Here is a 54,560-nt window from a genome sequence, read left to right on the forward strand (position 1 = left end):
AAAGACGAAACCGCTGAGTCTGCAACACCAATTCCAGCCAGGGTCACGCCGGCTATACAACACACTGACGATCCTGCTGCATTGCATGGACATCGTAGCCCCGCGCCACAGTTGGAGGCGTCGGCTAAAGGCCTTGTTTGAGCAGCACAGCCCGCCCACTCGGGCCATGGGCTTTCCGCCGCAATGGGATCAACTCCAGATTTGGCAGTAACCAAAACGGTCACCAACGCCCACCCGCCGTATGGGCTGACCCCACCGAGGAGCCATCATGAACGAACCCCTCTCCGAGGTTATCCGCATCCGGGTGACCCCATCCCATGCTGCGCGCCTGGGTGAGGCCGCCGCCCTGTCGGGGCTGTCACTGTCCAACTATGTCCGTCGCCGCCTGGCGGCTGACGACACACTGCAGGAAGAGTTGACGTTACTGCGAAAGATCGTGGCCGACCTGGGCCAGCTACGCGACACCCGCATGGCTGCTGTGGAAACCGTTCATCTAGTGCGTGTCATGGCCAAGCCCGAACAAATCGACCTGGCACAACAGAACTTGCAGCGCTTGCGCTGACCCATCCCCGGCCCAATTGCGGCCACCTGCTTTTCTCTCTTTCCCTTCCCCGGAGACTCTCCATGCAAATCCTTCCCGCTTTGCGGGCTGAGGCGTTGGCGCTCGCCTGCGCTCTGACCCCTGCCGCCCATGCTGCTGACACCACGGGTCTACTGACGGGCACGCCGCGCCTGGCCTGCGAAGCCACACTGTGCCTGTCCTCCAGTCTACGGCCTGGAGAATGCAGCCCGTCGCTGGAGCACTATTTCGGCATCAAGCGATTCAACCACCACGGCCTGGACTGGGATGCGACCGTTGCCGCCCGCCGCTCATTCCTGGGTCAGTGCCCATCTGCAACTGATCCCGGCATGACCGAGCGGGTGGAGGCTATCTCGCATGGTGCAGGCAAGTGCGATGCCGATTACCTGAATCGCAGCTATGCCGATACCGCCTACAAATGGCGCAAGCGTGGCTATCGCTACGACGCTGCCACAGGTACTCAGGAGCCGCTCTACGAGGTTCAAGCGCTACCCACAGTGACGCTCACCCAATTACCGACCTGGTGCGTGGCCTACAACGATCACGACTGGACCTATGAACTGTCTGTCCGCTATGTGGGCAGGCCCGTGATGGGCGGGCGCTGGGTCAAGGCCGAAGACTACGAGGCCGCCCAGGCTCGCTGGGACGCCGATCATAGTGGCCAATGGGCCCTGGGCTGGAACTTCTCGATGTCCGACCCCAGGCAACGAAGTGCGGCCTTTGGAGGTGACGGCCCATGATCGCTGAATTGGCTGCGCTAGCCTTGACCTGCGCCCCGAACATTCACCCAATCACGCTCGATGCCCTGATCCGCCATGAATCCGGCGCACGTCGGTATTCCATCGGGGTCAATCGCAAAGGCCACTCGTTGTCTCATCAACCGGTCAACCTGAAGCAAGCCCAACAGGCAGCACAAAGCCTGATCGCCCGAGGGGTTGATTTCGATGCGGGGCTGGGTCAGATCAATGTCCGTAATTGGGCATGGCTGGGGCTAGACAGCACAACTGTCTTTGATCCCTGCAAGAATCTGGCTGCGTCCCAGACCGTGCTGTCTGTCTGCTATGCCCATGCTCTGGCCGCCCGCAAGGATCCGCAGCGAGCCCTGCGAGCCGCGCTGTCTTGCTACAACACGGGCAATTTCAGTCGAGGCTTTGTCAACGGGTATGTTCGCAAGGTCTTGGCCCAGGCGGGCATTCAGGTGCCTGCGCTGAAGCAACTGCCGGAGCAAGCGAAGCCCATCATTGATCAGGCAGACCACACGGCGGCTGATGCCCAACATGAAGGCACCCCGGATGGCTTCACATCCCACCCGACTGTCGATGGTTTCTCTCCAACAGCCGACACTAACAAGGGCACCGACGGAGAGACCAATCCCGACCTCGGCGCTGACTCCAGCACCTGACGGCTCTTCCGGGGCTCACTGGCCCGCATCACACCCATCTCGCTCCATTCCACCCACACCCCAAAGCGCTCACAGCTCCTGGGGCAGGAGTCCTTCCATGTCGCTACTGCAACGCTTCAAACCCAAGACACATTCACGACGTTTCATTGACAGACTGATGACATTTTGCCTACTGGCTGGCATCAATCAGGCTACCTTTGCGCAGTCCCTGGGTGGCCTGGTTCGTGCCCGGACAACGCTGCAGACCCTCAAGGACAATCTGGATGTGATCTTGCCGATTGCGGCGGTCATCATCGGCGTCATCATCTTCGTGCTGTACTCGGCAGAAGTCATGAGAAAGGACGACGCCATCCGCTGGGGCATCGGCGTACTGCTCGCGGGCTCCGCCGCTGAACTGGTCGTGCTGCTCTGGAAATAAGCCATGACTGCACACGCCACAGGTACACACGCCGCACACATGGATTCCACCACCCGGCCATCGGCAAGCCACCAGAACCCCAACACCTATCCTGTATTCAAGGGCCTGGGCCGCAAGGCAACGTTCATGGGTATTCCCACCACACTTATGCTTGGAGCGTTTGCCTGCGTGGCCATCATCGCCATGGCGGCGGGCCTGGCCTGGTGGGGGCTGCTCTTTGTGGTCATGCCGGCGCTGGCGATCCTCACCCGCGACGACGACAAGGCGCTGGACGTGCTCTGGCTGGAGATCAAAACCCGGCGCCTGAACCGCAACCAGCGCTTCTGGCATGGGTCGAGCTATGCCCTGCAAGACTATCACCGCGACCGGCCCTGGCGCCGCCACATCCACCAAAGGACTCTTTCATGACTGCAGCCACTGCCCTGGCCGTCGATGAACGGCTGGTTTCTCGCTACCTGCCTTATTCTCATCACGTCACCGACCGGATCATTGCGTGCGACAACCACGAGTACCTGGCTGTTATCAAGGTGTCAGGACGGGCGCCGGATGCCTACGCCCAGGCGGAACTGAAAGAATGGATCGAAGCCCTGCACAACGTACTGCGCGGCCTGCCCATGGGGTCGCTGGGGTTGTACTCGCACATCATTCGCCGCCGCGTAACGGAATACCCGGACAGCACCTTCGCCCAGATCTTTGCCGCGCGGTTCGATGCGGCCTATCGGGCGACGTTCGATGCCTCGGGCCTGATGGTCAACGATCTGTATCTGACAGTGCTCATCCATCCAGTCGAGGATCCGGTGCTTGGCACTTTTGCCAGCCTGGAGAAAGCCAACGCCCATCGCCTCGCGCATTGGCAGGCCGAATCCATCGAACGGCTCACCAGCACCCTGCGGGCACTGACTGCGGGCCTGTACCGCTACGATCCACAGGTGCTTGGCATCGTGGATCGCAAGGGCCTGGCCTTCAGTGAAACGGCTGAATTCCTGGGATTCCTGATCTCCGGCATCCACAGGCCCGTAGCGATCAGCCGGGAGCGCCTGCGCGAGACCGTACCTCACGCGCGACCCATCTTCGGGCGGCACGGCGAATTGGGTGAACTGCGCACCGTCGCGGGATCCCGGATCTTCGGCATGATGGAGCTGCGCGACTACCCAGAAGCCACCAAACCAGGCCACCTAGACCGGTTACTCGGTCTGCCACATGAATTCGTACTCACCCAGTCCTGGGGCAGCCACGCCGGGGCGGCGGCCAAGAAGCTAGTGAAGAAGCACCACAAGCTGTTGGTCGATTCCGGCGACGATTCGGCCAGCCAGGTAGCGCAGCTCTCGGATGTGATGGATGATCTGACCTCTGCGCGCCTGGGGCTGGGCGACCACCACGCCACGATTCTGGTCTATGGCGACTCCGCCGAAGGCGTGCGCCAGGCGCTGGCCCGGGCCGCCACGGCCCTGGCGGAAGATGCCGTGGGCTTTCGGACGCTAGATCGGGCTCTGGAAGCGGGCTTCTGGGCGCAGCTACCGGGCAACTGGCACTGGCGGCCCCGACCAGTACCGATCACCTCGTTCAATTTTCTATGCGTTTCCAGTCTACACAATCAGTTGACCGGCAAGCCCGCGGGCAACCCGTGGGGGCCAGCAGTGACAATGCTGAAGACCCAAACAGGATCGCCGTTCTTCTTCAACTTTCATGCATCCACCGAGGACCTGGACGAAACCGGCAAGCGCCGCCCCGGCAACACCATGATCATCGGCATGACCGGCACCGGCAAGACCGTACTGCAGGGCATGCTGCTCACGCAAGCACAGAAATTTGGCGCCACCTGCGTGGTCTGGGACAAGGATCAGGGCATGCAGGTGCTCATCATGGCGCTCGGTGGCCGGTACTTCAACATTCGCCTAGGCGAAGCCACCGGCTGGAATCCATTTCAGATGGAGCCCACCAAAGGCAATGTCGCATTCATGGTGCGCCTGGTCGTATACCTGGCCGAACGCCGGAGCGAGGCGGTCAGCACACGCCAGCGTACCGACATCACCCAGGCCGTGCAACAACTGACCACCTTGATTGACCGGCCTGCCAGGACACTTTCGACCCTGAATACGCTGCTCCCCAACCCCTACAGCGAAGACGACACGCAGAGCACCATTCACACACGGCTGGCCCCCTGGTGCCAGGGCGGCGAGTATGGCTGGGTGTTTGACAATCCACATGACGATCTCGATCTGGGGGCCATTCCCGGCAAGCCCGCAATCTTCGGATTCGATCTGACGGAACTCCTGGATGACGACGAGGTGCGCGGTGCCGCAACCCTATATCTCAAACACCGCATCGATGCCCTGCACGACGGGCGGCGCATCATCAACCTGTATGACGAATGCCAGCATCCATTGAAGGACGCGCATTTCCAGGAATCCATGCAGGACGCCAGCCGCACTATCCGCAAGAAAAACGGCGTGCTGGCCTTCGCCACCCAGGAACCGGGGGCTATCACGGACAACCCGGTGGGGCCGTCCCTGGTACAGCAGACCGCCACGCTGATCCTCTTGCCCAACCCCAAGGCCCGCGCCCGCGACTACATTGAGGGCTTTGGGCTTACACCGGCGGAGTTTGAACTGCTCAAGGGTCTTGGCGAAGCCAGCCGCAAATTCCTGGTGAAGCAAGGATCCAGCGTCACCGTCGCTCAGTTGGACCTCTCCGGCTGCGAGGATGAGTTGCTGGTGTTTTCGGGTAGCCCCGACATGGCGGAGATCGCGGAACAGGCAGCCACCCGGGCTGGTCATGATCCCGCCGCTTGGCTGCCGGTATATCTGGCCGCCGTGAAGCATGCGCGACAGTGAACGACCATCCGTCAATAGCCCTCTAAAAGGAAACGCGCCCATGAATCACGATTCCCGAGATCGTAATGGTCGACAAACCGAGCAGCAGCGGCATGATCAGGATTTCTACAGCCGCCTAGGCCTCGAAAACCCGGAGCCGGCCGCCGAAACCCCGGAAGACACCATCCTGATCTCCATCTACTGCGAACACTGGACACAGGAGGACTTGGAGGCTGGGCAATGTAGCCTGAACGAAGTCGAGGTTAAGCGTGTAGCGATCAGTACGGATGAGCTGCAGCGCCTGGCACAAGATCACGGCCTGGACTCACCATCGGCCTCGGGTCCCAGTCACGCGCCATATCTCTGGTTTGCTTCGACTACACCACGAGAAGATCGTGCCTATTTTGAACAAGGTGTGCACAAGTACTACAGCCTGCATGTCCATGAAGTGAACGGTCACCGGCCGGAACCCGCCGACTATCAGCGAGTATCTGACCTCATAGGAATACGCTTCGATCACCCCCTGAAACTGCAGGAGTCAACACACGAAATGGAGGGGCCGGATCTATGTTCATGACCTCCTTCGATTTGAAGCGGCCGCCCAGTGCTGACGAAGCCCTGGGCATGGCCTGGTGGAACATCCTGAAACCTTCCGAGCGTGTGTACTGGCTTACAAAGGCCGGGCACGCCTGCAACGTGGCAAATGCCTGGGCAGCCTTCAAGCGACACCAGGCCTATCCCACCAACTCATCATCACAGGACACCTCATGAATCGACGACATTTCATTGCCGCTACCGGCGCCACCCTGATGACCATCCTGGCTGGATGCAAGACGGATGCGGATGGAGAAAAGTTCGTGGGGTATTGGAAGTCGGACAGCAAGTACGACCCCGACGCCATCCAGATCTCCCGCAATGGCGATAGCTTCCTCTTCACCCTTGTTGCAAAGGGGCCCTTCACTGGCGGATACCAAGCGCACAAACTGCCCGCCAAACTCGATGATTCAGAGAACATCCTGATTGTGGGTGACAAACGCATTGCCTACGACGAAAAGGCTGATCTGATCGTATCAGGACAAATGAAGGCACGCAGAGCGACTGAAGCCGAATACCAGGCCATCGCCCAGCAAGCCAGCGCCACGCCCTAATTCCTGCGCCTGTGGGCGCATTCTCGGAGCATTTTCCATGACACGCTGCAAGTCATTTGCGGCGGGCATAGCCCTGTCCGCTGCGTTCCTAATCCCGGCCCATGCCGCCGGCATTCCCACTGTCGATTCTGCAACAATTGCCCAGTTGCAGGAACAGTTGCTCACTGCCCGAGACCAGCTAAAAAATCTGACGAACCAGTTGGCTACGGCCAAAAGCCAACTCGCGGCCTTCACTCAGTCTAGCGGCTACGGGAACGTCGTCGGTAACGCCGATATTCGGAATCAACTGCGTTCAGCGCTACCATCCAGCGCTCAGGGCCTCCTGGATCGTTCAGCGGGATCGAACTTAGACGGTGATGTAGGCCGCATTACGGGCCAAATCACAGCTCCTGTGAATTTCCAAGAGGACCGCCAGGCGCTGTCCAAGCAAGCCTTGAACATCGAGGCTACGTCCAAAGCCATGAGCGAACGGGCCTACGACTCCATGACTCGACGCCTGGCTAACGTGGATGCCCTACAGGACAAGATCAATCAGACGACCAACCCCAAGGAAATTGCTGAACTGCAGGCCCGCATTCAGATAGAGCAAGCAAACATTCAGGCTGAACAAACCCGGATTCAACTGGCATCTCAACAGTTGGAAGCCGAACGTCACCTGTTGCAAGCGCGAGCCGAACGGGTGTATGGCGGCTGGTTCGGGGATAACAATGACCCCGGTGGAAACACCGGGACAAACGAATAAGGCCACATTATGTCCGGCCTGACTCCTCCCGTCGCCCCACCCACAGCCCCAAGCGACATTGCTCAATGGGTCATGACCCAAACAGAAAGTGTCCTGAACGATGCCGTGAATGGCCCCATGCAGTCCCTATTCGAGGCCCTGATGCCCGTCATCGTCGTTGGTCTCACGCTTCAGTTCGTGGTCTATGCCTTTGCGCTCATGCACGGCCAGGGTGGCATGACGGTTACCGAGTTCTTCCGCAAGGCCATTCTGGTGGCTATTGTGTCCATGATCTTCGGTGCCGGGGGCCTGTATCAGAACGACATCGCAAAGACCATGATCGCCTTGCCTGACGATGTCGCGCAGATTGCTCTGGGTACCGGCAGCGTGGCACAAGAAGTGGACAAATTGCAGAACGAGACCGGCAAGGCCTCCAACGCCATGATGGGTAAAGGAGGTGATGGCGCCTGGTATAACGTGCTGCCCTCCACCAAGGAGGTGCTGGTCAGCATTCTGGCTACGTTGGTCCGCATCAATGCCGCCGTGGTGGGCAGCATCATTATGGTGATTGTTGTGGTCGGCAAGGTGGGCATGGCGCTTGTGGTGGCGGCTGGCCCCATCTTCATTGCAGCCACGCTATTTGAGCCCACCAGGCCATTGTTCAACAACTGGGTCTCTCAGGCCCTCAACTTCGTGTTCCTGGCACTACTGGCCGGACTCATCTTTGGCCTGTTGCTGCAGATGAACATCCAGCTTATCCGGATGATCGCAGATCAGATCAACGGCGGAGCCAAAGATATTCTCGGACTATTCGGCGCTCAACTGCTGGTCGGCGTCGCCAGCCTCGTCGTCATGCTGATGCTTCCCGGCCTGGCCGCCGGCCTTTCCAATGGCTTTGGCGCCCGCCTTGGCATTGGGTCCGCTGCGCACGGTGCCTTCTCGATTCTGCGTATTCGCAGCATGCTGCGCCCTCGGGCCAGGTAATCCACGCCACGGGCCGATTTCTCGGCCATTCCGGCCTGGATTCGGCCTTTTTCCTCATTCTCTGATCGGCCCGCCCATCCGGCAGGCCTGGAGCCCTTTACTCATGAAATCCCTCATCGCCACGCTGGCGCTAGCCGCTCTGCTGGCTGGCTGCGCCTTTCATGCGCCGCAGCCGCCACAGCCCGCCGACACGCCACGCATTCCGGTCAATGCCACACCACCCCTGCCTGAAGGAGCCTGAGTCATGGCAGAACCCGTCAAATCCGAAGACATTGCAGCCTACCTGGAACAATCCCGAGGCCTGGAACGCGATCATTTGGGTGAACTCATCACCAGCCGCAAACGCGCCTGGCAGGTCGCGCTCGGGGCTGGCATTGTCGCCCTGGCCGCCGTCGGCGCCGTGGTAGGCCTCACGCCCTTGAAACAGCCGCCCGAAATGTACGTGGTGCGTGTGAACGATGCCACCGGCGCTATCGAGCACGTCAGCAGCCTGGGCCGTCCGCTGGAGGACTACGGCCAGCGCATCGCCAAGTATTTCCTGAACACCTACGTGCTCAACTGCGAGGGCTACAGTTGGCAGACCATCCAGGAACAGTTCGATACCTGCGCGCTACTATCCTCGGCGCCGACCCAGACGGCCTACGGCAAGCGCTTCGAAGGGCCGGATGCCGTTACCACACGACTGGGCACCCAGGGCACGGTGGACGTGCGGGTCCACTCCATCACGCTCGGTGCCAATCAGGCGGCCATCGTCCGGTTCACCAAAACCGAACGGGATGCAACCACGGGCGACACCACCAAGGTGCGCCATTTGATCGCCACCATGGCCTACCAATACGTGGATGTCCCGCTCACCGAAGCCGTAGCCAGGCTCAACCCTCTTGGCTTTCAGGTCACGCGCTACGACCTGGCTGCCGACCTGTCGCGCTGAAGCACACACGCATCAGAAGGAATCCCCATGTTTGAACGCATCCACAGCCGGCAGGCACTGGCGGTCGGCCTTGCGCTGTACCTGGCACTACCAGCCAGCGCATTGGCGCTGGAAACCCCCAGATCTTCACGGCTCGACCATCGTGTCCGCTATGTGACCTACAACGCAGCCGATGTGATTCAGCTCGATGCCGTCATCGGCGTGGCCACGCACATCGTGCTCGCACCTGGCGAACACTATGTCTATCACGTCTTTGGCGACAGCCAAGCCTATGCCTTTACCTACAAGGGCAACCATCTGTTCTTCAAGCCTACGGCCAAAGACGCCAACACCAATCTGATTGTCGTGACCGACCGACACGATTACAGTTTTCGGCTCTCGTACAGCGACCAGCGCGGTGCTCCGGCCCTCTACAAGCTTGTCATCCGTTACCCCGAAGAGGAAACCCGCCAGCGGGACGAAGCTGCGCAGAAAGCCGCCATCGAGAGATCCTTAAAGGCCGTTGGCCATCCCCTGAACTGGCAGGCCTACACCCGAAGCGGTGACGCGGCCCTCGCGCCGATTCATGCCTGGGATGACGGCCGCCAGACTTGGCTGCAGTTTTCCTCGGAGGCGGACATCCCTGCGGTCTACCGCGTCACGCCCGACGGCCAGGAAGTACTGACGAATTTCCATATGGCCGACGAACGAACCATGGTGCTGCACCGCACTTCTGCACTGTGGCATTTGCGTCTGGGCAACCAGGTGCTGGCCATCCATAACGAGGCCTATGGCGCGGCACCGATACCGACACGTACCGGGACAGTATCGCCAGCCGTCAAACGCCGCATCACGGGCACAACGGCTCCGCAACAGTCGGCCGCCCCGCGGCAGTCCAGCATGCCGGTGCCCGCCATCCGAGTGCATGAAGCTATCCCAGCAAGGAATACCCATGACCGATGAACAGTACGGAAAACCTCTGCACGACACAGCCGCCGCCACCGGTGGGATAAGCCATGCGGAGGGTCTCGGAGCCGGCTGGCACCCCGACCTACGCTGCCCGAAGCTGGATCGTGAACCTCTCGACCTGCAGACTGCTGGGCGCAGCGCCCCACGCGGTGCTCGGGCCTTTTTGTGGCTCACCATGCTGGTGGCACTGGCTGTGGCGGTGGGAGTGCTGGTCAAGGCTTGGAACAGAGATCAAGAGAAAGCCAATGAATCCGACCTGGAGGCCGAGCATAGCGGTATCGCCAACCGCCTGAAGGCACCCAAAGTCGAACGGCCCGCGCCACACCTCAAGCGGGAAGCCATGCCGCCCACACAGGCGCCTGCTCGCTCCTACTATGTGCCGCCACCCGTGCCCGCCGCGCCATCTCCTGTGGATGACGTCACTCAGCGGCGCCTGACCAGCCCCCTGCAGGCTGGCGCAGGCGCGGGCGGCGATCCCGCATCCGGCCAGGCCAAGGCCGGCGGCCCTCTGGCGGATGCCGGGCCGTTGGCCGACAAACTACGCCCGCTTGAACTGGCCCCATCGGTCGCCGGCCAACTGGGTAATCGCAATTTTCTGCTTACCCAGGGCACGATGATCGACTGCACGCTACAGACCAAACTCGTCAGCGCCCAGGCCGGCCTGCTGACCTGCCTGGCCACCCACGACGTGATGAGCGCCAACGGTAAGGTGAAGTTGATCGACGCCGGGACGAAATTCACCGGTTATCAGTCAGGCGGCATCCAGCAAGGCCAGGCCCGGGCGTTTATCACCTGGAACCGGCTAGAAACCCCCACGGGCGTGATCGTGAATCTGGGTTCGCCCGGCACAGGCCCTTTGGGCGAAGCGGGGGTCGATGGCCATATCGACAACCATTTCTGGGATCGATTCGGCAACGCCATCCTGCTCTCGTTGATTGGAGATTTCGGCGACTGGGCCGCCAATCAGGGTCAGTCCGGCAACAACAACATCCGATTCGACAATACCCGCGAGGGTGGCCAGGACGTCGCCGCCAAGATCCTGGAGAAGTCGCTGGATATCCCACCAACCCTCTACAAGAACCAGGGCGAGCGCATCGGCATTATGGTGGCCCGCGACCTGGATTTCAGCCAAGTCTATGACCTTGAACCCATCCCCTGACCCGCTGCCCTTTGATCGGGCGATTGCGGTCAAGACCTTCCTACGGCCAATCGCCACACATCTGGAGGATCCCGATGTGACAGAAATCGCCATCGTGCGACCGGGTGAACTCTACACCCGCGAGCATGGCGCCTGGCAGTTGCACGAGTGCCAGGTGCTTACCTACCCCCATCTGGAGGCGCTGGCAACCGCTTTGGCCGCCTACAACCACATGGCCAAGGCGCCGATTCTTTCAGTTTTGCTGCCCCGTGGCGAGCGCGGTCAGATCGTGCAGCCCCCGGCCTGCCTCGACGGCACGATGGCCATCAATATCCGCAAGCACACCCAGGCGGCCTTCACGCTCGACGAACTGAAGGCCCAGGGCGCCTTCGATGCCATGGCCGACACGGCCGCCGAGTGCACCACAGGCAACGTATCCGCCATTGACCAGCAACTGTTGTCCCTGAAATCAGCGGGCGATATCCCGACCTTTCTACACGTCGCCATCCAAGCCCGCAAGAACCTGGTCGTGGCCGGTGCCACGGGTTCGGGTAAGACCACCTTCGCTCGGTCCCTGATCGACCGGGTGCCGATCGACGAACGCCTCATCACCATCGAAGACGTGCATGAACTGATCCTACCCAGACACCGCAACCGCATCCACCTGATGTACGGCGCCACGCGGGGCCGGGTGTCGCCGACCGACAGCCTGGCCGCCTGCATGCGCCTGTCACCAGACCGGATCTTTCTGGCGGAGCTACGCGGCCCCGAGACCTGGGATTACCTGGCGGCCTTGAATACCGGCCATCCCGGGTCGGTCACTACCACCCACGCCAATAGCGCGGCCGATACTTTCAACCGCCTGGCCGTGCTCATAAAGCAGTCCCCCACAGGCGGCAATCTGGATCTGGAAACCATCCAAGCATTCCTGCGCCAGACCGTAGACATCGTGCTGTATTTCGAGCGCTTTCGGCTAAAGGAACTGTGGTTCGAGCCGCGACGGCTGAGGCCTAGATGAGTAGCTGCATAGGCACTCCCATCGCAGTCCTGATCCCATCATCAATGGCCACGCAGCCTGTCAGCCGGCCAACCTATCCCCTGAACCCGTGTGAGGCGCTGCACACGATCCAGGCAGGCCTCGTACGGGCTCGTCTGGAGCATTCCCCCATGACCGCATCCATCCGTTTGCCTTTCCACAAGGACAGCAGCCTGTTGCACCTGTCCGCCGCCATGCAGCGTGCACAGCAAAAGGCCCAGCAGGCCATCGCCGCCGCCGCGGAAAAAGAGGCCCACACACCGGCCCCCTTCATTGTGCCCGGCATCAACGAAACCGCGCGTGCCATTCCCAACTACATTGCCCGAAGCTCGATGTTTGCGCCGGTGCGCCGAGGCTGGCGCCCCATGCACGACGACACCGTCTTTCTGGAGGGTACGAACATCCTGCTCAAAGGCTCCGGTAAGCAGCTCACCGAAGACCATGCCGACATCTGGATGCACGCCATGTATCTGCAGACCACAGCCTTGCTGGGCGAGGCACCGACGATCAACCGAGCGGATTTTCTGCGCGGCATGGGCCGCCCAACCGGGGGCAGCGCTTATGAGTGGCTGCACGATGGCATGAAGGATTTGGCCCGCTTCACCCTGTGCATCGAGGCCCGGCGCAAGGACGGCACCGTCAAATACAGCTATGGCAACCACCCGTCAACCCGCGTATTGGCCATGATCGGCGGGTTCGACTATGACGAACCCACCGGCAGCTACACCATCTATGCCGACCCACGTTGGGCACAGATCTTCAGCAACAGGGAATATGCCCTGGTGGACTGGGCCAAGCGCCTGCGGATGCGCCACGACTTGTCCAAGAGCCTGCAGCGCCTGATTGGCACCTCGGCCGATATCCAGCAAAAATACAGCCTGGAAATCCTCAAGGAACGAGCTCAATACACCGGGCGCATGCGGGATTTCCGGGCCACGCTGGAGCGCAGCCTCGTTGAATTGGAAACTCTGGAAGTGATTACCGAACCCAGGATTGAGGCGGCCACCCGGGGGCACAAACAGGCCGTCTGGACCCGTCTGGACCGATGATCAACCCATCGTCATAACATCGCGCATGGTGCCCGAAACGGCATAAAAACTGATCAATGATTGAACAATTTCAGCCTGTGGATAAGTGATCCAGACCGTCGTCATAACATCGCGCCTGCATCGTCATAACATCGCGGGTTTTCGTCATAGCATCGCGCTTTATCGTCATAACATCGCGCTGAATTTTTGAAAACCCGCATGGGTAGTGGCTTTCCAGCCATCGAAACGCCCTCTACCTTATTTCTACCTTATTACTACCAGGACGGCCTGTGGGTAAGTCCGTCTGCCACTAGGCCTGATTTCCTCAGCCCCAGGCCAGCTCGGATCGCCACACGGCACAACCGCCCGGCGGCTGCATCGGTCGGCAACTGAGCGACGTCCGCCCGTTCGGGCAACACCCTCGCCCAATCCCTCATCACCGCCCTTCAAGCCAAAGGGCAAAGGAGTTCTCATGCACTCGAATCTTGACACCCGCATGCTTGCCATCGCCCAACGTGCCGCTCGCGAAGGCATCGGCGCCTTGAGCCTGGGTGAAGCGCTGACCGCTGCTCTAGTGTTGGATCGAAATGACTGGCTGCAGGAACGCGGCTACCGCATCGGCGACGCCCTGGACCGGATCGGGCCGGACTGGGCTGCCCGCATCCCGGCGGTCTCGCGACAGTTCGAGATGGAGCTTGCCCGGGCCCGACTGCGCTTCTCGTTTGAAATCGTCCCGCGCGAAGCAGAGGGCGAGGGCTACCTGTTGCGCCTGTTGGACCACAACCAGGAGGTTGGCTGCGGCCATTTTCCAGCACGGGGTGAGTCCGTGCGCTTCGCTGACAACCAATGCGCCTATGACGAAGCCCACGCTGCGGGTATGGCCTGGCTGGACGGCAAACAGGCAGCGGCATTACCCGCCTTGCAGCCGTGAACTCTCACTACCCAAGGCGTCCGCCCATGACTCAAAACCAAGCCACATCCGACTCCATCGCGCGATACCGCGCGGTGCTGGAAACTCTGGACCCACGCCTGCGTCTGGCCTCCAAGCTGCGAGCGCTATTTCCCATCATCGAAACCCAGGTGGCGGCAGGGGTGCCCCACGCCGCCGTGCTTGATGACCTGGCAGCGGTCGGCTTGCCGGTACAGCGCAGCACTTATGTCACCACGCTGTATCGCTGGCGCAAGGCGCAGCGGTCAGCGCTCATGCAAACGACGCTCGAGCCTTCACCGGGGGCCGATCCGGCCCAGCCCGAGCCCGAGCCCGCCCCAGCCACACAACCCTTACCCCCCATGGACGCGATCCAGGGCCGGCCCCGCAACATCCAAACCCCCGGCGACCTACGCAAGATCCGCGACATGCGCGTGGATCTGGAGGCCTTGCGCCGAGAAGGCTTGGCGCAACGCACGAAGCACGCTGAAAACACCTCCACTCATCAAGACAAGGAATGACCCCATGAAAGTCACAGTCCTCAACTACACCGGATCCGTCGGCAAGACCGTTACCGCCTCGCATCTGCTTGCTCCGCGCATGAACAGCGCCCAGATTTTCGCCGTGGAATCCACCAACGAAACCAGTGCCGATCTGGGCCTGTCCGTGGATCAATTGCGCGGCGAGCACTTCGGCAGGCTGTTCCGCGAGCTGCTTACCCGCGACGATGCCATCGTCGATGTGGGGGCCAGCAACATCGAGGATTTTTTGACGCACATGATGCGCTACGAAGGCGCCCACGAAGAAATGAGCTACTTTGTTCTGCCCGTCATCAACACTGGCAAGGCCCAGCGCGAAACCATCAAGACAGTGGCCGCCCTGGCGGAACTTGGCGTGGATCCGGAGCGTGTGCGCATCCTGTTCAACCGGGTGGGCGCCAGCGTCGAGGATGAGTTTCCTTCTATCCTGGCCTATGCCGCCAAGACTGGCGAAGTGCGGGCCAACCCCGAGGCCGCCATCTTCGAGAATGAAGTCTTTGAGCTGCTGGCTGATCTGCGCACCACCATCGCGGACGTGCTGGCCGACCAGACGGATTACCGGGCACTGCTCAAGGCCGCCGACCGCAGCGACCATGTCCGCATCTCCCAGTTGAGTAACCGGCATGCCTTACGCGCCCTGGCTCAGCCCGTGGATCGGCAGATGAACGCCGCCTTCACGGCACTCTTTGCCTGAACGCCATGGAGTCGAATTCAAGCCCAAGCCAGGCTGCGGGCAACGCCCGCACCAAGCTGGATCTGCTGTATCACGAGGTGCTGGGCGACGTCGTCGGCCTTGTGGACCGGCTGGAAGTCACCACTCAAAGCCTGGATGCTGCGCAAACGCACATGCAGGCCTTATCCGACGCTCAGCAGATCCTGCCGCAGCAACTGGCTCGCCACCTGACCGACGTGATGCAGGCTGCGGCCAAGCCCATTAACCAGCAATCCCAGCAAGCCCTCCAGGCCATGCTAAGTGCCACTAATACTCGGCTGGATCTCCTGGCTCAGGACGCCGCCCGCTACGCCCGCATCGCCCATCAGTCGGCCCGACGCATGGCGCTCATTGCGGTGGTCGTGGGCAGTGCGGCCGGGGTGCTGGGTGGCCTGCTTGCCGGCCTGGCCCTGGGCCAGTGGCTCATCTCTTGAACGCAGGATCCCATGTCTACCTTGATCTCGCCCATCACCCGACGGCGCATCGCCGCCATTTCCCTAGTAATTTTTCCGGTCGGCACGTGGATGGCCGCCGCCACTTATGGCAGCAACATGGCCTGGCGGGACTGGAACCGCCGCACAGCCTGGTACTTCGTCAAACTCACCCCCAGCTATCCGCTGCTTTATGGTGCGCTTGGCATCGGCTTGGCGCTTTCCCTGGCGCTGATCCTCTTTATCGGCCGCACCGCCAAGACGGAAGGCTTCGAGGGTGCCGCCTACAAGCGCTTCATCCGCGGCACCCGCATGACCACGGCCAAGCACCTGGCCCGCCTGTGCGAAGAACGCGGCAAGCAGCAAGTCGACGTGGCAGGCATTCCCATGCCCGTTGCAAACGAAAACCTGCACCTGCTGGTGAGCGGTGCCACGGGATCTGGTAAATCCGTCCTGTTACGCAACATGGCCGCCTCTGTCCTTGCCCGATCGCGCGGTGGCACGCAGATCCACCTACCAGGCCGAACGCCTGTGCGCAATGACCGCATGATCGTCATCGACCCCAACGGCGACCTGCTGAGCAAATTCTGGCAGCCGGGCGATGTGATTCTAAATCCCTACGACGCCCGGAGCGAGGGCTGGTCCTTTTTCAACGAAGTGCGAGCCGACTATGACTGGAAGCGCCTGGCACACTCAATGGTGCCTATGAGCCAGGACAAGAACGCCGAAGAATGGAATGACTTCGGCCGTCTGCTGCTACGCGAAACCGCCAAGAAACTCCACCAGTTGCAAGGCAACGAGGCCAATATCATGGATCTATTTCGCCTGTGCACCATTGAGGACCCCAAGGTCTTGAAGCAGTTTCTGGAAGGCACTTTGGCAGAATCCCTGTTTGTGGGATCTAGCGAGGCCAGCAAGGCACTGTCGTCTGCACGGTTTGTGCTCTCGAACAAGCTGTCAGAACACACCGGCATGAAGCCTGGGGCCTTTTCCATCCGAGATTGGCTGGATCAACGAGACGGCGGCAACCTGTACATCAACTGGCGCGAAGACATGATGAGTTCCATGCGGCCACTGGTGTCCTCCTGGGCGGATGTCTTCATCACCTCGATCCTGTCCATGCCCGAAGGCACCGGCAGGCGGTGGTGGCTGTTCATTGATGAATTGGCTAGCCTGGAAGCCCTGCCCTCACTGGAATCTGGCCTGACTAAAGGCCGCAAGAATGGGTTGCGCATCGTCGCGGGCCTACAGAGCACATCTCAGCTTGAACACCTGTACGGCAGGACGATGGCAACCACCATCCGGGCGAGTTTTCGCAACCTGGTGGTGTTGGGCGGGTCTCGCACCGATCCGCAGACCGCGAGGGACATGAGCGAAAGCCTTGGCAAGCATGAGGTAGAACGGCCAAAATACAGCGTTAGCCGGAGCGCGGACCATAGGAACACGTCGGACAATATGGACCGGACGGTGGAGGATATTGTGACGGGAGCGCAAATTCAGGCGTTACCGATGTTGGAGGGGTATGTCGCGCTGGCAGGGGATTTACCAGTGACGAGGGTCAGAATCCCATTTCAGATATATGGCAATAAGGCGGCCGCATTTCAGCATGCAATTTGACCTCAACCGGCCAGAGACAGACATTTCCTCACACCCCTAATCCAGAGAACTTTCGAGGTTCCATGAGACTCCTGGTGCACCGACGCCTCGTTGCTCCTGCCTCTTCTTCACTATGGCTTTCCTGTGTCCAGCGCCAACGAGAAGCACTCCACGAGAGAGTGCGCAGCGGATGCAATAGCCATTGATGTTCTCCAGTATCCCCGTCTCGCGATGGTCATTTGTCTCGCACCATAGAGCGTAAATCTGCCGCAATCCGGCGTCGCCGATCCATTCAACGGTTGCACGCACCTCGTCGTAGATGGCTGCCCATGCTTGGGCGCAGCGATCGCTATTAAGGTACGGAAAACCGTGATCTCGCGTGTCGAGGCTATTCTGGTCCACCAGGCGGCGGTATACAGAGCTCGTCCTTTCGACCTTTTTGAACATCTCCTCAGATTTTCTGAAGAACTCGTCGCTTGGTTTTTCCAAGTCCACAGGTACAACGTCAACTGGACAGCGCTTGCGATAGAGGGCAACGGCAGCAGACTCGAGATTGCCGTGAGAGCCATCGAGATAGTCAGCAAGATTGGCAGTGGGAATTTCAGCAAAGATGACGTCAGGCCGAAGACGTTCAAGAATCGTCCGCAATTCCGCCAAGTTGGCGCGTCCACTTTCGGCGTGGACAGTTCCGATCAGCGATATATGCATCAGATTTAGGCCCGGGAGGCAGACTTAGTGGCGCTTGAAAGCATTATGGCCGGAACGGTCCGCTTCGGGTCGATTCTGTTGAAAAACTCGGTCCAGCGCTCACGCTTGCCTCTACTCGAAATTTGACCTTTCAGATTAGCTCAGGATCAACGATCGCGACCTCGGCAATGGTTGAAGTACCCCTGCAAACAGCCCCGCGGTGCTGATCATCGAGTTTTTCAACAAAACCGGTCATTAGAAGCCATCCACAGATCCTGTGAATTAATCTGTACAGTCCCCTTATCAGCGACCCCTATAGCCAGTATTGGCATGCTGCCTACTGGCCTTTTTTACCACCCCCACATCCCGGAGCACCCATGATCTCGCACAGCCAGATCTATAGGGCCCGTGCGGCCCTCGCCACCCACTATTACGCCGACCAAGCCGACGACTATTACAGCCGAGATGGTGGCGCCGCGACCTGGCAAGGAGACGGTGCTAGACGCCTGGGCGCGGTCGGCGAAATCGATCCGGCCCGATTCAAAGCCATGCTACAGGGTGATTTTGGCCATGACATCACGGCCAGCCAATCGGTGCGCAAGGATGCCAAAGCCCGCGCGGCACTGGATCTGACCTTTGGTGCGCCCAAAAGCATTACCCTACAGGCCCTGATCGGTGGCGACTCACGCCTGGTCCAGGCCAACGACGATGCCGTGGCCATCGCGCTTACCTATGTTGAACAGCACCTGGCCATGGGCCGGCGCAAGGAAGGCGGCAAATCGCGGGTGGAACATACGGGCAATCTCATCATCGCCAAGTTTCGCCATGAAACCGCCCGACCCACGGAAGACGCTGCACCGGATCCGCATCTGCATGTACACGCATTACTGATGAATCTGACCCAGCGGACAGACGGCAGTTGGGTAGCTCTGTCCAACGAGCAGATTTTTCAGTTGTTGCGGGTGACCGATTCCATCTACCAGGCGGCGCTGGAGCGCAATGTCCAGGCGTTGGGCTACATCGTGCGCCATGAGAAGAACCATATCGAACTCGCTCACATCAGCCGAGAACAGATCGAATTCTTCAGCAAGCGCAGCGCTCGCATCACGGCGGAGCTGACCGCACGCGGCACCACCCGCAAGAAAGCCTCGCACGGCCTACGCCAAGGCATTACCCTCGCTCACAGGCAGAACAAGTCCCAGGACTTTAGCCGGGCAGAATTGCAGCAAGAATGGCGTGCAGCGGCTGCTGCCATCGGCATGCGGTTCGACCAAAGTTGCCTACAAGCAGTGGTTCAACCACAGCGTGACGCAGGGAAGCCGTCCGGCTTGGTAGCCCAGGCTTCTCTAGACTGGGCCATCCAGCACCTCGCCGAACGCGAATCCGTAATGCCACTGGCCGCTCTCCTACAAAGCGCCGTGCGCCATGCCGGCGGGCATGCGGATGTCTCAGCCATCCAGTCGGCCATTCGGGCTTGCGTACAAGCTGGGATGCTCATTCAGGAAGCGCCGCACTATCGCAGCACCCAGGACATGAAGGCCGCGCCCATGACCCGCGACGGATGGGCGGCCGAAGTTGTGCGCCTGCGTGGGTTGTCGCACGAATCCGCACGACAACTGGTGGATCAGGCGATAGCCGAAGGGCGTTTGCTCATGGAAAGCCCCCGCTATGCCACGCGCAAGGCCTATGAGGTGGAATCGCGCATCCTGGCCGCTGAACAACAGGGTCGTGGGGCCTGGCAGGTTTCCATCACCAGCTCCGTGACGGAAGCCGGATTGGATTCCCGTCTGACCCCAGGCCAGCGCGAGGCCGTGATACTCATTGCCAGCGACAGGGATCAAATCAGCGGCATCCAGGGTCTGGCCGGTACCGGCAAATCTTTTGCGCTACAAAATGCCCAGACTATCCTGAAGCAGCAGGGCCAGAAGCTGGTGGCACTAGCCCCCTATGGCGGCATGGTGAGGAATCTGCGCAAGGACGGCGTGCCCGCCAATACCGTGGCCTCGGTGCTTGCCGCGCGCAACAAGCGACCTTTCACCGGCCAACTAGGCCCACAGACCGTGGTGGTGATCGACGAGGCCGGGGTCGTACCCGTGCGCCAGATGAACAAGCTCCTGGCGCTCATCCAGCCCACCGGAGCGAAGGTGGTGCTACTGGGCGATACAGCCCAGACCAAAGCCATCGAGGCGGGCCGCTCCTTTGCCATGCTGCAGGAACACGGCATGAAGACCGTACTCATGGGAGACATCCAGCGGCAGCGGTATGAACGCCTGCGCCAAGCCGTGCAGTTGGCAGCCGGCGGCCAGGCCAGCCGATCCCTGCCGCTGCTGGACCAGGTTCTGACCGTCCCGGATCAGTTCAATGTCGATGAGCATGGCCATAAGGCCCGCGACAGCTCGGCGCGGTACCACGCTATCGCTCAGGCCTATGCGAAGCTGCCCGCCGACCAGCAGGCCAGTACCATCGTAGTCACTGGCACCAACGCCTCACGCCAGGCCATCAATGCTCGCATCCACACCCTGTGCGGCCTGGAAGGCAAGGGCCGCCGCTGCCAACTACTGGCTCGTCACGACACCACGCGGGCCGAACGCAGCGTGGCCCGCTATTACACCGTGGGCGACATCGTCGTGCCCGAACGCGATTATCAGTGTGGCCTGAAACGCGGCGAACTATACCGTGTGGCCGGCATCCCTCGGCATGATCGGATCACCGTGGAGCCCATTCAATCAGGCCCTGCAGGCTCGTCAAGGCAGACACCCATCGAGATCATTCCCAGGGCCATGGGTAAGCTTTCGGTGTATCACTTGAATGAATCTGAGCTATCCGTGGGCGACCAGGTTCGTATGACCCGTAACGACGCCCAGCATGATCTGGTGAACGGCCAACTGGCCAAGGTGGTTGCCATCGAAGCCGCCACCGTCACCATAGAGAGCGGTGGTCGGCAGATTACCCTGCCCACCGATCGGCCGCTGCACCTGGACTATGCCTACACCACCACAGCACACAGTGCCCAAGGCCTGACCTGCGACCGGGTGCTGTACAACGCTGAAAGCTTCAGCCGCACCACAGCCCAAGATACCTACTACGTCAGCATCTCGCGCGAGCGGCATGAAGTTGTGGTGTTCACGGATGATGCCAGCAAGCTGCCCGAGCGGGTGGATCGGCTCCGAGTCAAGGGGCTGGCGCATGACCTTGCCCAGGCTCAGGTCGAAAGCCCCGCCCTGCCCCCGCACGGGGTAGATGCAACTCTGGAACAAAAGACGGAAACTTCAATGGAAATCAGTTGACGCTCTTCTGCATTCAAACCGTCTGCCGGATGCCCACTGGATGCCATCAAAATGCAGCCAACATGCCATTAGTCTGTCTCGAATCTGCTGCCACACCGTCTTGTCTGTGCATCCTGCATGTATCCGTGACGTATCCGGAGTGTCTATGAAATGGAATTTCTTGCCCCACCCAGAATGTCTACGCGCCATTCGGCTACAGGTGTGGCCGCTATTCTTCCCACCGGATCAAGGGCCTGCGTAATTCTGTTGCTCTATTCGTCCTACATCGGAAGAATCAGCAATATCCCGTCAAACGCTTGATCCACAATGTCTTTCTTCACCCCGTCAGGGGTGCGTCATGTGTGTAGCTTTTAAGGCCACAAATGAGCAGACAGCGAATTTGGGGAATTGAAGGCTGCAGCATGGCCCGGTTAAGGGCCATGCAACGTCCCATTGTAGGGACCCAGGCAACGCCTGGGATCAATGCCACACTGTCGATTCATCGGCCTATTGGGCATGGCTTTGTCATGAAGAGATCGGTAGAAAACCCCACTCAGATACCGAGTGGGGTTAAGAGCTGGCGATAGCCAGCTATCAATCTTGGGGGCTTGCGTGATGCCATTTATTCAGTTCGGATGTGCAGAATTTCTGGGAGCCAGCCACGCCCAACTAGTGCTTGCTGTGCGGCCAACACGGCTTCAGCCTTTTTCATCTTGGCAAGCGGCACGGCGGCTTCCTTGCTCACACCCTCAGCCACTACATCAATAATGCGACCCTTCGATACGTGTGACAGGTAGCTCTCGGCGCTAGGTTCCCACCAGCGGGCAGGATCGACATCGGCAATTGCGGCAAGCTCATCAAGCGCCGTTGATGCCGAATTTTCCTGATGCCGTATGCCCTGGACGCTGGAAGCAACCAGATAGGCCAACAGATCGAGCAGGGTTGCAGCGTCCTGGGCAAGCGCCCATTGCATCACATCGCCGGTGTCGCCATGTTCGCCCTTTGGCAACAGGTCTATCCAGTGTTGTTGAATTCGGGCTAGCTCCATGCCCGCCCTGCTTTGGGCAAAGTCGGGCGCGTTCTGTTCCAACGCCTCTTGCTGGATCGAAATCCCTATGCCAAAGCTCTCGCCACCGTAGTAGCCCCCAATCATCATCTTGCGCACAAGTGATGCAACCAGTGCGGCCAAAGCAATCCCGGGTTTCGCAGCCAGCTCGGCAGCGACGATACCGACCTTATTTGCTGTCAACTGGCGCACTAGGCGTTCAGAGTGCATGGGCCGGGTTTTAGCTTGCGGAAGTGATACATGCGCACCTGCCCCGCCCGCTTCACCTTTGGACGCCTGGACCGCGCCCTGACGATGCTCGGGGCGAATCAAGCCACGGTGTATTTTCTCGATCCCATCAAAGCCAATAGTCACAATGGCCCCGGCCACTCCCATCATGTCAGAGGGCCATTGTTTGGCGGCGTCATGGATATTTTCGATGTGCGCGCCCAATTCGTCCGATTGCTGGTCTAAATCGAGCCACTCGGTGTCGTCGTCATCGTCGGCCACGGCATCCATTTTTTCGTGGATGGCGGCGCGCTGCACGGTCAGGTCATCCAGGCGGGATTGCTCCGCCTCGGTCAGGTGCCGAGCCTCGGGCCAGACGCGCCCGAAACGGCTCAACAGCCCGTTATCCACATCAATGCACACATCAACCCAGGCCCAGCCCTCGGTCCGCACGGTTTGGGCGGCTGCGCCCAGCTTGTCCAGCGCCAGCGTTTCAATCAGGGTGCGATCCTGCACGTAGGTGCCGCGCCCATCGTCGGCCTGGGCGAATAAATCCTGATAGCAGCGCCCACCGGCTGCACGGTAGGCGTCCAGCCCGACAAAATGCACCACACCATCGGCGGCGGTCAACTCGTCGGCGGCCAGACGGTTGCGCACGATGTGTGCGTTGCGCCGTTCCCACTCGGACAGGCCCACCCATGCGTCGCGCTGGCGCTGCTGGTCATCGGTTATGGTAAAGGCCATCAAGACTTCAAGCGACATTTCACCGACGCGGTAGGCGTCGATCAGTTCCGAGGCCACACCGGCCAGCCGCATACGCCGCTTCACAACCAGGGGGCTGACGGCGAAACGCGCGGCCACGTCCTCAATGGACCTGCCCTGTTCAATCAGCGCAGCAAACGCCTCAAATTCATCGGCTGGGTGCATAGCCTCACGCTGGACGTTTTCGGTAATGGACGCTTCAAAGGCGCTGTTGCCCTCGACTAGCAGGGCATGAACCCGCTGCCCCTCGGGCCATCGCCCATCGGCCCTGAGCAATTCGATGGCCTGCAAGCGCCGGCCCCCGGCGACGACTTCATACATGCCGCGCTTCTTCGCTTTGGCAACCACAAGATTTTGTAACAATCCCTGGGCGGCGATGGAGTCGGCCAACTCGGGCAAGGGTTGCTGGCCGGGTGTTTTACGCGCCTGGTAGCGTACCGACACAATCAGTTTGGCGGGATCCAGTTCGATGATGGTATTGGTCATGATGGGTACTCCTATTTGCTCAGTATCAGTGGATCAGAGTCGAGGCGGCGGGGCCATGCAGCAAGCGGGCAAGAATGCCTAATTCACGCACTGTCATGGCAGGCAAACGGCACGGCTTGCCCTGTTCGTCGCATTGGCGCATTTGCTGCGCAAGTTTGGTAAGATCGAGGGACATTTCTATTACTCCGTTCATGTGGTGAGTAGGGATGTACCCCCCCGCCTAGGTTGCACTAGGCTGGGGGTTTTTATGCCTGTTCGACGGCGTCCAGTACGCAGATGACTCGCCGCGCTGCCCATTGGGCGTTTCCGGTTAATTGGCGCACCCATGCGCCGCGTCTCGGGCTCCAGCGAAAGCCGTTTTTCTTGAGCGTGTCGCGCGTGTCCTTGGCAGGTTTGCCGTCAAATAGGAACATGGCGCGGTTTTCCTCGGGGTCTTCGCGGTAGGTGTAGCCATCGCCTGCTTTTTCAGTCGTGGTGCGCTCTGCGATGCGTTCCAATTCTTTGATTCGGGCGACAATTCGGCGGATGTTGGCGTTGTTGTTGCTCAGTTGGTAAGAAGCAAAGCCTATGCGGCCTGCAAAGTCAGGCTTCACGAGTTCGCGGGCCGTGTCCTCGGTCACGCCATCGAGCTCGGCCAGCGCGGCGATCTGGGCAGCCTCATCGTCCTTGTGGCGGCGGATACTGGCATTGGCCTTTTTCATAAGGTCCTGGCGAGCCCGCAAGGCGACAAGCTGGGTGCGAAGTTTCGCGATGGCTTGCGGGTCGTCGCTTGAAATTCCACCCGTGCCCACCGTCGCGGCCTTCTGCGCGTAGTAATCGGCCTTGTTCCCCAGTTCGTATGCCTTGCCATAGGTGTGATGAATCCGCTTCCGATAATTGCGGTCTCGGTTTTCGCTGTGGTGTCCGATCAAGATTGGTTGGCCGAAGGGGATAGCCGCAGCCATCTGCTCGGCACGCGCATGCGTCGATTGCGCGGCGCTACGGGCCTGTTCGGCACTAGCTTCATAACGGGCCTTGCGTGCGGCTTGCTTCCGTTCGTAGTGGTTCATGGTATGTACTCCGCTCATGGGGTTGATTAATACCGGGCGTCTTACGCCGCCCGGCGCATGGGGTCTTATATCTGGCCGCGTTCGGCAAGCGATACGCTGGCCTGTCCGGTAACAACGATGTGATCGAGCAAGCGCACATCAACCAAGGCAAGGGCTTGCTTGAGGTGACGCGTCAGCGAAATATCGGCCCCGCTGGGCTCGGCCAAGCCTGACGGATGGTTATGCGACAGAATCAGTGCGCCGGCATTCAACCGAAGGGCCGTTTTCACGATTTCGCGCGGATATACGCTTGCTTGCGACAGCGTGCCGTGTGCGTGTTCGATGTAGCCGACCACCTTCAATTGAGTGTTCAGATACACGACTGCCGCGCATTCATGGCCCAGGCCGCAAAGTTTGGCCTGAAAAAATGCTTTCACTCGTCCCGGTATATCGAGTAGCCCTCCATCAGGAATCAGGCTTTCGGCGGCAACGCGTGCGGCGGCGAGTACCTGCGAATCATTCGCCACGCAGTAGCGCCCTTTCGGGCTGCGCACATACAGGGTTTGCGCGTCGCTCATGTCGTCGTACCCGAGGGCCTGAACGCTGTTTTCTGGTTGCATCGCTGTCGCTCCTGAAAAAGGTTTCCACTGCCACCGAGCCTGAAGATTTCTAGCCCGGCCGTGATGACTGGAATTGCTGGATCTTGTCTTCGCGGTTGTTTGCCGCCGATCCTGTGAGTTCCTGAGCCCGTGCCGATCTGGACCATGCAGCGACAAGTGCAGCGGGACCGTGGAATAAATAGGGAGCGCAGCGACCGGTTTATGCCGCGAAAGCCCGCGCAGCGCAGGAGCGAAGTGGTACACGTCGGCGGTTTAGGGCGCAGGGACTTACGGGATTGGTGGCATGCGTTGACCTGGCCAGCGAGTCGGCTGTCATGCTGCGCGGCGAGCGCCAACAGACGCGCCCGCAGCGCGTCTCTAACGTTGAATGGGTTTGAATGACGGTGCCAGTCGGCACCGTCCGAAAGGGATTGAAGCCCGCAAGGGGCAAGACTCGAAACGAGGCTTGATGCTCCGCACGAAAGCCTGTCCCCGGCCTAGCCGGGGTGAGCCAGAATGATGAGAAAGGCGCTAAATCAAACAGTGCCCTTCAAGCAGGCAACGTCAGCGCCTAAGGCTTCGATAGCTCCTGCGCGATCTTGACCATAAGCGGCTAGGTACAAATCCATCAATTCTTTCATCTGGCGCGGTAACCTGCGCTGAAGTTCGCCTCGTGCCTGTTGACTGCCGTCGCGCGCCAGATCGGCCAGTTCGGGCAGTGCTGTCACTTGGACGCCATACTCAGTATCTTGTGCAGCTTCGCTCATTGGGGCGGATACCGGGCATTGCATGATGCCCCCCGCCGTCTTTCAGGCGAAGCGGCTTGGCCTCACGGTTGCTCCGCTGGCCAGCGCGGGGTTCCGACTTCCCTGGCCATAGATATACTCTCTCAGTCACTTTCGCAGTAGCCGCAACCCATTGCCAACCACCAGCAAGCTGGCGCCCATATCGGCGAAGACCGCCATCCACATAGTGGCCTGACCTGTGAAGGTCAACACCAGGAACACTACCTTGATGCCAAGCGCCAGCGCGATGTTCTGCTTCAATACGCTGGCCGTGGCGCGGGACAGTCGCACAAATGTGGGCAATTTGCGCAGGTCGTCGTCCATCAGTGCCACGTCGGCGGTCTCGATGGCGGTGTCGGTGCCCGCCGCGCCCATTGCGAAACCGATATCGGCTCGCGCCAGCGCCGGCGCATCGTTGATGCCGTCGCCGACCATGCCTATCTTGCCGCCCATCGTGGCCATCGTTTCCATCTGCAGCGCTTCCACCGCACGCAGCTTGTCCTCCGGCAGCAGGCTGCCGCGGGCGCGATCGATGCCCACCTGGCGGGCAATCGCCTCGGCAGTGTGGGGATTGTCGCCGGTCAACATCACCGTTTTTACGTTCAATCTGTGCAACTCGGCAATGGCGCTTCGGCTGCTTTCCTTCACCGTGTCAGCAACTGCGAACAAGGCTTCCACACGGTTTTCGCCGACTAACATCACCACCGTCTTGCCCTGGACTTCAAGCGTCGAGAGGCGCGCCTCCAAGTCTGGGGAGCAGACTCCCAGGTCCTCCACCAGACGATGGTTGCCCAAGTGATAGAGCGCGCCATCAATGCGCCCGCGTACCCCACGGCCGGGCAATGCGGCAAAGTCGCTCACTTCGTGCAGCGCCAACCCGTCGGCCTGAGCGGCCAGCGCTACGGCCTGAGAGACCGGATGGTCCGAACGTGCGGCCAGGCTCGCGGCGAGCATCCGGGAAGCAGTCGGGTCGGCGGCGCCCCACGCCGCGACGTCGGTCTGGGCCGGCTTGCCGTGCGTGATCGTGCCGGTCTTGTCGAGCGCCAGCCATTTAAGCTTGTGGCCCTGTTCGAGATATACCCCGCCCTTGACGAGGATGCCGCGCCGGGCGGCGGCGGCCAGGCCACTGACAATGCTGACCGGGGTAGAGATGACCAGGGCGCAGGGACACGCGATCACCAGCAGGACCAGTGCCTTATAAACCCAAGCCAGCCACGGCGCCTCAAACAGCAGTGGCGGCACAAGCGCCACCGCCAGCGCCACCGCAAACACGATGGGTGTGTACAGGCGGGCGAACTGGTCGACGAAACGCTGCGTCGGTGCACGGTTGCTCTGGGCGGCCTCTACCGCATGAATGACGCGCGCCAGGGTGGAATTATTTGCGAGCGCCGTGACGCGATACTCGAAGGAGCCGGCCTCGTTGATGGTACCGGCGAACACCGCGTCACCCTCGGCCTTCTCGACTGGCAGGCTCTCACCCGTGATGGGCGCCTGATTGACCGAGGAGCGGCCCAGCACCACCTCGCCATCGAGAGCGATGCGCTCGCCGGGTTTGACGCGTACCCGGCTACCTATGGCCACCATTTTGGCATCAATATCGGCCCAACTACCGTCACCCGCCTGGACGGTGGCCCGTTCCGGGGCGAGGTCCAAAAGCCCTCGGATCGCCTTGCGAGCGCGGTCAAGTGATTTGGCCTCGATGACTTCGGCCAGTGCAAACAGGACCATCACCATAGCCGCTTCCGGCCAATGGCCAATTAGCATCGCGCCGGTGACCGCAATCGACATCAGGGCGTTCATGTTCAGATTGCGGTTCCTTAGCGCGATCCAGCCCTTCTTATAGGTGGGCAAACCACCCGTGAAGATGGCAACCAGCGCCAGTGCGACCACCACCCACTGGTTGCCGTGGAACCAGGACACAGTTTCCGCCAGAATGGCCGACACGCCCGACACCCCCAGCGGCCACCAGTTCGTACTGGCGGGCTGAGGCGCGGGCGGGCTGGCCGATGAGGCAGCTTCCTGCACCTCGGCCTCGAAACCGAGCGATTGCAAGGCCGCGAGCACAGGCGGCAGCGCATCGGCAGCGTGGCTGAGCGTCAACGTGCGTCGCACCAGGTTGAAGTCGAGCGACGCCACCCCAGCCATGCTGGCGAGCTTGCCCCGTATCAGCGCTTCTTCGGTCGGGCAATCCATCTTGGCAATCGCCAATACTGTAGTTTGGAAAGTTGGCTCGATATCCGCCTGACTAGCTCGCATGCCAATGGCCGCCAACGCTTTCTCAACCGGCTCGAGTGACGGCAACTCATGGCGTACCGTTAGCAGGCGCTGCATCAAGTTGAATTCCAGCTCCGCCACCCCAGGTAGCCCGGCCAGTTTGTCGCGGATCAGCGCTTCTTCGGTCGGGCAATCCATGTTCTCGATCCGATACCGAGTCTGAATCATTCCGTTACCGGAAGTTTTCGCTTGGGACGGCTGCGTCGCTATAGCCGAGCAACCGCACCCCTCGGAACTGCATGCGCCCATGGCGGCTTCTCCTTTAAATCGACAGCGTAGTTGTCGATTAGAAACCCTATAGTTACTATAGAGTCAAGATATCTTTCTTTGAGAGGCAATTCCATGAGCATCAGGATTGGCGAACTAGCCAAGCGCACGAGGTGCCCGATCGTTACCATTCGCTATTACGAAACTGAGGACCTGTTACCGCCGCCGACGCGCAGCAGGGGTAATTACCGGCTGTATGACGACGCCCACGTCGAACGACTGCAATTTATCCGCCACTGCCGTTCTCTCGACATGACGCTTACCGAAGTACGGAAACTACTGAGTTACCGGGACACCCCGATGCAAGATTGCGGAGAGGTCAATACGCTGCTGGATAAGCATATCGGGCAGGTGGAGGTTCGCGTCGAAGCGTTGTTGCAATTAAAGCGAAACCTGCTTGCATTACGCGAGAAATGCTCCGGGACACGTGCCGCAGCATCGTGCGGGATTCTGCAAGGGCTTTCAGACTGCGCTTGCCATGCCGCCCCAGAGAACAGCGCAGAGATTTGCAAGGCTTAGCGTACGATTTTTCCGTTTCGCGAGCAGCCCCCAATATGGTCGGCTGACAAAGGACACACAGCGAAATGCGTAGTGCCGCAATTCGCTATCACCGGGGAAGAAGCCACGAAATTTTGGTAATAAGGAAAGGGCCAGAGCCGATTGACCTTCCCCCCATGTCAAGCTTTATAGTGTTGCCAACGCCTATACAGATGCGATTTGAGGCCTGTGCAGTTGTATGCTAACGGCGAGACGCGCCAATATGACACATAAATGAGGACACATAGCACAAAACGGATTCTAGTTGCTGTGGCGACGGTAATCGGTCTGCTGTTCATGCAACTGGCTGTCGCAGCTTACGCATGCCCGAATGCCGCTGCAATGTGACTTCTTTTTGCGCCTGCAGCACTTTAGGAGGCCAAGCACTCTTGATATAAGTGAGTACCGCAATAACCTCCTCATCGGATAAGGAGCCACCGAATGCAGGCATGTCGCTCACATAGTCAGAGGGCGCAGTCCTTCCCGGAACGAGCCCATTCTTCACGATATCGATAAGTATCGCATCGGGATGGTGCCACGTATGGCCTGTCTTGTCGTGAGGCGGGGCTGGCAACCTACCATTGGGCAGACGCTGACGCCAGTTCGGTTGCCCTTGCAGCGATGCGCCATGGCAGGCCGCACAGTTGGTCGCGTAGATAGCCTTCCCTTGTATCACGAGCGTCCGATCCGCCGGATCTATGAATCCAGGGCCGGACTGCTGTATCGAGCCATAAAAGATAGTAGCGACGCCGAGTATAATGGCGCCGGCCACCCCGAAGATCAGCTTCTTCTGCAGCATGCCCATGTGGCAGATCAGCTTACCTTGACTTTGCCAACCATTCCGGCCTCCATGTGGCCAGGGACCAGGCAGGCAAAATCGACAGTGCCCGCCTGATCGAACTTCCACACCAAGCCGCCCATCTTGCCTGGAGCCAATGTGATCATATTTGGTTCCGCATGCTTCATACCTGGCATTTTCCGCATCTCTGCCGCATGGGTTTTCAGATCGGCAATGGAACCGATCACCATTTCATGGGGAATATTCCCCTTGTTCTTGATGAACAATCGGACGGTTTCCCCCGCTTTCACCTGAATCTCGCTGGGCGTGAATCGCATGCTGTCATCCATCGTCACCTCGATGGTGCGGGTGACTTTGGCCGGATCGCCAGGCTGACCTACTGGCGAAGGCGCGTTCGACATGGTGGACATATCGTGGCCTGGCATGCCGTGCGCCGGCGTTGCGTGCCCTCCAGCGTGGTTACCCGAAGCCAATGCGAGAGCGGGCAAGACGCTCAAAGTCAGAATAGAAAGGGTCTTTTTCAACATGAATACTCTCCTGGGATTTGATTGAGCAGGTGGCCGATTCAAGCCACCCAAATGAAAGGGCTACATCAAAAGCGAAAACTCAAACCAGCCACGAAGCGGGTCTCCTGTTTGGCTTCGCCCGCCGCTTGGACGTAATTCGCTGTTTTCCCAAATTTGCTGGACCACTCCACGCCGACATAGGGAACGAACTGGCGCGTGACTTCGTACTTGAGGCGCAAGCCCGCAGTGCCATCCGTGAGGCCACTGCCGATACCCCTGCGCTCATCGTCTTTGCCATAGAGGTTCACCTCTACGCTCGGCTGAAGATAGAGTTTTTGAGTAAGCAAAATGTCGTATTCGGCCTTCAACCACAGAGCCGTCCGTCCGCCTGGGCCGACATAAGCGGTGGCATCCACGTCAAACCAATAGGGTGCCAGTCCTTTGAAGCCGAACGCCAGCCACTCTCGGTTCGGCTCTCCCTGGCCATGGTCGAAGCGGGCACCCAATTCCGTATCCCAGAAAGTCGAAACCGCGTGACGCCACAGCAGTTGTGTCTTGGAATCCTGTAGTTTTCCGCTGGCGACTTCGCCTTCAGCCTTGATCACTGCGCGGTTGTAGGTACTGCCATACCAGGCTTCGCCTTCATAGGCCATCCATTCCTCGCCTCGCGCCCTGACGTACTCCAGTCGGTCGAAGTAGATGGACCCGAAGTTATGCATGTCCGACATGACCAGTTCCTCTGAAGGCGGCAACGCATACTTGCCCGCATTGCGCACGTAGCCTTCGGAATAGGCGTTCGGATCGCGGGCGTCAGGCGGAGCCGAGCCCCCTTGCATTCGCATGTCACCGTGATCCATTTCGCCGCCGCTGCGATTCATCGCACCCATGTCGTGAGCACGAGGCGCACTGGCACCCGATTGACCGTGAGCCATTCCTGGCATGGATGAGGAGGATTTGCTTGAATCAGGCTGCTGTTTACGCATATTCATGGTGCCATGGTCCTGCCTCCCCATTTTCTCAGGCTCATGGCCCATGCCAGACATGCCCTTCGATCCATGGCTCATGCCCGACATGTCCATGGAGCCATGATCCATCCCTGACATATCCATGGAGCCATCATCCATTCCGGGCATGGACATCGAACCATGACTCGTGCCTGAGGATTTCGCTGGCGTACTGGTTCCCGATGTTTCCACCGTGTGGCCGGCATGCTCCATATTCGTCTGCGCATAGGCGGACCAGGGCATCGTACCTACTGTGGCGATTGCCATGGCGAGGAATTTCTTCTTCAGTTGATTGCTCATGATCGGGGTGCCTGACGTGTTGTAAGCTGTCTTCATGCCACCACCACTTCGCGGAACATCCCTGAATCCATATGCAGCATCAGATGACAATGCCACGCCCAGCGCCCAAGAGCGTCAGCGGTCACAAGGAAGCTGATGCGCTGAGCCGACTGGATGGGAATTGTGTGGCGCCTGGCCTGGAACCGCCCGTCGGGCGCTTCCAGCTCACTCCACATGCCGTGCAGGTGCATGGGATGCGTCATCATGGTGTCGTTGTGCAATATGACTCGGACTCGTTCACCGTAACGGAAATGCACCGGGGTCGATTTTCCATATTCCACGCCATCGAACGACCATGCATAGCGTTCCATGTTTCCTGTCAGATGAAGTTCGATTTCACGTTCTGCGCCTCGAGGATCCATCGGGCCACCGATGGTATGTAAATCGGAGAGTGTGAGCGCACGCCGACCATTATTGCGTAGTCCGATACCCGGATCGTCCAGCTTGGTGCGAGGCATGTCGACCCGCATATCGGTGCTTGCGTCGTACTCGGTCCTGGCATGGCGCACCTGCATACTGGCGCCCGCCGCCGCCACGGCGCCATGGTCCATCCCGGCCATGCCCGCGTGATTCATGCCCTGCATGCCGTCGTGTTCCATACCCACCATACTGCCGTGGTTCATCGCGCCCATGCCGCCATGGCTCATGGCACCCATGGGAGACTTTACGGCCGGGCCATGGCTCATTCCTGCCATGCGTCCGCCCATGGCCCCCATCATGTCGGCCATGGTCAGCCATTCCACAGGGTCGAGCGAAGGTACGGGTGCTTCAAGACCGGCGCGCGCCGCCAGCGTACCTCGCGCGTAGCCCGTGCGATCCATGGCTTGCGCGTAAACGGTATAAGCGCCGTCCTTCGGCCGCACCAGCACGTCATAGGTTTCACCGGGCCCGAATCGGAACTCGTCAACCGTCACCGGCTCCACATTCACGCCATCGGCTTGAACCACGGTCAACTGAAGACCCGGGATACGTACGTCGTAGAAGGTATTGGCGGCGCCATTGATAAAACGCAACCGAACACGCTCTCCCGGTCGAAACAGCCCCGTCCAGTTGCCTGCGGGCGTGGTGCCGTTCATCAGGTAGGTCAACACGTTCGCCGAGAGATCGGCTAGGTCCGTCGGATTCATACGCATCTCATTCCACATCTTGCGCTTGTCAATCGCCGCCTTCAGCCCCATTCGGGAGGCATCCTGGAAGAAATCAACAGCGGTGGGCTGGTTATAGTTGTAGTAGTCACCCTGCATCTTCAGCTTGGCCAAGACCCGCATTGGGTCTTCATCGGTCCAGTCGGACAACTGCACCACGTACTCCCGATCCGCGCGTATGGGGTTGGATTGCGCGGGATCGATGATGATCGCCCCATAGACGCCGGTGGCTTCTTGCATACCCGAGTGCGAGTGGTACCAATAGGTGCCGCTTTGCTGTACTTTGAAGCGGTACGTGAACGTTTCACCCGGAGCGATTCCCGTAAAACTGATCCCGGGCACACCATCCATTTGAAACGGCAGGATGATGCCGTGCCAATGGATGGATGTCGCTTCCTTCAGACGATTCCTCACACGGATCGTGACTGTGTCGCCTTCGCGCCAACGCAATGTCGGCGCCGGAAGAGAGCCATTCACCGTGGTCGCCATGCGCGGGTTGCCGGTGAAATTGACGGGCGATTCGCCGATCTCAAGATTGAACTCCGTCCCGCTCAACACAGCCGCTGAGCCGGTTCTTGTTCCTTCCGAATGCATTCCGGCGGCCCGAGTATAGGGCGACAGGCCCAGTAGTACGCCACCGGCCGCCAGCCCTTGAACAAAACGGCGGCGAGGCAAGATCGGTGCGGGGACGGCTGGCGCGGTTGATCGTTTCACGGGTGCATATCCTGTCAATTGTGTGATTTCAACGCTTCAGGCTGGCCAATACGCCGGCGCGGCATGAAGCGATCAGTCGCACTTTAGCGAAGCGGGAGTGTCGGTCCGATGACGGGGAAATTACAAATTTGTAATGTGGGAATTTCAGCGCTGGACGATTCAGTTTTCTATTGCTGAGAGCTCACGCCACGACGTTTTACGGGAAACCTTCTGGATCCCAAAAATTCCAGACGGCTGGGAAGGCAGATTCGGAACGTGAAGCGGACTTAGGGTCGGTGAAGATGACAAAAAAATAATCCACGCATTAGTCAATTGTCATGACTGCTTTTCTAGAATGGATTTATGCGAAGAATCGCATGAATCCTTAAATTCTCGAGGTGAAAAATGAGAAATCTGAAAACCAGTCTTTCCGCAGCATTGCTGCTGGGCGCGGCAACTATGACGGCCCGAGCACAGCCGCTGACGCCAACAGTCAACGCCGGGGCAGCGACATCATTGAACACGGCCGATTCTTCTGGAAAATCCAAGACCCGTGCGGAAGTGCTCGCAGATCTTGCGTTGTGGAAAAAAGCGGGGTTGGATAAGTTCTGGTCAAGGAGGAGCCGCCCCAATACCTTTAGCCGCGAGTACAAGGCCGCATACGCTGAATATGTACGACTGCGCAATGGCCCGGAATACAAGGCAGAGGTCCGGCGGCAATCGGGGATGTAGTTCGATTTGACGACACGCCTCTCTCTGGTGGATCGGCGATAGTCACCACGCACAAGCAGACGAAGATCCTGGCTAACGTCCCATCGAAACAATGAGAATTGTTTATGACGATAGATCGATGTAGATGACGTAATTGTCATGCCGGCGTCATCGGTCTGTTGGTGCCCAGAGCTTACAGTGGATCCATCGCCAGAAGGACTGGCGCGGCGCTGGAAAATCAACCTCTACGCTGATAACCACCCTCTTTCTTAAAGGAATGAACCATGTCTCTTCGCACCAAATACCTTGCCGCTCTGCTCACTGCGGCATTTGCAATTCCCGCCACCAGCTTTGCTTACTGGATCCCGAACAATAGTGAACAAGGCGGCACGGAAGTCATAGCTCAATCCAACCCGAAGAGCCGTACGCAGGTATTGCAAGAGCTCGCTCAAGCAAAAGCTGACCCTTCGTGGAGCACCCGCCAGGGAGAAGAAACCGGAACCCGCCTTGCGCTCAGTACCGAACAGGCAAAGTCTCGTACTGAAGTTCAACAGGAGCTGAAGTCGATGAGTGCGCAAGAAATCGCATACCTACAAAGCTTCTATACCGGCGCCTAAGTCAAGCCGTTCCGCCGCACTTAGTGCAAGAGGGGGCAGCCACCTAGCTGCCCCCTCTTGGTTCCTGTGTTGCCGTCAGGAGAGCCGTGGCGCCCCCGGGAGGCTATTCGAAGAGTGAGTCCATCACATTAATTGCAAGGATGAACGGTTGGATACAAACGTCGTGGCAGCAGCGTAACGGCATGGACCGACACACTGCCCACGAAAGGCCCACAATTGAAAGCCCCTGGTTAATGGCATTGCATTCATTTATCGAATGTGGTCAGAGCGTCGTGTTTCGTGTTGACCAAAAAAACGGCCAGCAGCCTGGCTGGTTGGGTCTTGCTGGCATTCTCGCTGATGATATGGTGGGCCCCCGGATTCTCGTACCAAGTTTGTCCCGCTTTATAGACATGCACCGGCTCGCCCTCGACCTGGCTACGGATTGAACCCGATACCACGTACGCCATGATAAATGCCGATTTCGAGTGCCAATGGGGAGGCGATTTTTCACCGGGCTTGTAGTTCACCTCGACTGCAATCAGGGATTTACCCGGATCGTTCGTAATTGCGTGATTGAAGACTTCCGCAATCCCATTGGCGGTAGCGTTGGCGGCGATGGCGGATGGTGGTGTAGCGCTTAACGCCACCGCGAGACCAAATGATGCGATGGCCGCATATTTTTTCGGATTCATGATAGCTCCGCTGAGTTCATGCGATTTGCATAACAGTAATAATACGCCGTTGGGCGGTGCCGCCATATCCCGGGCGCCCGCGATTATTCCCGGCCTTTGCCGCAAGGAAACCGGGCAACACCATAAGCCTCGATGAAGTTGGAGCACACGCCGGCACCGACATAGGACAGGTGGCAACCGACATGGTCGCCGGCGATGGATACGTAGCGTTAAAATTCACCATCACGAAAGGATGAAGCCACGAAATTTTTATAGCGATGGTAACGGTTGATTGACCTTCCCCCCGTGTCAAGCTTTACCGTACTCCCCTGCCTGTGTAGGCATAACTCGAAGCCTGAGTGGGTGTATGCTAGTAGTGAAGCATGCACCAATGTGAAATGTAAAAATGAGCCCAACTAGCATAAAACAACGGATTCTGGTCGCCGTGGTGGCAACCTTCAGCCTGCTGTTCATGCAACTGGCTGTCGCAGCTTACGCATGCCCGAATGCCGCAGGAATGGCATCGACCACGGGCATGGCATCGAGCCTGTCCGGTAGTGCCAATATGCAGCCGGGCTGCGGATATTTAGATACAGCACAACCGGCTCTCTGTTCTGCGCAGGCGCGTACGAGTGCTGAAGTCGCGCCCGCCATCAGGATCCTGAAGATACCGGTAGCCGCGCTGAACCCGTGGTCTTCAATGTCTTTTTCAGGTTACGGCGGCCTGTTGGCCCAACAAGTCCCTTACTCCTCTCTAGGCCGATTCCGGGCCACTTCTCCCTCCATATCGATTCGCAACTGTTGTTATCGAATTTGATTCTCAGCCGCGAGCTTGCCACTTGCTGAGCAAGCCCCTCGGTTGTGCTCACCCGTAACACCAACGGGCGGAACGCGACCTGAAATCAATCCAACAGATAGCTTAAGCAGGTGCTCCTGCTGGCCGCTATTCACATTGCGGCCACGCACCTGGCTCGACATACGGAGAAAACGATGAAAACATTTGTGATGAATAGCGCGCCCCGCTGGGCGCAATCCTCCCGTCTTGGGCAGCGAATTATGCGATACCGGTTCTGGATCGGTATTGCGCTGGGCGCGGCCATCGCATTAGTCTCATCCGGAAGCTTGAGTTCGCTGGCTGCGACCGGAGTGGGTGCCATACTGCTTTCCGTACTTCCCTGCGCTCTCATGATGGGGGTGTGCATGAAGATGATGGGCCACAGCAGTTCAAGTTGCTCCAGCGAGAACAAGGCCTCACAGCAGCCCGCGGAATCGGTGCAGGCGACGCCGGTGGCTGCACCTGACGATCCATCAGAACCTTCGGCCACAGACAACCAAGCCATTGCCTCAAGGGCTCTGTGATGGCCAAAGCATCCGCGTCTGTGATCAATGCCCGAGAAGGATCACAATGAAAAGGCCCGAATACCTCAGCCGCAGGAATTTCCTGGGTGGTGCCGGGCTTACCGTCATGTCGTTGCTGGCCGGGTTGCCACTGATACCGGCGCACGCCCAAGACAGCGACGCTTTCGAACCGGACCTCGCAATTGAATTGACGGCACGCCCACGAAGTGTGGTGCTGCGCCCGGGATCGACTACCACCGCATGGTCCTACGAAGCCAAGGTGATAAAGGGCGATCCGGCGAGCGTACTGGCGCACCCGGACAGCACCCTGGGGCCCACCCTGCGTGTGTATCGGGGCCAGAAGTTGCGCATCGACTTCGTCAACCAGATCGACCACGCGAGCATCGTCAACTGGCATGGCTTGCATGTGCCCGCGAACATGATGGGGCTGCCGCGTTACGAGGTTGCGCCTGGCAAACGCTACCGTTATGAGTTTCAGGTGGTCGACCGGGCGGGAACCTACTGGTATCACGCCATGGCGGCCGGCCGCACGCCCGAGCAGGTCTACTTCGGACTTGCGGGGCTGCTGCTGGTCAGCGACGACGAGGAGGCGGCGCTTGCGCTGCCTCGTGGCGAATACGACTTGCCCATCGTCATCCAGGACCGCGCCTGGGGGCGGGATAACCAGCTGTATTACCTGCCGGGAACGGGCCCCGCCGCATCGCACAAACGACAGCCAGATGACGAACCTCACAGCCATCACGGGATGATGGGAGGTCAAGACATGATGGGCGGCATGATGTCGGGCGGTATGGACGGCATGATGACGCGCATGATGGGGTTCTTTGGCGATACCTTATTTGTCAACGGACGCCCGTCCGCCCCACTGGAACTGGCCACGCACGCCTACCGGATGCGAGTGCTTAACGCCTCCAACGCCCGCACCTATAAGCTCGCCTGGCAAGACGGTCGACCCCTTACGATCATTGCCTCCGACGGCGGGCTGCTGAGCGAGCCCGTTCGCAAGGACTACGTCATGCTCACCCCAGGCCAGCGTATCGAACTCTGGGCGGACTTCAGTCACGATGCGGTGGGTGCAAAGCCCACCCTGATGAGCCAGTCCTTCAGCAGCATGATGGACATGATGGGCGATAGCGGCATGATGGGCGGAATGATGGGAGGTTCGCCGTTGGCTGACGGCGCAGAGTTTCCCATCCTCACCGCCCATATCACACGCAAAGTGGACGACGTACTCCAGCTTCCCAAGCAACTATCGCGCTTTCAGCGCCTGCGTGCGGAAGACACCGTCAACCTCCACGACCCAAGAACCTTCCGGATCACGATGGGCCACATGCAATGGGGATTCAATGGCCGTAGTTTTGAAATGGATACCGTGGCCCCCGATGAAGTCGTACAACTGGGTACGAGCGAGATATGGGAATTCGCTAATAATCGGATGATGGCGCACGCCATTCATCTGCACGGCCTGCAGTTTCAGGTGCTCGAACGCATCGACAGCCCCAAAGATGCCGGCGTTGTGGATGGCTACATGGACGAGGGTTGGCTTGATACGATACTTGTAATGCCCGGCGAGCGCGTGCGGCTCATCATGCGGTTTGCCGACTTCACAGGCACCTACGCCTATCAGTGCCACATGCTGGAGCACGCGGCCGCAGGCCTCATGCGCGACTACAACGTCAAGGCTTCGCGCCTGCCAGCCTGAGGCACGAAACATGGATTCTCTGTTGATTCTGGAAACCCTGCTCGCCGCCGGAGCCGGGTTGCTGCTGAACCTTACGCCGTGTGTGTTGCCCGCTGTTCCACTCAAAGTGCGGGCAGTCCTTCGGGAAGCGGGCGAGCGCAAGGCGGTACGCCTAGCGTCCGCGGCACTCTTTACCGCCGGATCGGTGCTCTTCTTTGCTGCGCTGGGCCTGGCCACCGCTTTGCTGCAGTGGCGCTGGGGCGTGCTTTTTCAATCGCGACCGCTGTTGATCGCCTTGAGCGTTCTGCTCGCAGCCCTGGCAATCATGAATTTCTCGGGACGCAGCCTGCCGTTGCCCAATGCGCTCGCGACACTGCGCGGCGGAAGGTTACTCGAGCCTTTCCTCTCAGGGTTGGTGAGCGCACTCCTCTCTACCCCTTGCACGGGGCCGCTCCTGGGCGGCGTTCTGGTCTTTGCGCTGACGCAACCGCTTGCCAATATCGTCGCCATTTTTGTTGCGATCGGCCTGGGCCTTGCCGCACCCTACGTGGTGCTCATTCTGCGTCCCAGCCTGCTCAAACGACTGCCACGCGCGGGCGCCTGGAGCGAAGTCATTCAGCAAAGCTTTGGCTGGCTGCTGCTCGCCGCCGCGCTCTTTTATGCGCAAAGCGTACTGCCGGCCACGTGGGGAACTCCGCTGTGGGCAGCTCTTTTTGTCGCCGTACTCACTTGGGTGGCTGTCGCACTCTGGCGCACGACGGACCGCGGTGCACGCACGGCGGCACTCCTGGTGGGCGCAACGGCCATCACCTTCGCGTATCTTGGCTCGGGTCTGGGACAGTCGGCGGGAACCACCATCGCCTGGCAACCCCTGCGCGCCGCTGACGTCGTGACGCTACCCACGCTCGGCCGTCCGGCGTTGGTGGAATTCACCGCACAGTGGTGCATCAACTGCAAAGTGCTGGAGAAAACCGTGTATGAGGATCGAGGTGTCGTGGCCGCCTTGCGGCGCACCGGGACTGTCGCTCTGCGGGTGGATCTCACGCACCCGAACCCGACACTTGAACGCTTGCTTGCCTCGTACGGCGGCGTGGGCCTGCCATTTGCCGTGGTGCTTGATGGAAAGGGGCAAAAAACGCAGACCCTTTCCGGCCTGTTCACCAGCGCAAGCCTGGTGCAGGCAATAAACAAGGCGGGATTACGGGGGAATTCATGATGAATCGTCGATACCGATACGGGCTGGGTGCGCTTGCTGCTGTCATTATCCTTGCGAGCGCTGCCGCACTTACGTGGAACAGGTTCTTTGGGCCAGCCGATTCGCCCGCGAGCGGCGCGGCGGCCTTCACAGGCTTTGCCAACTCATCCACCCACGTCAAAGCGTCTCTTGCGATGGCGGGGCAAGACGGCGTCATTACCTTGCACATCGGGCGCGATTGGCACGTCAACGCCAACCCGGCCTCTCTGGACAACCTAATCGCTTCCACCGTGCTCGTCGAACGCGATGGAGCTCAGCGCGAGGTACAGGCAGATTACCCGGCGGGCACGAGCAGCGGCATCACGATCGATGGCACCGATATTCTGGTCTACGAGGACGGCACACGCATCCCTGTGCATCGGCTCGTCGTCGAGAAGGGAGACCGCATCGTCATGCGTGTCCAAGCCTGCAACAACCAGGGTATCTGTCTGGCACCGGCGACGATTCCCGTGGATGAGCATCAGGCGTGATGCGGCCCCCGAGGGGCTTCCCGACCGAATTACGGTTCTGCGGCCCGGCACTTTTCTGATTGATCTCAAGCGTTTTTTTCCAACTGGAGAATTACCATGCGCACTTCGAAGAAATTGGCGTTGGGCCTGGCTCTCGCCTTCCCGCTCTCTGCCATGGCCGCGGGCATCCCGGTCAAGATGTACAAAAATCCCGACTGCGGCTGCTGCGACCGTTGGGCCCAATACATCGAGGCCAACGGTTTTACTGTGCAAAAGATCAACACGAATGATCTCGCCTCGATCAAGGCGAAATACCACATCCCTACCAATCTGGCGGGCTGCCACACGGCGCTCATTGGGGGCTACGTGGTGGAAGGCCTGGTGCCCGCCAAGTACATCAAGCGGATGCTCTCCGAGCACCTTGCCGTCCAAGGCCTGTCGCTGCCCGGCATGCCGGTGGGAGCACCGGGCATGCCGGGCAAGAAGGCCCACCCACTCGACGTGTATACGCTGGGCTCGGGCAATGCGCCGAAGGTATTTGCGAGCTTCTGAGCGAACGGCTCGAAACGGAAGCCAACGATCCTGGATGTCAATGCTATTGCCTGTTCCGCCACTTCCTTCCGAGCCTATAAGATTCCGTCATGCGAGCAGTCTCCTGATTTTTTGAGACTATAATGCGCACCACCTATTTTCGGCTGATTATGTATTTCCTGCGCCCTAGTGCTTCTCGAGCGTTGATCATAGTGTTGCTCACAACACTTATATTTTCGCGTCTGGCGTTAGCAAACTACGTCTGCCCGCTGTCTCAATGGCGGGCGACGGTTTCGGCGTCGCAGATGGGGAACACCGATTGCACTCAATCAAGCGATCATTCGAAGATGATCGATGAAGCACAGCCGAATCTTTGCGCACAACATTTTTCGGACCATCGGCAAGTCACCAATGCCGTAGCGCAACCGCTCGCATCCGAACCCGTCCTTTTCTTTGCCTACGCCCTTCCCCCGCCACTCCCATCCCTCATGTGGCAACTGGCCATCCCCGACAATCGCCCAGACTCGGGCGGTGGCGATGGCACGCACCTGCTCCTGACGCTCAGACTGCGCATTTGACCTGACTCCGGTTTTCGTCATCAAGGCTGCGGCCACCGCCGCGCCTCGTTTTCGTTCGACTATCCGGAGTGAATAATGCTTCAGTCCCTACGCGCGCTCGCATCGCGGCGCGCCCTGACGCGCACCCGTGTTCTATGCGTGTCACTCGCGCTCGCCAGCGCAACCGCTTATGGCCAGGATGCTGGCCTGACGCTGGATACAGCGCTTTACCAAGCGACCAACCGTTCGGCCGCCATAGAGGCGAGCCAAGCGTCGGTGCTGGCCAGCTCTCATGCTGCCGTCAGAGCGGATCAATTACCCGACCCCGTTCTTAAAGCAGGCATCGACAACCTGCCCATTGACGGACCACAGCGGTACTCGCTTGCCCAGGACTCCATGACCGCGCGCTACGTTGGAATCGAGCAGGAATGGGTGTCCTCAGACAAGCGTGAACGTCGGGCCAACCTGGCGAACCGGGTGATAGACAAGGAACGGGCGGCCTACCTGGTGCAGGTAGCCAACACGCGCCAGCAGACGGCGATCGCCTGGCTCGATGCGGCGTATGCACAACGAGCGCTGAAACTTTCGAAGGCCTTGGTAAATCACATGACCCACGAGCTTGCCGCAGCCCGAGCCTCCTACCGGGGAGCGAAGACCAGCGCAGGCGATGTAACGCAAACACAAATCATGCGCTCTCAAGCCGAAGACCAGATGCTTAAAGCGCAGCAGACCTTGCACTCCGCATTGATTGCGCTAAGCCGATGGGTCGCCTCGCCGGTGACCGACGTCGCCGGCGATATCCCGACACTTGAATCCCACGTTTCATCCCTTTCATTTGAGGAGCTTGAGCAGGTTCAGCCAGAAATTATTGCGGCCAGGCGCGATATCTCCGCAGCAGACGCGGACACGGCCGTGGCCAGCAGCAACCGAACGCCGGACTGGACATGGGGAGTCACCTATCAGCAACGGGGCAGCCAATACTCGAACATGGTGTCCATAGGCGTGAGCATTCCTTTACCTATTTCCCGAGCCAATCGGCAAGACCAGGATGTAGCCGAAAAAGCCGCCCTGGGCAACAAGGCGCGCTTTATGTTTCGGGACACCGTACGCCGAATCCAGGCGGATATTCAAAACTTAAGCACATCGCTGACCAATGGGCGAGAGCGAATCGCCCAGTTCAAGCGCACTCTCTTGCCGGCAACTGATCGGCAAGTCAGGCTGGCCACCGCCGCCTATAAGGCAGGCACAGGCTCGCTAGCCGATGTGTTCAACGCAAGGCGCACCCAGCTCGATGCCCAGCTTCAGATCGTAGATCTTGAACGCGGCGTGGCGCAGACGTGGGCCCGGCTTGAATACCAGGTCATCCCCAAAAATAGCCAGTTCGGCCAATAAGGAAGAGACATGCGACAAACTCACTGGATGCGCACATTGATCGCGCTCTTTGTAGTAGCGGTATCGGTCGGCGCCGGCTACATGGTGGGGACCCGACACACCCGTAGCGCCCTGCTGGAAGGGTCTGCAATGGCCGCTACCGTTGATGGCAAGGACGCTTCTAAAACGGATCGAAAGATTCTGTACTGGCACGACCCGATGGTTCCGAGCCAACATTTCGACAAGCCCGGAAAATCACCTTTCATGGACATGCCGCTCCAACCCGTCTACGCAGACGAAGGCGGTGCCAGCGGCATCAAAATCGATCCGTCGCTCCAGCAGAATTTGGGCATCCGCTACGCGACGGCCAAGCGAGAAGAAACGAAAGAAGGGTTCGATGCCGTGGGCACGACCCAGTTTGATGAGTCGCAGGCCGACGTGATTCAATCCCGCGTAACGGGCTACATCGACCGCCTGTACGCGAACGCGCCGATGCAGCGGGTCGCCAAAGGAGCACCGATCGCCTCCTTGTTTGTCCCCGACTGGCTTGCGCCACAAGAGGAGTACCTTGCTCTCAAGCATGGCCACGCCGACCAAGGCCTGTTATCGGCGTCCCGCTCGCGCATGCGGGCCATGTCGATCCCCGAATACATCATCAAAGCGCTCGACAGGACGAACAAGGCGCAAAGCCACGTTATCTTGCGCGCACCTGAGACGGGCGTACTCACCGAGCTCAACGTACGCAACGGCGCCATGGTGACGCCGGGCCAGACGCTTGCCAAGATAGCGGGTTTGAGCAAACTGTGGCTCGTGGTTGAGGTCCCCGAATCGATGGCACTGCAGGTCCACCCCGGCATGGGCGTCAATGCGGTCTTTGCGGGCGACTCGACCCAGCACTTCACCGGGCATATTCGCGAAATCCTGCCGGGGATCAGCGCGACCAGCCGCACGCTCCAGGCTCGCCTCGAAATTGACAATCCCAGCTTCAGGATGACACCGGGAATGCTGATGCGAGCCCATATCAGCGCAGACAAAGCCGTTTCACGCCTGCTCGTCCCCTCCGAGGCGGTGATCACCACAGGCAAGCGGTCTGTGGTGATCGTCAAGAACCACGACGGCCGGCTACAGCCCGTTCAGGTCACGATTGGCGACGATATCGGTAACGACACCGAGATATTGGGCGGATTGACGCAAGGACAGCAGGTCGTGGCCTCTGGCCAGTTTCTGATCGACTCGGAAGCCAGCCTGAAATCCGTATTCCCCAGGCAGGAAGGCAATGCGCCCAGCGGACCAAGCGCTGCGGCAGCCCCACCGTCGGCAACTTCGGCCCCAAGCTACCAGACAACCGGCGTAGTGAAGCAAATCACACCGAGCAGCATGACCTTCTCGCACCAGCCTGTCCCCGCTCTGCACTGGCCCGCGATGACCATGACCTTCGGCAAGCCTTCCCCAGCTTCGTTCTCAGGCGTCAAGGTTGGCCAAACAGTTCACTTCGTCTTTAAATCGTCGAGCGATGGATACCAACTGACGACAGTGGAACCCATTGCGGGAGGCGCACGATGATTGCGCGCCTCATACGCTGGTCCATCTATAACCGGTTCTTGGTGCTGCTGGCGACCGTCTTCATTGCCGCATGGGGTGTCATCTCTCTTCTCCACACACCTGTCGACGCGCTGCCAGACTTGTCCGACACGCAAGTCATCATCAAGGCATCTTATCCGGGAAGAGCCCCGCAAGTCGTTGAAGACCAGGTCACGTACCCCCTGACCACCACCTTGCTCGGTGTGCCAGGCGCCAAGACCATCCGGGCGTATTCCTCATTTGGAGACGCATTTGTTTACGTTCTTTTCGACGACAATACCGACCAGTATTGGGCTCGCTCCAGGGTGCTCGAATACCTTAACCAAGTACAAAGCCGGCTACCCCAAGGAGCCACGGTCTCCCTCGGGCCAGACGCCACCGGAGTGGGTTGGATCTACGAATACGCGCTCGTAGACCGCACGGGCAAGCACGACCTGGGGCAGCTCAGGGCGCTAAACGACTGGTTCCTGAAATTCGAACTCAAGGCGGTACCAGACGTCTCTGAGGTCGCCTCTATCGGCGGCATGGTGCGTCAGTATCAGGTGGTGGTGGATCCAGACAAGCTGCGCGCCTATGGCATCACCCTGGCGACTGTCCGTGAGGCACTGGGCAAGGCCAACCAGGAGTCTGGCGGCTCGGTGGTGGAACTGGCCGAGTCCGAGTATATGGTGCGCTCGTCGGGGTACCTGCATTCCCTGGATGACTTCAGGAATGTCGTGCTTCGCACGGACAAGACGGGAACACCCGTCCTGCTGGGCGATGTGGCCCGCATACAGATCGGGCCAGAGATGCGCCGGGGCGTGGCCGAACTCAACGGCGAAGGTGAAGTCGCCGGCGGCGTGATCGTGATGCGTTCGGGGAAAAATGCCCTGACCACCATCAACGCGGTGAAAACCAAGCTTGCCGACTTGAAGAAATCTCTGCCTCCGGGCGTCGAAGTGGTCACGACCTACGATCGATCGCAGTTGATCAAACGGGCAGTGAACAATCTCACGGACAAGCTGATCGAAGAATTCATTATCGTTGGGCTGGTCTGCGCCCTATTCCTGTTTCACTTGCGTAGCGCATTCGTAGCCATTTTCTCTCTGCCGCTGGGGGTATTGGCCGCGTTCATCGTGATGCGTTACCAAGGCATCAACGCCAACATCATGTCGCTGAGCGGAATTGCCATCGCCATTGGTGCAATGATAGACGCCGCCATCGTCATGATAGAAAACGCCCATAAGCATCTGGAAGCGTACGAACACGAGCACCCCGATGCACCGATTACGGTGGCTCAAAGGTGGGAGCTCATGGCCAAATCAACGGCTGAGGTTGGACCTGCCCTCTTCTTTTCGCTGCTGATTATCGCGCTGTCGTTCATTCCCGTGTTTTCGCTCGAAGGACAAGAAGGCAAGCTGTTCGCACCGCTCGCATTCACGAAGACGTACTCGATTGCGGCTGCGGCGGGGATTTCGGTCACGCTGGTACCCGTGCTGATGGGGTACTTCATTCGCGGCCATATCCCCAACGAAATGTCCAACCCCATCAGCCGCATTCTGATCTGGCTATACCGGCCCTTGCTCGACGCAACGCTTAGGCGTCCCTGGGTGGTCATTGGGCTGGCGCTGGTCGCATTGATAGTGACTTTAGTTCCCGTATCGCGCCTGGGCAGTGAATTCATGCCAGCGATGGATGAAGGCGACCTGTTGTATATGCCCACGGCACTGCCCGGAATTTCGGTGCAAAAGGCCACCGAACTCTTGCAACAGACTGATCGCCTGATCAAAACCGTCCCCGAGGTGGCGACGGTATTCGGCAAGTCCGGCCGCGCGGACACCGCGACGGATCCGGCGCCACTAGAAATGTTCGAAACCACCATTCAGTTCATGCCACGCGATCAATGGCGGCCCGGTATGACGCCCAAAAAACTGATTGCCGAACTGGATCATATCGTCAAAGTACCAGGCCTGACGAACGTTTGGGTGCCACCCATTCGAAATCGTCTGGACATGCTGTCGACCGGGATTAAAACTCCGGTCGGCATCAAGATCTCCGGGGGCAGTCTGGCGCAAATCGATAAAATCGCCACACAAGTCGAGGCGGCGGTAAAACACGTGCCGGGCGTCACCTCGGCGCTGGCTGAACGCCTGAATGGCGGCCACTACATCGACGTCAACATCAATCGCCTTGCAGCGGCTCGCTATGGACTGGCTATTACGGACATCCAATCGGTCGTCTCCTCCGCAGTGGGCGGCGAGAACGTGGGCGAGGTGGTCGACGGCCGCGAGCGCTTCCCCATCAACGTCCGATACCCGCGCGAAATACGAGACTCGTTGGAAAAGCTGCGGCAGATTCCCATTGTTACCGACAGAGGAGCCCAAATCCTGCTTGGCGACGTCGCGGACCTGAAGATTTCCGATGGCCCACCCATGATTCGTAGCGAAAATGCGCGGCTGACCGGGTACGTCTACGTTGATATCCACAACACCGACCTCTCGACGGCGGTCAAAGCCATGCAGCAAGCCGTCGCCGAGAAAGTGGTATTGCCGGCGGGCTACTCGATTGCTTGGTCTGGCCAGTTCGAGTATTTGCAACGAGCCGAGGCGAAGCTGCGAACGGTCATTCCCATGACGCTTGGCCTCATCTTCGTCCTCCTGTTCCTGACCTTCAACTCGGCAGCCGATGCCCTGTTACTGATGCTGACCGTACCATTCGCCTTGGTCGGCGGCTTCTGGCTGATATGGATTCTTGGCCAAGCCATCTCGGTGGCCACCGCCGTAGGGTTCATAGCGCTCGTGGGCGTTTCGGCTGAGTTCGGCGTTGTCATGCTGCTTTATCTGAAAACCGCGCTCAACAGCCGACTGCAATCCGGAGAACCGTTAACCGAGTCGCTCCTTCTGGACGCCATCAGAGAAGGAGCCGTGCTGCGCGTTCGTCCCAAAGCCATGACCGTGGCCGTCGTCCTGGGAGGACTTTTTCCCATCATGCTGGGCCAGGGTACTGGATCCGAAGTCATGCAGCGGATCGCCGCTCCCATGATCGGCGGCATGGTGACAGCACCCATTCTCTCGATGTTCGTGATCCCGGCCGCCTGGTTCTTATTGCAGCGCCGACGTATCAAACACCCTTAATAAATTCGTTAATGACATGACGTACCCCCCTCGGCACGCACGTGCCAACACTTTCACTCTGGAGAAGCTTTATGAATAAATTGATGGTTCTTTCAACGGCTGCCTGCTTGGCATTCGGACTATGGACGTCAGCCAATGCGGCTGGCGATATGCAAACGAACAAAGGCACGAATACGGAGGGAAATAGGAATTCAACGAAATCGGTCGCCCCTGCGGATATCGCCTTGGCCGATGGAGTGGTCCGAAAGGTGGATCGGCAAGCCGGGATGGTGACAATCCAGCACGGTGAGCTCAAGATCGTCGGTATGCCGCCGATGACAATGGCCTATAAAGCCAAAGATGCCGCCATGGCCAATCGGGCCAAAGAGGGAGAAAAAATCAGGTTCCGGCTGGAAAACGTCAACGGCACCTACATCATCACAAAGCTGGAAAAGCAGTAACGCCTGTAAAACGAGCGTCACCCAGCGCCGCATAGGGGTGACGCTCTTTCTCGTCTAAAAACCGTATCCCAACATGATCTAGTCACGCACATACCGCCACGATGCCCGTTCCCTGCGCGTCGGAGCGGGCGTCCCCCCCGATCACGTCGGTGATGGCCCCGATACCAGCCTCTTCGGCAAAGATCTCCAGTTTGATGTGTTCAGTCATCCGGTCGCTGGCGAACAGGTTCGCGTAGTTGGGTTCGTCTCAGAACTCGGGAAATAAGGCACGCTAAGGTGCAGTCAACCCGTGACCACTCCGCACCGACACCGCGAGGTTCGTTCCGTCTTGCAGTGACGCAATCAGCGGGCAGGAAACGTTTCCTGCCCGCGCATGGCAGGCGCACACCAACTCAGACAGCACGGCCTCCATGCGTGCCAAGTCAGCCATTTTCTCGCGCACGTTCTTGAGCTTGTGTTCGGCCAGACTGCTTGCTTCCTCGCAATGAGCGCCATCCTCCAGCCGCAGCAACTCGGCGATCTCATCCAGACTGAAACCCAGCCGCTGGGCTGCTTTCACGAACCGCACCCGCGTTACATCAGCCTCACCGTAGCGGCGGATGCTGCCATAGGGCTTGTCCGGTTGCGGCAATAAGCCCTTGCGCTGATAGAACCGGATGGTCTCCACGTTGACCCCGGCTGCCTTGGCAAAAACGCCAATGGTCAGATTCTCCAAATCGTTCTCCATATTGCTTGACTCCGTACATGACTACGGAAGTAAGGTTACGCTATCACATTCAAATCCGAAAGGACAAGCGCATGTCTGAACCACGCAACGGGCGCGGCGCGCTCTTCGCCGGCGGGCTGTCCGCCATCCTTGCCTCCGCTTGCTGCCTCGGACCGCTGGTTCTGGTCACCTTGGGATTCAGCGGGGCATGGATCGGCAATCTGACAGTGCTGGAGCCGTATCGCCCGATCTTCATCGGCGCAGCGTTGGTGGCGCTGTTCTTCGCCTGGCGGCGCATCTACCGGCAGGCAGCCGTCTGCAAACCGGGTGAGATCTGCACGATTCCCCAAGTGCGGGCTACTTACAAGCTCATTTTCTGGATCGTGGCCGCGCTGGTTCTGGTCGCGCTCGGATTTCCCTATGTCATGCCTATTTTCTATTGATCACAGGAGTTCATCATGAAAAAACTGTTTGCTGTGACCGCCTTGGCCCTCACACTCAATGCCCCCGCCTGGGCCGCCGTGAAAACCGTTGTGCTGTCAGTGCCCGGCATGACTTGCGCGGCGTGTCCCGTCACCGTTCGCGCCGCGCTTGAGCGGGTCAATGGCGTCAAGAATATCGCCGTGGTTGGCCAAACCACAATTAAAGTGACTTACGACGATGCCAAAGCCAACGTTGCCGCGCTCACTAACGCGACGAAAGACGCGGGCTATCCGTCGAGCGTCAAGCAGTGATCCGGGCATCACTCGGGAGCGACATCATGGGTTGGATTACACGTACGCAGACAAGGCCGGAGTGCTCGGCAGTCTTGCCTCCGCGATGGGCTGTGCCGCCTGCTTTCCCGCCCTCGCCAGTTTGGGTGCTGCCATCGGGCTCGGTATCCTGTCTCGGTGGGAGAGGTTGTTCGTCACTATCTTGATCCCGGCGTTCGCCGCTCTGGCCTTGTTGGCCAATGCGCTGGGCTGATAGTCGCACCGGCAGTGGTCGCGTACCGTGCTCGGGGTCATCGGGCCGTTGCTTGTGCCCTTAGCGGCGATTTTGATGCGATTCTACGGTGTGCCGACTGCGCCGTTGCCCTATGTCGATTTGGCGTTCATGGTCGGGGTATCCATTTGGGATTTTGTCTCGCCTGCGAACTGCCGCCCAGCGCGGATAACAGTCGGGCCGCGGCCAACATGAATAAATAGGAGTCGTTGCATGACCCACCTAAAAATCACCGGCATGACGTGCGACTCGTGCGCGGCACACGTCAAGGAAGCGCTGGACAAGGTGCCCGGCGTGCAATCGGCGCGGGTGTCCTATCTGAAGGGCACAGCGCAACTCGCCGTCGAGCAGGGCACGTCACCGGATGCGCTGACTGCCGCCGTGGCCGGACTGGGCTACAAGGCAACGCTTGCCGATGCGCCACCGACGGACAACCGCGCCGGACTGCTCGACAAGGTGCTCGGCTGGATGGGGGCCGCCGATAAGCACAGTGGCAACGAACGCCCGTTGCAGGTAGCCGTGATCGGCAGCGGTGGAGCCGCGATGGCTGCTGCCCTGAAAGCCGTCGAGCAAGGCGCGCAGGTCACGCTGATCGAACGCGGCACCATCGGTGGCACCTGCGTCAATGTGGGCTGCGTGCCGTCCAAAATCATGATTCGCGCCGCCCACATCGCCCATTTACGCCAGGAAAGCCCATTCGACGGCGGCATGCCACCCACACCGCCGACAATCCGGCGCGAGCAGCTGCTGGCCCAGCAGCAGGCCCGCGTCGATGAACTCCGTCATGCCAAGTACGAAGGCATCCTGGAGGGCTATCCGGCCATCACAGTTCTGCACGGTGAAGCGCGTTTCAAGGACGACCAGAGCCTCGTCATCCGTTTGAGCGAGGGTGGCGAACGCGTCGTGGTGTTCGACCGCTGCCTGATCGCCACGGGCGCCAGTCCGGCCGTGCCGCCGCTTCCGGGCCTGAAAGAGTCGCCCTATTGGACTTCCACCGAGGCATTGGTCAGCGATACCATTCCCGAACGTCTGGCCGTGATCGGCTCGTCGGTGGTGGCAGTCGAACTGGCGCAAGCCTTTGCCCGGCTGGGCAGCAAAGTGACGATCCTGGCGCGCAACACGCTGTTCTTCCGCGAAGACCCGGCCATCGGCGAGGCTGTCACCGCCGCCTTCCGTGCCGAACGCATCGAGGTGCTGGAACACACGCAAGCCATCCAGGTCGCGCATCTGGACGGCGAATTCGTGCTCACCACGGGGCACGGTGAACTGCGCGCCAACAAGCTGCTGGTCGCCACCGGGCGGACTCCGAACACGCGCAACCTGGCGCTGGAAGCGGCGGGGGTCGCCATCAATGCGCAGGGAGCCATCGTCATCGACCAGGGCATGCGCACCAGTACGCCACACATTTATGCGGCTGGCGACTGTACCGACCAGCCTCAGTTCGTCTATGTGGCGGCAGCGGCCGGCACCCGTGCGGCGATCAACATGATGGGCGGCGACGCGGCCATCGACCTGACCGCGATGCCGGCCGTGGTGTTCACCGATCCGCAAGTGGCGACCGTGGGCTATTCAGAGACGGAGGCACACTCGAAGGGCATAGAAACCGACAGCCGGCTGTTCACGCTCGACAACGTGCCGCGTGCGCTTGCCAACTTCGATACACGCGGCTTTATCAAGCTGGTCATCGAGGAAGGCAGTCGGCGGCTCATCGGCGTGCAGGCGGTAGCACCGGAAGCGGGCGAACTGATCCAGACGGCGGTGCTCGCCATCCGCAACCGCATGACCGTGCAGGAACTGGCCGACCAATTGTTCCCCTACCTGACGATGGTCGAGGGGCTGAAGCTCGCGGCTCAGACCTTCAGCAAGGACGTGAAGCAGCTTTCGTGCTGCGCCGGATGAGGAAAAGGAGGTGTTCAATGAGCGCCTACACATTGTCCCGGCTGGCCCTTGATGCCGGAGTGACCGTGCATATTGTGTGCGGCTACCTGCTGCGCGGATTGCTGCGGCCGGTGGCGTTCCCCCCCAGACGGCTATGGCCTGTTCGACCATGCCGCCTTGCAACGGCTGTGTCTCGTGCAGGCCGCCTTTGAAGCTGGCATCGGTCTGGACGCGCTGGTGCGACTGTGCCGGGCGCTGGATGCTATGGACGGCGGTGAAGCGGTCACATCGCTTGCCATGCTGCGCCAGTTCGTCGAACGCCGCTGCGGGGCCTTGGCCAGTCTGGAAGCGCAATTGGCTGCCTCGCCGACCGAACCAGCGCAGCACGCGGAGAATCTGCCATGAACAGCCCCGGGCGCTTGCCGTCTGAAGCGCACAAACCGATCAACGGCTACCTGGGGGGCGCACTGGCCGTGCTCACCTGTCCCTGCCATTTACCCATTCTCGCCGTTGTGCTAGCCGGCACTACGGCCGGCGCATTCGTCGGGGAGCACTGGGGTATTGCAGCCCTCACGCTGACCAGCTTGTTTGTCCTGTCTGTGACGCGGTTGCTGCGGGCCTTCAGAGGTCGATCATGAGCGCTTCCTGGCAACGCACACCAAGACAGAGAGAAACCGATGCCGATCCGAGCCACCTGCGGCTTGCTGCCGTCAGGTTGAGGCATACCCCCTACCGTCGTCACGGTGATTTCAAGCACATGAATGCTCGCCAGGCGCACACACCCGCGTCGCCTTGTGTCGCTCGATGATTCGACCGAATATCTTTCACGACCAAACTCCATGACTCGCGTAAACAGCGTCTTGCTCACGTTCATGTACTACTCCAGGTCGCTCAAACCTGAAAAGATCGTAAATGCTGAATTTGAAATTTAAATCGTGGATACCCTTAAAACCCCATTCCCTCCATCTACAGGCTCTCTCTCGTCCTGTCGGATTCAAATAAACCGGACGCTACTGTTTTCCTACAATATTTTTCGCAGCAATACTTGACATTCCCCCCACTGTAAGGTTTAGGGTTCAATTCCTGCGTTATTTACGGATCAGCGCTGTGGTGATCAAATGAAAAAAGCCGTAATCACTCTGGTTGCGCTCATAGCCTTGATGGGCGTTGGCTTTTGGCAATTCTCGGGTGCGGACAAGATAGCCCCTGACATCACATTTGTTACGCTTACCGGACAAAAAATTACCCCTGCCGATTTACGCGGCAAAGTCGTGCTGGTCGACTTCTGGGCCACCAGTTGCTTGACCTGCATCCAGCAGATGCCGGGCATGATCAAAATCTACAATAAACTCGCACCCAAGGGCTATGAGGCTATCTTTGTAGCCATGCAATACGACCCACCCAACTATGTCCAGAACTATACTCAAACCCGCAAACTGCCTTTTCCGGTCGTCATTGATGCGCAAGGCCAGATTGCCAAGGCCTATGGCAATATCAGCCTGACCCCAACCGCCTTCCTCATCGACAAGCAAGGGCATATCATGAAACGATATCTAGGCAAGCACAATGTGGTCGCCTTCACGAACACGATCGAAAAGGCACTGGCCGGTTGACTGCAACTTAGTTGTGCGGCACCCCGCTTCCCCGGGCTTTTCAGGGACCAGCGCTTAAAGCAGCTGCCGGATGTCGCTGGCGATGACTTTGGCTTGCGCGTTACCATCGAGCAATACCCGGGCCTCGCCTGTTTGATCCAGGATATAAAAAAACGCGGAGTGATCCATGGCGTAAGTGTCTGGCGTACCGCCCGGCGCCTTGGCGTAATAGACCTTGAAGGACTGTGCCGTTTTACGCAACTGGTCTGGCGAGCCCGTCAGCCCCACAAAGCTCGGATTAAACGCTTTAACGTACGAAGCCATAATGGCGCCTGTATCGCGCTGAGGATCGACCGTAATCATAATGACTTGCACTTTCCGCGCATCGTCTTTCAATAACTTCATGGTCTGTGCCAGTTCGGCCATTGCGGTCGGGCAGACGTCCGGGCAATGGGTATAGCCGAAATACACCACCAACACCTTGCCTTTGTAATCGGCCAGCGTGCGCAGCGTGCCGGTACTGTCGACCATCGCCATATCGTGGCCCAGGTGGGTGCCGCCGATATCGTTGCCCTGGAATTTGACAGCGCGCTTGCAGCCTGCCAGCCCAAGCGACAATAGGCCGACTGTGACTAGCGAGATAAAGGCGCGGCGTTGGGATGAATGGCGAGGCATGGCTGAATGAGATTAATCCGGTGATCGAGCAACAGGGTGGCGAACAATAAGTAGCAGGGCCGCCAGCGCCAGACTATGCACTCGAACCTGTGAATAATGACACACTATGGCCGAGCGTGGCGATTGAAACTTTTCCTTCGCCATGGAATAAAGCTGCAGCGTTTGTCGTCTACTTACATGACGGCCATAGACACGACCCGTCATAACACACACCACCTCGCTCACAAAACGGAGAAAACATGCCCATGACGACTTCCTTAACCACTGCATCGGCCGCCTTGGTGCTTGCCCTGACTGCTGGTGCCACTCACGCCACCCAAGAAGTCTGGAACAAGTTCACCTCCCTGCGAAGCCGGCTGAAATTCACCGTCGGCGCAATCGAGCTGGCGGCAAACATCAGAGGGGTAACAGTGTCGGACAAATAAAGAAATCATGTGTAATCTTAAGTGCCCGCGCGGCTTTTTTTTCGGCCCGATCGGTTGCGCCGGTACGAGTATCCGAAGGGCTTCGGCTTGATCTTATGGTGCGAAAGTTGGAGACACGTCATGCGTCACGCTTGGAAAATGGATCTTGATCCATCGGCTATCACCCCGGAATCCGTCTG

At 59.4% G+C, this 54,560-nt stretch carries 60 protein-coding genes and 2 pseudogenes (2 of these 62 cut by a window edge); 47 read left to right on the top strand and 15 right to left on the bottom strand.

The window, feature by feature from the left end; genetic code table 11:
• The 23 genes from CEY11_RS01935 to CEY11_RS02045 form a co-directional block, all read left to right on the top strand.
• Positions 1-211 carry the final stretch of an Abi family protein gene (locus CEY11_RS01935; protein ID WP_088601677.1) on the top strand. The gene continues 692 nt to the left of window position 1, outside the view, so 211 of the gene's 903 nt are visible here — the last part of the coding sequence; its start codon lies off the left edge, out of view; it ends in the stop codon at positions 209-211.
• 57 nt (positions 212-268) lie between these two features.
• On the top strand, positions 269-562 hold the full coding sequence (locus CEY11_RS01940) for a plasmid mobilization protein (RefSeq protein ID WP_088601678.1): 294 nt from the start codon (positions 269-271) through the stop codon (positions 560-562).
• Positions 563-624: 62 nt separating this feature from the next.
• Complete coding sequence (locus CEY11_RS01945) at positions 625-1,320, top strand: TrbM/KikA/MpfK family conjugal transfer protein (protein ID WP_088601679.1); 696 nt, start codon at positions 625-627, stop codon at positions 1,318-1,320.
• Positions 1,317-1,982, top strand: coding sequence for a lytic transglycosylase domain-containing protein (locus CEY11_RS01950; RefSeq protein ID WP_088601680.1), 666 nt, complete (start codon positions 1,317-1,319; stop codon positions 1,980-1,982). Before CEY11_RS01945 ends, CEY11_RS01950 begins: the two co-directional genes overlap by 4 nt.
• Before the next feature lie 97 nt (positions 1,983-2,079).
• Positions 2,080-2,400 carry a TrbC/VirB2 family protein gene (locus CEY11_RS01955; RefSeq protein WP_088601681.1) on the top strand — a complete coding sequence of 107 codons (321 nt, stop codon included), beginning with the start codon at positions 2,080-2,082 and terminating at the stop codon, positions 2,398-2,400.
• Positions 2,401-2,403: 3 nt separating this feature from the next.
• Positions 2,404-2,808, top strand: coding sequence for a type IV secretion system protein VirB3 (locus tag CEY11_RS01960; RefSeq protein WP_233154676.1), 405 nt, complete (start codon positions 2,404-2,406; stop codon positions 2,806-2,808).
• A complete protein-coding gene (locus CEY11_RS01965) occupies positions 2,805-5,234 on the top strand; it encodes a VirB4 family type IV secretion/conjugal transfer ATPase (RefSeq protein ID WP_088601683.1) in 2,430 nt (809 codons plus the stop codon). The genes CEY11_RS01960 and CEY11_RS01965 overlap by 4 nt, the downstream gene beginning before the upstream one ends.
• A 40-nt stretch (positions 5,235-5,274) precedes the next feature.
• Complete coding sequence (locus tag CEY11_RS01970; RefSeq protein WP_088601684.1) at positions 5,275-5,790, top strand: hypothetical protein; 516 nt, start codon at positions 5,275-5,277, stop codon at positions 5,788-5,790.
• Complete coding sequence (locus CEY11_RS01975; RefSeq protein ID WP_143322651.1) at positions 5,787-5,984, top strand: hypothetical protein; 198 nt, start codon at positions 5,787-5,789, stop codon at positions 5,982-5,984. Before CEY11_RS01970 ends, CEY11_RS01975 begins: the two co-directional genes overlap by 4 nt.
• Positions 5,981-6,361 (top strand): hypothetical protein, encoded by a 381-nt coding sequence (locus CEY11_RS01980; RefSeq protein ID WP_143322653.1) that lies wholly within the window; start codon positions 5,981-5,983, stop codon positions 6,359-6,361. The genes CEY11_RS01975 and CEY11_RS01980 overlap by 4 nt, the downstream gene beginning before the upstream one ends.
• Before the next feature lie 37 nt (positions 6,362-6,398).
• Positions 6,399-7,103, top strand: a complete 705-nt coding sequence (locus CEY11_RS01985) for a type IV secretion system protein (protein ID WP_088601687.1) — start codon at positions 6,399-6,401, stop codon at positions 7,101-7,103.
• Between the two features lie 72 nt (positions 7,104-7,175).
• Entirely contained in the window at positions 7,176-8,066 is an 891-nt protein-coding gene (locus CEY11_RS01990) for a type IV secretion system protein (RefSeq protein WP_233154677.1), read from the top strand.
• Between the two features lie 103 nt (positions 8,067-8,169).
• The gene (locus tag CEY11_RS01995) at positions 8,170-8,307 is read left to right on the top strand and encodes a conjugal transfer protein (protein WP_088601689.1); all 138 of its coding nucleotides are present in this window, start codon (positions 8,170-8,172) and stop codon (positions 8,305-8,307) included.
• Between the two features lie 3 nt (positions 8,308-8,310).
• A complete protein-coding gene (locus CEY11_RS02000) occupies positions 8,311-8,997 on the top strand; it encodes a virB8 family protein (RefSeq protein WP_088601690.1) in 687 nt (228 codons plus the stop codon).
• Positions 8,998-9,024: 27 nt separating this feature from the next.
• A complete protein-coding gene (locus CEY11_RS02005) occupies positions 9,025-9,939 on the top strand; it encodes a TrbG/VirB9 family P-type conjugative transfer protein (protein ID WP_088601691.1) in 915 nt (304 codons plus the stop codon).
• Positions 9,929-11,104: a type IV secretion system protein VirB10 gene (gene virB10 / locus CEY11_RS02010; RefSeq protein WP_088601692.1), complete on the top strand. Its 1,176-nt coding sequence runs from the start codon at positions 9,929-9,931 to the stop codon at positions 11,102-11,104. The genes CEY11_RS02005 and virB10 overlap by 11 nt, the downstream gene beginning before the upstream one ends.
• Complete coding sequence (gene virB11 / locus CEY11_RS02015; RefSeq protein ID WP_088601693.1) at positions 11,082-12,101, top strand: P-type DNA transfer ATPase VirB11; 1,020 nt, start codon at positions 11,082-11,084, stop codon at positions 12,099-12,101. Before virB10 ends, virB11 begins: the two co-directional genes overlap by 23 nt.
• 149 nt (positions 12,102-12,250) lie before the next feature.
• Positions 12,251-13,168, top strand: a complete 918-nt coding sequence (locus CEY11_RS02020; RefSeq protein WP_088601694.1) for a TrfA — start codon at positions 12,251-12,253, stop codon at positions 13,166-13,168.
• Positions 13,169-13,619: 451 nt separating this feature from the next.
• On the top strand, positions 13,620-14,078 hold the full coding sequence (locus tag CEY11_RS02025; RefSeq protein WP_088601695.1) for a hypothetical protein: 459 nt from the start codon (positions 13,620-13,622) through the stop codon (positions 14,076-14,078).
• 26 nt (positions 14,079-14,104) lie between these two features.
• On the top strand, positions 14,105-14,596 hold the full coding sequence (locus CEY11_RS02030) for a hypothetical protein (RefSeq protein WP_088601696.1): 492 nt from the start codon (positions 14,105-14,107) through the stop codon (positions 14,594-14,596).
• A gap of 4 nt (positions 14,597-14,600) precedes the next feature.
• Positions 14,601-15,308 carry a StbB family protein gene (gene stbB, locus CEY11_RS02035; protein ID WP_088601697.1) on the top strand — a complete coding sequence of 236 codons (708 nt, stop codon included), beginning with the start codon at positions 14,601-14,603 and terminating at the stop codon, positions 15,306-15,308.
• Positions 15,309-15,313: 5 nt separating this feature from the next.
• Positions 15,314-15,760, top strand: coding sequence for a hypothetical protein (locus tag CEY11_RS02040; RefSeq protein WP_088601698.1), 447 nt, complete (start codon positions 15,314-15,316; stop codon positions 15,758-15,760).
• A gap of 12 nt (positions 15,761-15,772) precedes the next feature.
• Positions 15,773-17,374, top strand: coding sequence for a type IV secretion system DNA-binding domain-containing protein (locus CEY11_RS02045; protein ID WP_088601699.1), 1,602 nt, complete (start codon positions 15,773-15,775; stop codon positions 17,372-17,374).
• A gap of 36 nt (positions 17,375-17,410) precedes the next feature.
• On the opposite strand, the gene CEY11_RS02050 is transcribed toward CEY11_RS02045, so the two are convergent.
• Positions 17,411-18,061 carry a hypothetical protein gene (locus CEY11_RS02050; RefSeq protein WP_088601700.1) on the bottom strand — a complete coding sequence of 217 codons (651 nt, stop codon included), beginning with the start codon at positions 18,059-18,061 and terminating at the stop codon, positions 17,411-17,413.
• 356 nt (positions 18,062-18,417) lie between these two features.
• On the opposite strand from CEY11_RS02050, the gene mobF reads away from it, so the two are divergent.
• Positions 18,418-21,327: a MobF family relaxase gene (mobF, locus tag CEY11_RS02055; RefSeq protein ID WP_088601701.1), complete on the top strand. Its 2,910-nt coding sequence runs from the start codon at positions 18,418-18,420 to the stop codon at positions 21,325-21,327.
• 601 nt (positions 21,328-21,928) lie between these two features.
• Here mobF and CEY11_RS02060 read toward each other — a convergent pair.
• The 6 genes from CEY11_RS02060 to CEY11_RS02075 form a co-directional block, all read right to left on the bottom strand.
• Positions 21,929-23,827: a ParB/RepB/Spo0J family partition protein gene (locus tag CEY11_RS02060; protein ID WP_088601702.1), complete on the bottom strand. Its 1,899-nt coding sequence runs from the start codon at positions 23,825-23,827 to the stop codon at positions 21,929-21,931.
• A 25-nt stretch (positions 23,828-23,852) separates the two neighbouring features.
• Positions 23,853-24,002, bottom strand: a complete 150-nt coding sequence (locus CEY11_RS25500) for a hypothetical protein (RefSeq protein ID WP_198958815.1) — start codon at positions 24,000-24,002, stop codon at positions 23,853-23,855.
• 70 nt (positions 24,003-24,072) lie between these two features.
• Entirely contained in the window at positions 24,073-24,876 is an 804-nt protein-coding gene (locus tag CEY11_RS02065) for a DUF3560 domain-containing protein (protein ID WP_088601703.1), read from the bottom strand.
• Positions 24,877-24,941: 65 nt separating this feature from the next.
• Positions 24,942-25,475, bottom strand: a complete 534-nt coding sequence (locus CEY11_RS02070; protein ID WP_088601704.1) for a JAB domain-containing protein — start codon at positions 25,473-25,475, stop codon at positions 24,942-24,944.
• 515 nt (positions 25,476-25,990) lie between these two features.
• Entirely contained in the window at positions 25,991-26,221 is a 231-nt protein-coding gene (locus CEY11_RS24970) for a hypothetical protein (RefSeq protein WP_143322655.1), read from the bottom strand.
• 126 nt (positions 26,222-26,347) lie between these two features.
• On the bottom strand, positions 26,348-28,762 hold the full coding sequence (locus tag CEY11_RS02075) for a heavy metal translocating P-type ATPase (RefSeq protein WP_088601705.1): 2,415 nt from the start codon (positions 28,760-28,762) through the stop codon (positions 26,348-26,350).
• A 93-nt stretch (positions 28,763-28,855) separates the two neighbouring features.
• Here CEY11_RS02075 and cadR point away from each other — a divergent pair, with 93 nt between their 5' ends.
• On the top strand, positions 28,856-29,299 hold the full coding sequence (gene cadR / locus CEY11_RS02080; protein ID WP_088601706.1) for a Cd(II)/Pb(II)-responsive transcriptional regulator: 444 nt from the start codon (positions 28,856-28,858) through the stop codon (positions 29,297-29,299).
• A 313-nt stretch (positions 29,300-29,612) separates the two neighbouring features.
• Here the strand turns inward: cadR and CEY11_RS02085 are convergent, their stop codons facing one another.
• From CEY11_RS02085 to CEY11_RS02100, 4 genes are all read right to left on the bottom strand, one after another.
• A complete protein-coding gene (locus tag CEY11_RS02085) occupies positions 29,613-30,122 on the bottom strand; it encodes a c-type cytochrome (protein WP_088601707.1) in 510 nt (169 codons plus the stop codon).
• 8 nt (positions 30,123-30,130) lie between these two features.
• A complete protein-coding gene (locus CEY11_RS02090) occupies positions 30,131-30,643 on the bottom strand; it encodes a cupredoxin domain-containing protein (protein WP_088601708.1) in 513 nt (170 codons plus the stop codon).
• A gap of 65 nt (positions 30,644-30,708) precedes the next feature.
• On the bottom strand, positions 30,709-31,926 hold the full coding sequence (locus tag CEY11_RS02095) for a copper resistance protein B (protein ID WP_198958816.1): 1,218 nt from the start codon (positions 31,924-31,926) through the stop codon (positions 30,709-30,711).
• A gap of 32 nt (positions 31,927-31,958) precedes the next feature.
• Positions 31,959-33,824, bottom strand: a complete 1,866-nt coding sequence (locus CEY11_RS02100; protein WP_088601709.1) for a copper resistance system multicopper oxidase — start codon at positions 33,822-33,824, stop codon at positions 31,959-31,961.
• A gap of 384 nt (positions 33,825-34,208) precedes the next feature.
• On the opposite strand from CEY11_RS02100, the gene CEY11_RS02105 reads away from it, so the two are divergent.
• A complete protein-coding gene (locus CEY11_RS02105; RefSeq protein WP_088601710.1) occupies positions 34,209-34,535 on the top strand; it encodes a DUF4148 domain-containing protein in 327 nt (108 codons plus the stop codon).
• Positions 34,536-34,798: 263 nt separating this feature from the next.
• The gene (locus tag CEY11_RS02110; protein WP_088601711.1) at positions 34,799-35,131 is read left to right on the top strand and encodes a DUF4148 domain-containing protein; all 333 of its coding nucleotides are present in this window, start codon (positions 34,799-34,801) and stop codon (positions 35,129-35,131) included.
• A 245-nt stretch (positions 35,132-35,376) separates the two neighbouring features.
• Here the strand turns inward: CEY11_RS02110 and CEY11_RS02115 are convergent, their stop codons facing one another.
• Complete coding sequence (locus CEY11_RS02115; protein WP_088601712.1) at positions 35,377-35,805, bottom strand: cupin domain-containing protein; 429 nt, start codon at positions 35,803-35,805, stop codon at positions 35,377-35,379.
• A 385-nt stretch (positions 35,806-36,190) separates the two neighbouring features.
• On the opposite strand from CEY11_RS02115, the gene CEY11_RS02120 reads away from it, so the two are divergent.
• The 11 genes and pseudogenes from CEY11_RS02120 (at position 36,191) to CEY11_RS02170 (ending at position 48,121) form a co-directional block, all read left to right on the top strand.
• On the top strand, positions 36,191-36,601 hold the full coding sequence (locus CEY11_RS02120; RefSeq protein WP_088601713.1) for a hypothetical protein: 411 nt from the start codon (positions 36,191-36,193) through the stop codon (positions 36,599-36,601).
• 173 nt (positions 36,602-36,774) lie between these two features.
• On the top strand, positions 36,775-37,143 hold the full coding sequence (locus tag CEY11_RS24975) for a hypothetical protein (protein ID WP_143322657.1): 369 nt from the start codon (positions 36,775-36,777) through the stop codon (positions 37,141-37,143).
• Positions 37,144-37,189: 46 nt separating this feature from the next.
• Complete coding sequence (locus tag CEY11_RS02130; RefSeq protein ID WP_088601715.1) at positions 37,190-38,845, top strand: multicopper oxidase family protein; 1,656 nt, start codon at positions 37,190-37,192, stop codon at positions 38,843-38,845.
• A gap of 10 nt (positions 38,846-38,855) precedes the next feature.
• Positions 38,856-40,040, top strand: a complete 1,185-nt coding sequence (locus CEY11_RS02135; protein ID WP_088601716.1) for a protein-disulfide reductase DsbD family protein — start codon at positions 38,856-38,858, stop codon at positions 40,038-40,040.
• The gene (locus CEY11_RS02140) at positions 40,037-40,549 is read left to right on the top strand and encodes a protein-disulfide reductase DsbD family protein (RefSeq protein ID WP_088601717.1); all 513 of its coding nucleotides are present in this window, start codon (positions 40,037-40,039) and stop codon (positions 40,547-40,549) included. Before CEY11_RS02135 ends, CEY11_RS02140 begins: the two co-directional genes overlap by 4 nt.
• A 96-nt stretch (positions 40,550-40,645) precedes the next feature.
• Entirely contained in the window at positions 40,646-41,080 is a 435-nt protein-coding gene (locus tag CEY11_RS02145; protein ID WP_088601718.1) for a DUF411 domain-containing protein, read from the top strand.
• Positions 41,081-41,202: 122 nt separating this feature from the next.
• Complete coding sequence (locus CEY11_RS24980; protein WP_143322659.1) at positions 41,203-41,637, top strand: hypothetical protein; 435 nt, start codon at positions 41,203-41,205, stop codon at positions 41,635-41,637.
• Positions 41,638-41,712: 75 nt separating this feature from the next.
• Positions 41,713-43,008, top strand: a complete 1,296-nt coding sequence (locus CEY11_RS02155; RefSeq protein WP_088601720.1) for a TolC family protein — start codon at positions 41,713-41,715, stop codon at positions 43,006-43,008.
• A gap of 9 nt (positions 43,009-43,017) precedes the next feature.
• Positions 43,018-44,550: an efflux RND transporter periplasmic adaptor subunit gene (locus CEY11_RS02160; protein ID WP_088601721.1), complete on the top strand. Its 1,533-nt coding sequence runs from the start codon at positions 43,018-43,020 to the stop codon at positions 44,548-44,550.
• A pseudogene (locus CEY11_RS02165) lies at positions 44,547-47,672 on the top strand (efflux RND transporter permease subunit); the annotation flags it as partial. The gene CEY11_RS02160 and the pseudogene CEY11_RS02165, both read left to right, overlap by 4 nt.
• An 80-nt stretch (positions 47,673-47,752) precedes the next feature.
• On the top strand, positions 47,753-48,121 hold the full coding sequence (locus tag CEY11_RS02170; protein ID WP_088601723.1) for a copper-binding protein: 369 nt from the start codon (positions 47,753-47,755) through the stop codon (positions 48,119-48,121).
• Between the two features lie 82 nt (positions 48,122-48,203).
• On the opposite strand, the gene CEY11_RS25905 is transcribed toward CEY11_RS02170, so the two are convergent.
• Together CEY11_RS25905 and merR are read right to left on the bottom strand one after the other, a co-directional pair.
• Positions 48,204-48,329, bottom strand: coding sequence for a hypothetical protein (locus CEY11_RS25905; protein ID WP_269845243.1), 126 nt, complete (start codon positions 48,327-48,329; stop codon positions 48,204-48,206).
• A 63-nt stretch (positions 48,330-48,392) separates the two neighbouring features.
• The gene (gene merR / locus CEY11_RS02175) at positions 48,393-48,848 is read right to left on the bottom strand and encodes an Hg(II)-responsive transcriptional regulator (protein WP_088601724.1); all 456 of its coding nucleotides are present in this window, start codon (positions 48,846-48,848) and stop codon (positions 48,393-48,395) included.
• 71 nt (positions 48,849-48,919) lie between these two features.
• Here merR and merT point away from each other — a divergent pair, with 71 nt between their 5' ends.
• The 7 genes and pseudogenes from merT to CEY11_RS02210 all read left to right on the top strand — a co-directional run bounded on the left by merT (position 48,920) and on the right by CEY11_RS02210 (position 53,302).
• Positions 48,920-49,270: a mercuric ion transporter MerT gene (gene merT / locus CEY11_RS02180; protein ID WP_088601725.1), complete on the top strand. Its 351-nt coding sequence runs from the start codon at positions 48,920-48,922 to the stop codon at positions 49,268-49,270.
• 15 nt (positions 49,271-49,285) lie between these two features.
• Positions 49,286-49,561 carry a mercury resistance system periplasmic binding protein MerP gene (merP, locus tag CEY11_RS02185; RefSeq protein ID WP_088601726.1) on the top strand — a complete coding sequence of 92 codons (276 nt, stop codon included), beginning with the start codon at positions 49,286-49,288 and terminating at the stop codon, positions 49,559-49,561.
• An 85-nt stretch (positions 49,562-49,646) separates the two neighbouring features.
• Positions 49,647-49,793, top strand: coding sequence for a hypothetical protein (locus tag CEY11_RS26140; RefSeq protein ID WP_456297768.1), 147 nt, complete (start codon positions 49,647-49,649; stop codon positions 49,791-49,793).
• A 231-nt stretch (positions 49,794-50,024) separates the two neighbouring features.
• On the top strand, positions 50,025-51,710 hold the full coding sequence (merA, locus tag CEY11_RS02195) for a mercury(II) reductase (RefSeq protein WP_088601727.1): 1,686 nt from the start codon (positions 50,025-50,027) through the stop codon (positions 51,708-51,710).
• 17 nt (positions 51,711-51,727) lie between these two features.
• Positions 51,728-52,094, top strand: a pseudogene (gene merD, locus CEY11_RS02200) (mercury resistance co-regulator MerD).
• Complete coding sequence (gene merE / locus CEY11_RS02205) at positions 52,091-52,327, top strand: broad-spectrum mercury transporter MerE (RefSeq protein WP_088601728.1); 237 nt, start codon at positions 52,091-52,093, stop codon at positions 52,325-52,327. Before merD ends, merE begins: the two are co-directional and overlap by 4 nt.
• Positions 52,328-52,807: 480 nt before the next feature.
• Positions 52,808-53,302 carry a peroxiredoxin family protein gene (locus tag CEY11_RS02210; RefSeq protein WP_088601729.1) on the top strand — a complete coding sequence of 165 codons (495 nt, stop codon included), beginning with the start codon at positions 52,808-52,810 and terminating at the stop codon, positions 53,300-53,302.
• Positions 53,303-53,356: 54 nt separating this feature from the next.
• Here CEY11_RS02210 and CEY11_RS02215 read toward each other — a convergent pair whose 3' ends face one another.
• Entirely contained in the window at positions 53,357-53,956 is a 600-nt protein-coding gene (locus CEY11_RS02215) for an SCO family protein (protein WP_088601730.1), read from the bottom strand.
• Positions 53,957-54,195: 239 nt separating this feature from the next.
• Between CEY11_RS02215 and CEY11_RS02220 the strand changes: the two genes are divergently transcribed.
• Both CEY11_RS02220 and msrP read left to right on the top strand, forming a co-directional pair.
• Complete coding sequence (locus CEY11_RS02220) at positions 54,196-54,381, top strand: hypothetical protein (protein WP_088601731.1); 186 nt, start codon at positions 54,196-54,198, stop codon at positions 54,379-54,381.
• A 120-nt stretch (positions 54,382-54,501) separates the two neighbouring features.
• Positions 54,502-54,560 carry the 5' end (the start) of a protein-methionine-sulfoxide reductase catalytic subunit MsrP gene (gene msrP / locus CEY11_RS02225; protein ID WP_088601732.1) on the top strand. 904 nt of this gene lie beyond the right edge of the window, so the window shows 59 of its 963 coding nt (coding positions 1-59); the start codon lies at positions 54,502-54,504; its stop codon lies beyond the right edge, outside the window.

The sequence above is a fragment of the Candidimonas nitroreducens genome (assembly GCF_002209565.1).
Taxonomy (GTDB): domain Bacteria; phylum Pseudomonadota; class Gammaproteobacteria; order Burkholderiales; family Burkholderiaceae_B; genus Candidimonas; species Candidimonas nitroreducens.

What these genes read in the sequence shown, in the direction of transcription:
- CEY11_RS01940 (WP_088601678.1), top strand. Translation starts at nt 269, where the DNA reads ATGAACGAACCCCTCTCCGAGGTTATCCGCATCCGGGTGACCCCATCC.
- CEY11_RS01945 (WP_088601679.1), top strand. Translation starts at nt 625, where the DNA reads ATGCAAATCCTTCCCGCTTTGCGGGCTGAGGCGTTGGCGCTCGCCTGC.
- CEY11_RS01950 (WP_088601680.1), top strand. Translation starts at nt 1,317, where the DNA reads ATGATCGCTGAATTGGCTGCGCTAGCCTTGACCTGCGCCCCGAACATT.
- CEY11_RS01955 (WP_088601681.1), top strand. Translation starts at nt 2,080, where the DNA reads ATGTCGCTACTGCAACGCTTCAAACCCAAGACACATTCACGACGTTTC.
- CEY11_RS01960 (WP_233154676.1), top strand. Translation starts at nt 2,404, where the DNA reads ATGACTGCACACGCCACAGGTACACACGCCGCACACATGGATTCCACC.
- CEY11_RS01965 (WP_088601683.1), top strand. Translation starts at nt 2,805, where the DNA reads ATGACTGCAGCCACTGCCCTGGCCGTCGATGAACGGCTGGTTTCTCGC.
- CEY11_RS01970 (WP_088601684.1), top strand. Translation starts at nt 5,275, where the DNA reads ATGAATCACGATTCCCGAGATCGTAATGGTCGACAAACCGAGCAGCAG.
- CEY11_RS01975 (WP_143322651.1), top strand. Translation starts at nt 5,787, where the DNA reads ATGACCTCCTTCGATTTGAAGCGGCCGCCCAGTGCTGACGAAGCCCTG.
- CEY11_RS01980 (WP_143322653.1), top strand. Translation starts at nt 5,981, where the DNA reads ATGAATCGACGACATTTCATTGCCGCTACCGGCGCCACCCTGATGACC.
- CEY11_RS01985 (WP_088601687.1), top strand. Translation starts at nt 6,399, where the DNA reads ATGACACGCTGCAAGTCATTTGCGGCGGGCATAGCCCTGTCCGCTGCG.
- CEY11_RS01990 (WP_233154677.1), top strand. Translation starts at nt 7,176, where the DNA reads ATGACCCAAACAGAAAGTGTCCTGAACGATGCCGTGAATGGCCCCATG.
- CEY11_RS01995 (WP_088601689.1), top strand. Translation starts at nt 8,170, where the DNA reads ATGAAATCCCTCATCGCCACGCTGGCGCTAGCCGCTCTGCTGGCTGGC.
- CEY11_RS02000 (WP_088601690.1), top strand. Translation starts at nt 8,311, where the DNA reads ATGGCAGAACCCGTCAAATCCGAAGACATTGCAGCCTACCTGGAACAA.
- CEY11_RS02005 (WP_088601691.1), top strand. Translation starts at nt 9,025, where the DNA reads ATGTTTGAACGCATCCACAGCCGGCAGGCACTGGCGGTCGGCCTTGCG.
- virB10 (WP_088601692.1), top strand. Translation starts at nt 9,929, where the DNA reads ATGACCGATGAACAGTACGGAAAACCTCTGCACGACACAGCCGCCGCC.
- virB11 (WP_088601693.1), top strand. Translation starts at nt 11,082, where the DNA reads ATGACCTTGAACCCATCCCCTGACCCGCTGCCCTTTGATCGGGCGATT.
- CEY11_RS02020 (WP_088601694.1), top strand. Translation starts at nt 12,251, where the DNA reads ATGACCGCATCCATCCGTTTGCCTTTCCACAAGGACAGCAGCCTGTTG.
- CEY11_RS02025 (WP_088601695.1), top strand. Translation starts at nt 13,620, where the DNA reads ATGCACTCGAATCTTGACACCCGCATGCTTGCCATCGCCCAACGTGCC.
- CEY11_RS02030 (WP_088601696.1), top strand. Translation starts at nt 14,105, where the DNA reads ATGACTCAAAACCAAGCCACATCCGACTCCATCGCGCGATACCGCGCG.
- stbB (WP_088601697.1), top strand. Translation starts at nt 14,601, where the DNA reads ATGAAAGTCACAGTCCTCAACTACACCGGATCCGTCGGCAAGACCGTT.
- CEY11_RS02040 (WP_088601698.1), top strand. Translation starts at nt 15,314, where the DNA reads ATGGAGTCGAATTCAAGCCCAAGCCAGGCTGCGGGCAACGCCCGCACC.
- CEY11_RS02045 (WP_088601699.1), top strand. Translation starts at nt 15,773, where the DNA reads ATGTCTACCTTGATCTCGCCCATCACCCGACGGCGCATCGCCGCCATT.
- CEY11_RS02050 (WP_088601700.1), bottom strand. Translation starts at nt 18,061, where the DNA reads ATGCATATATCGCTGATCGGAACTGTCCACGCCGAAAGTGGACGCGCC.
- mobF (WP_088601701.1), top strand. Translation starts at nt 18,418, where the DNA reads ATGATCTCGCACAGCCAGATCTATAGGGCCCGTGCGGCCCTCGCCACC.
- CEY11_RS02060 (WP_088601702.1), bottom strand. Translation starts at nt 23,827, where the DNA reads ATGACCAATACCATCATCGAACTGGATCCCGCCAAACTGATTGTGTCG.
- CEY11_RS25500 (WP_198958815.1), bottom strand. Translation starts at nt 24,002, where the DNA reads ATGTCCCTCGATCTTACCAAACTTGCGCAGCAAATGCGCCAATGCGAC.
- CEY11_RS02065 (WP_088601703.1), bottom strand. Translation starts at nt 24,876, where the DNA reads ATGAACCACTACGAACGGAAGCAAGCCGCACGCAAGGCCCGTTATGAA.
- CEY11_RS02070 (WP_088601704.1), bottom strand. Translation starts at nt 25,475, where the DNA reads ATGCAACCAGAAAACAGCGTTCAGGCCCTCGGGTACGACGACATGAGC.
- CEY11_RS24970 (WP_143322655.1), bottom strand. Translation starts at nt 26,221, where the DNA reads ATGAGCGAAGCTGCACAAGATACTGAGTATGGCGTCCAAGTGACAGCA.
- CEY11_RS02075 (WP_088601705.1), bottom strand. Translation starts at nt 28,762, where the DNA reads ATGGGCGCATGCAGTTCCGAGGGGTGCGGTTGCTCGGCTATAGCGACG.
- cadR (WP_088601706.1), top strand. Translation starts at nt 28,856, where the DNA reads ATGAGCATCAGGATTGGCGAACTAGCCAAGCGCACGAGGTGCCCGATC.
- CEY11_RS02085 (WP_088601707.1), bottom strand. Translation starts at nt 30,122, where the DNA reads ATGGGCATGCTGCAGAAGAAGCTGATCTTCGGGGTGGCCGGCGCCATT.
- CEY11_RS02090 (WP_088601708.1), bottom strand. Translation starts at nt 30,643, where the DNA reads ATGTTGAAAAAGACCCTTTCTATTCTGACTTTGAGCGTCTTGCCCGCT.
- CEY11_RS02095 (WP_198958816.1), bottom strand. Translation starts at nt 31,926, where the DNA reads ATGAGCAATCAACTGAAGAAGAAATTCCTCGCCATGGCAATCGCCACA.
- CEY11_RS02105 (WP_088601710.1), top strand. Translation starts at nt 34,209, where the DNA reads ATGAGAAATCTGAAAACCAGTCTTTCCGCAGCATTGCTGCTGGGCGCG.
- CEY11_RS02110 (WP_088601711.1), top strand. Translation starts at nt 34,799, where the DNA reads ATGTCTCTTCGCACCAAATACCTTGCCGCTCTGCTCACTGCGGCATTT.
- CEY11_RS02115 (WP_088601712.1), bottom strand. Translation starts at nt 35,805, where the DNA reads ATGAATCCGAAAAAATATGCGGCCATCGCATCATTTGGTCTCGCGGTG.
- CEY11_RS02120 (WP_088601713.1), top strand. Translation starts at nt 36,191, where the DNA reads ATGAGCCCAACTAGCATAAAACAACGGATTCTGGTCGCCGTGGTGGCA.
- CEY11_RS24975 (WP_143322657.1), top strand. Translation starts at nt 36,775, where the DNA reads ATGAAAACATTTGTGATGAATAGCGCGCCCCGCTGGGCGCAATCCTCC.
- CEY11_RS02130 (WP_088601715.1), top strand. Translation starts at nt 37,190, where the DNA reads ATGAAAAGGCCCGAATACCTCAGCCGCAGGAATTTCCTGGGTGGTGCC.
- CEY11_RS02135 (WP_088601716.1), top strand. Translation starts at nt 38,856, where the DNA reads ATGGATTCTCTGTTGATTCTGGAAACCCTGCTCGCCGCCGGAGCCGGG.
- CEY11_RS02140 (WP_088601717.1), top strand. Translation starts at nt 40,037, where the DNA reads ATGATGAATCGTCGATACCGATACGGGCTGGGTGCGCTTGCTGCTGTC.
- CEY11_RS02145 (WP_088601718.1), top strand. Translation starts at nt 40,646, where the DNA reads ATGCGCACTTCGAAGAAATTGGCGTTGGGCCTGGCTCTCGCCTTCCCG.
- CEY11_RS24980 (WP_143322659.1), top strand. Translation starts at nt 41,203, where the DNA reads ATGCGCACCACCTATTTTCGGCTGATTATGTATTTCCTGCGCCCTAGT.
- CEY11_RS02155 (WP_088601720.1), top strand. Translation starts at nt 41,713, where the DNA reads ATGCTTCAGTCCCTACGCGCGCTCGCATCGCGGCGCGCCCTGACGCGC.
- CEY11_RS02160 (WP_088601721.1), top strand. Translation starts at nt 43,018, where the DNA reads ATGCGACAAACTCACTGGATGCGCACATTGATCGCGCTCTTTGTAGTA.
- CEY11_RS02170 (WP_088601723.1), top strand. Translation starts at nt 47,753, where the DNA reads ATGAATAAATTGATGGTTCTTTCAACGGCTGCCTGCTTGGCATTCGGA.
- CEY11_RS25905 (WP_269845243.1), bottom strand. Translation starts at nt 48,329, where the DNA reads ATGACTGAACACATCAAACTGGAGATCTTTGCCGAAGAGGCTGGTATC.
- merR (WP_088601724.1), bottom strand. Translation starts at nt 48,848, where the DNA reads ATGGAGAACGATTTGGAGAATCTGACCATTGGCGTTTTTGCCAAGGCA.
- merT (WP_088601725.1), top strand. Translation starts at nt 48,920, where the DNA reads ATGTCTGAACCACGCAACGGGCGCGGCGCGCTCTTCGCCGGCGGGCTG.
- merP (WP_088601726.1), top strand. Translation starts at nt 49,286, where the DNA reads ATGAAAAAACTGTTTGCTGTGACCGCCTTGGCCCTCACACTCAATGCC.
- CEY11_RS26140 (WP_456297768.1), top strand. Translation starts at nt 49,647, where the DNA reads ATGGGCTGTGCCGCCTGCTTTCCCGCCCTCGCCAGTTTGGGTGCTGCC.
- merA (WP_088601727.1), top strand. Translation starts at nt 50,025, where the DNA reads ATGACCCACCTAAAAATCACCGGCATGACGTGCGACTCGTGCGCGGCA.
- merE (WP_088601728.1), top strand. Translation starts at nt 52,091, where the DNA reads ATGAACAGCCCCGGGCGCTTGCCGTCTGAAGCGCACAAACCGATCAAC.
- CEY11_RS02210 (WP_088601729.1), top strand. Translation starts at nt 52,808, where the DNA reads ATGAAAAAAGCCGTAATCACTCTGGTTGCGCTCATAGCCTTGATGGGC.
- CEY11_RS02215 (WP_088601730.1), bottom strand. Translation starts at nt 53,956, where the DNA reads ATGCCTCGCCATTCATCCCAACGCCGCGCCTTTATCTCGCTAGTCACA.
- CEY11_RS02220 (WP_088601731.1), top strand. Translation starts at nt 54,196, where the DNA reads ATGCCCATGACGACTTCCTTAACCACTGCATCGGCCGCCTTGGTGCTT.